This is a genomic window from Streptomyces sp. NPDC056987 (assembly GCF_042673865.1).
GTDB lineage: Bacteria > Actinomycetota > Actinomycetes > Streptomycetales > Streptomycetaceae > Streptomyces.
In genome coordinates, this window is sequence record NZ_JBHURV010000048.1 from 1 (window position 1) to 57,248 (window position 57,248).

Below are 57,248 nucleotides of genomic sequence, written 5' to 3' on the forward strand. Positions count from 1 at the left end.
TTACCCGCAGACCGCCCCCGCCCCCGCCCCCACCCGCCCCCCCGTCCGCCCCGTACGGGGGCGGACGGAGGGGCGCTTTCGTCATGCCCGGATGCGGCTACGCAGTCAGCTCGCCAGCAGCCGCAGCCCGCGCGGTGTGGAGAGCCTTCGCGTGTTCAGGACCGCTCGCAGTACCGTGGATCCACAAACCTTCTGGCGGGGGTCCGTATGAACAGCACTATTGGTGACCGTATTCGCAGCCTGCGCGAGTTCCGCGACCTCACTCAAGAGGAACTGGCAGAGCGCGCCGAAGTCCACGTCGACACGATCCGCAAGCTGGAACAGAACGTCAGGCAATCAGCGCGCATCAACACGCTTCGCGCGCTGGCCCGCGCGCTCGATGTCCAACTTGAGCGCCTAGTAGGACAGCCCACCGTGACCCAAGAACTCTCCGACGACGGCGGCCTCATCGCCCTGCGCGACGCCATCCAGGACATCACCGCCCTGCCCGGCGTCCTCGCCGAGGACAACCTCGAAGACCCGCCGGACGCCGACGAGTGGACTGCGGCTGTGAAGGCTGCCACCAACCACTACTGGGCAGGCGACTACTCGACGCTCGCCAGCACGCTGCCGATCCTCCTGCGCGACGGCCGCGCGGTGGCCCGGCAGACCGAAAGCGAGCGAGTGTGGCAGCAACTCGCGCTCGCCTACCAACTGGCCGCCTCCCTGGCCGCTCAGGCCGGCCACCCGGACTGGGCGTTCGCCGCGGTGGAGAAGCAGCTCGCCGCCGCGCAGCGCGCCTCCGACCCGCTCATGGAGGGCATGGGCATCTCCACTCTGTCCTGGGTCCTGCTGCGCCAGGGCCGCTGGGAGCAGGCCCAGGACGTCGCCGAGCGGAAGGCGGACGCCCTGGAGCCCAGCTTCCGCCGCGCGACACCCGCGCAGCTCGCGGTGTACGGGAACCTGCTGGTGGCCGCCGCGACCCCGGCAGCCCGCCGCGACCGCCGAGCTGACGCCCTCGCCCTGCTCAATCTCGCCGAATCCGCGGCCACCCGGTCCGGCCCGGTCCGCGCCTACGGCAGCGCGTTCTCCGTCGTCGACGTCCGTACTCAGCAGGTCAACGTCGCTTTGGCCGGGCGGGAGCCGGACCCGGCCGAGGCCCTGAACTTGTCGGGCGGGGTCACCGTCGACGACATCACTCGGCCCGTGCACTCGGCCGCCTACCGCGTCGACGTCGCCCAGGCGAAGTACCAGACGGGAGACTGCGAGGGCGCCTTGGAGACGCTCCTGGAGGTCGAGGAAGACCAGCCGGAGTGGATCAAGTTTCAGACGCTGGCCACCAGCACGGTGCGGGAGATGCTGGAATCGGAGCGCCGCCGCAACACCCCCCTGCGAAGTCTGGCGGCACGTCTCGGTGTCGACCCGGCTTTGTGAACGGGTAGGACAACGCGTCCTAGTCGGGCGATAATTGACTCTCCATCTGGTACATCCCGTCACTGGGATGTAACTGGGCAGCTCCATAGCGTGGCTGCATGAAGCGGCGTCGGCCAATCCCCGCCAGGCACGGCCGACGCCGCACTCCATGCACCCGATCTGGAGTCGGCCATGACGCAGTACACGCACCCGCCCGTCACCCCGGTCGAACGGTGGCTGGCGAAGACGATCCAAGATCCCGAGTCCGCGTTCCGGGACTGGGAAGACGGCCGCCCCGCGGTCCTCGCCCTGGGTGTCCAGTTCGACGCGGTGAAGCTCCCGCAGCGCCTGGTGCACGCGGCGGCCGGCGCCCCCGAGCGGTCTGCCGTAGCCACCGTTCTTGCCCAGCTGGGAGGCCCCGTCATTTGGTCGCCGCCCGGCTGGTACCTGGCACTCGTCCCCGCCGGCGCGGCGGAGACCTGGGACTCCCCGCACGCGGCCGCCCTCGGCCACGGCGCATACCTGCCCGTGCCCCGTCTGGACCGCACCGGCCCGGAGGGCATCCACTGGACCCTGCCGATCGACGGCGCCCGCACTCTGTGTTCCCCGGCCGCCGCCGCCGAGCTGCTCCACCTCGGCCGCGATCGCCAGGGCCTGCCCCGATGAGCGTCGCCGAGGCCACCCTCGCCACGTCAGTCGCACTCTCGGACACACGGGCCAGCTTCCCCGAGCTGATCGAGGCCGCTACGGCGCTGAAGGCCCACATCGCGGATCTGCTGCCCGCCGCCGAGACGCAGGTTGACGGGCTGTGGCGAGGCGGTCTGGAGTGGGGCAGCCGACGAGCCCGCCTGGACATAGTGCGGCGCCACGCCGCCGACGACGTGCCGAGCGCCCCCCTCTCCGCTCAGGTGCACGTGGCCCTTCTGCGCCGCGACTGCGTCTGGTTGCTGGAGCACTACGGCGCTGCACTGACAGGAGCCGCCTCATGAAGGACGGCAAGCCGTGGGTGGGCGATGAAGTCCATGACGCCGGCACCGGGCGGAACGGCGTCCTCACCGACGTCCGCAGCGGCATCTACGTGCTGCGTCCGCTGCACGGCGGGCCGGAGTGGACGTCGGAGACCGACGCCGAGCTGACGGTGGTGGTGCCGCTCGACGAAGCGCCGCCCAGACACAGCCCCAGGCGCGCGAGGCGTCGGGGAAATTGACTCCCGTGCGCCGCCGGGGTGCTCACCCTGGCGCACGGGCAGGCCCGGCTGCCGCCGCCCCGGCGGTCGGGCCACCTACCGCACCACCTGAGCCCCCGTCTCGGCCGACGACTCCAGGCCAGGAAATCCCGGCCGGGACGGGTTCCACCACCCACCCGAAAGAGGGAGGCACCTCTATGAGTACCACCACCGCGGCGACCCGTACCCGGGACGCCCGCTCGCTCTTGACCGCCGAGGAGTTCGCCGGCGTCGCCGCCACCGTGAAGCGCGCCAACCCCGGCATGGAGACGACGCTCGCCGAGCGCATCACCGTTGAGGCGCTGGCGTTCGTGGCGACCGCCGCCAACCGCTCCAGCGGACGCCTGGCGCCCTCCCCGGTGGTCGACGAGGGCTGGCACGCCCTGATCCTCCACACCCGCGTCTACGCCGACCTGTGCACCCGGCTCGGCGGCAGGTTCGTCCACCACATCCCCCAGCCCCCGAACCCGACGCACCCTCATGTCCCCGGCATCCTCGCGTTCACCCAGGCCGCCATCACCGGGGCCGGCTTCCAGGTCGACGAGGAACTGTGGCAGCCCGGCCCGAAGGCGTCGGCGGAATGCCAGCACGTCCCGAACTGCGGGGACACCGAATGCGAGGCCAACTGCGAATCCGGCCCGAACTGACCGACTGGCCCCCTATGGTGCCGGTATGAGTCCATCTGAAAGCCGCATGGCCGCAGTCCGCAAATGCCAGCTCGTGTGGCGCACGATCAGGAACCGGCGGGCGGGCCGACGTAAGTGCCCCGGCCCCGGCCCGACCGTGATGGCCACCAGCGCCGGACCCATCACCATCCCCTGCCTGCGCTGCGGTGCCGGTTCGTAGACCCACCGAACAGGTCGGCCGCCCTACGGCCGGACCCACCTACCGCCCCGGTCGGCCGCCGTCCCCCGTCGACGCCGGCCGGGGCTCCGGCCGCACGAGATCCTCGACCTGCACATCGAGGGCGTAGGCGATGAGCAGGAGGTCCGCGTACCGCGGGTCGCGGCGGCCGGACTCGTAGCGCTGGATCGACCGGCGCTCGACGCCTGCGCGCTCGGCCAGGTCGTCCTGGGACATCTGCGCAGCTACGCGGACTGATGCGATGCGGTGGCCGAGCGCCCGGCACTCGTCCACCACCCAGGCAGGACGAGGAGTACGACGGGTAGGCACTCGACACACGCTCTGCGGGTGTCGATCATGAGTCAGTGCCCAAACGGTCGCTTATTCATTTCAAGGTGATCTTGGTTGCGGAGGTGCGAAGCCGGTGGCCAACTGGCGCACGCGAACGAGCCAGCGCGTCATGGTCGACACGCGATGTGGGGCAGTTGGCTACCTCACGTCTTCGACGGAAGACCAGTGCACCCTGCGCTCCTTGAAGTGCGGCACGGAATGGACCGCGCCGAAGGCGGCCACCCGTTCAGCCACCATCGACGAGATCAGCTCCGCGCTCGCGGACTCCTCGGAGTGATCACGGATTGCGGCGCCCCCACCAGGCCATCACCTGGTACAGCGTTCGCGCGCCCACCTGCTTCCGGATATCGGCCAGCTCTTTGGAGACGGTCCGGCCGGCCAGGCCCAGGCGCTCGGCAACCTGATCCTGCGAGCACCCCGCAGCCAGCTCCTGGAGAATCGCGGACTGGCGTTCCGTCAGCACGCCTGCGGGCGTCCGCGCCAGGTCGTCCCACCGGATTGCCCGCTCCCACAGCATCAGGAAGATCGCATGGGCCCAGGCGACAGCACTGCGGTCCACCACGTGCCAGCCGCAATCGGCTTCCCCCTGCACTACGTAGTTGTCGATGAACGCGTGCCGCTGGTCGACGATCACCATTCGGGGGAAGGTGTTCCGGTAGGCACGGACCTCGGCTCCGGAGTCAACGATCTCTCGGACCATCGCATTCGTCTGCTCGTGCTCGTGGGTAAGCGTGCTGTAGATCGAGCGCACCGCCACGCCGCGCTTCACCGCCCCCACTGTTCGGTCGATGCCAAGGCGGCGGATCTCAGGGTCGCGGTCCTTGGGGCCGCCAGGCTGCGCCGTATAGATCTCCAGCGAGGCCTGGGCGGTGACCTCGCCGATCCGGGCATTCATCAGCTCCCGGGTCGCCAGGAACTCCGACCCCGGCCCGCCGTACAGCCGGTAGGGGTCGAAGTGCGTGGCGAGTTGCTCGATCTGAGGGATCTGCCCCATGCGCTCTACGAGCCTGGTGAGCTCGCGCTCGGTATCCGTTCGAAGCTGCTGCGCCGCCGTGCGCGGGTCGGCAGCGCTGAGCGCGTCGCCGTGATGGTCCGGTGTGAGCAGGCCCAGCGCGACGAGACGTTCCGTCGACCTGCCCCGGGGCGCGACACCGCCAGCGGCGATGGCTTGATACGTGTCCAGATCATCCGGCGTGAGCACGAAGCCGTCTACAGACTCACGCATGCGCATACCTATCCATCCTCTTCGTTATCCCTGGCGGGATGCGCATTCTCGCACGTGCGTCAACTCGCAGCCTCATCCCCCTTGGCCTCACACTGCGCGCATGTAAGTCTTCTTTCAGTCACATTCGTTGGTTCGGACCATGTGCACCGAGGAGTCCGTATGCGCATTTTCCAGAGGGCAATTGCCACGCTGCTGCTCGCAGTTGCCGCAGGCGTTGCCGCGGTTTCCGCAGCTGCGGCGGACGAGGTCGTACGGCCGGCACCGGCGGTCAGCACGCCCGAGGCGACCCCTCAGGGCGACGTCGGCTGGGGCTGAGGAAGACAGGCGTCAAACGGCCCGGCAGGCCCATACATGGCCTGCCGGGCCGGATCTACCAGATGGGGGAAGACAGATGTTCAGAGCCATGGCAGGGATCGCGACGGTGCTCGGCATGCTCCTGGTGCACCGCTCTCTGCGCCGTCAGATCGACGAGCTCCGCGCGGAGGTCGCCGTTGCCCGGTGCGAGGGCGTCCTGAAGCAGCCGCCGGCTAGCTGACGCTGCGCAGGCGCGGGCGCTGACCGGTGAGGCTCCGTTCGATCGTTTCCATGGCATCGTCGTCGGTCTCGGGGAGCAGGTGGCCGTACGTGTCCGACGTCGTCTTGATCGACTCATGGCCCAGACGGCGCTGAACGTAGGTGAGGCCGTGGCCGGCGCTGATGAGCGCGGCGGCGTGGCTGTGCCGGAGGTCGTGGGGGGTGGGGTTTTTCTCCTTCGGCAGGGTGCCGTCGGCCTTCGCCTTGGCGACGGCCCGGTGCCAGTGGTTGCCGAACGTGCTGTAGTGCAGCCGCTGGCCCTTGTCGCCGGTGAAGAACAGTTGGTCGCCGGGCAGCCGGTCGAGGCCGAGCTCGACCAGGGCGGCCTCCACCGTGCGGCTGATCCGCAGGGTGCGGCGGGAGCGCTTGGTCTTGGGCTTGCCGATGTAGTACCCGCCCTTGCCGTCCTTCTTCCACGCCCGCCGCACGCGGAGGCGCCTGTGGCCGCCGGACTCGATCACGCACATCGGCGCGAGGGCCGTCAGCTCGCCCCACCGCACGCCGGTCCCGTAGGCGATGGTGACCATCAGCTGGTCGGCGCGGGAGCGCAGGCACTTGATGATCCCCTCGACCTCCGCGGGCGTCAGGAACTCGATGTCCTCGTCGTCGTCCGCGCCGTCGTCGTCGACCCTGGGCAGCCGGGTGAGCTCGCACGGGTTCCGGTTGCGCAGCGGCGGCTCGGACTGGACGGCCTCTTTCAGGATGCCGGACAACAAACCGTGCAGGTTGCGGATGGTCTTGGGACTCATCGGCTTCATCTTGGGCGAGCCGTCGGGCATGCCGCCGCGGCGGACGAGCGTGGTCTCCAGCTTGCGGACCCACGGCCGGATCGTGTCCGACGAGAAGTGCTCGGTGCTGCGGACGTCGCACTCGCCGAAGGTCGGGAAGATCCACCGTTCCAGGTCTCCGAGGCACGCCTTGCGGTAGTGCTCCTCGATGCCGGTGCGGTCGTTGATGATCCGGGTCGCGTAGGTCCGGAAGCGGTAGCGGTCGTCACCGGACCCGATGTCGGCGGTGACGTAGCCGCGACCCTTGACCCAGCCCGCCGGCCACTGATGGCTGGCGGCCTCCACAGCATCCTTGAAGACCTGTGCGGACGGCTCGTCCTCGAAGGTCTCGCCCTGCCAGTCGCCACCCCGCGACCCGCCCAGACGCCACTTGACGCGGTAACTGGTGATCTCTCCTGCGCGGTTCTCCCGCGCCTGCACTGCAGCCATGGAGACGACATTAGGGCAGGGTGAGGCCATGGTGAGGCCACAGAGGAACATGATCTAGGCGAGTAACCGCCATATCCCCTGCTCAAGGCGCATGGCGCGAGATGTGCCCGGAGCCGGACTTGAACCGGCACGCCCCCGAGGGGCAGCGAGGTTTAAGCTCGCCGTGTCTGCATTCCACCATCCGGGCAAGGCGCGCAACGCCGCGTTGGCACAGGAGCCTATCGGGACACACCACTCGAACAGCCGAGCGCCTACCCGATGTTGTCTTATTTTATTGACGTCTGAGGGTGCGTCAGCACACGTAACGAGCCATAGGCACATGCCGGGCGCGGGTGGTCATCTGGTACCGAGGCACGCGAGAATGACGAAAAGTCGCCGCCCGGTCACGGATCCGGCACACGCGCGGCTCCGGACGTGCGCCGGCGCGCCTCCGGCGCGGGTGGGGGCGCGCGGCGGGCGGGGAGCCGACGGGGCGTCACATCGGGACCGTACGCGCACCTTCTCAGGGACGGTGTCATACCGGAGGAGGAGAGCGCGCGTCGGCGGTCAGACCCAAGGGGGCCACGGGAACGGGCATCGCGGCGGACGCCCCGGCGGCCGGGCGGGGACGACGATGGAGGGGTTCGCCGGTGGAGGGATTCCTCCACTCGTAACGTCCGCGCCACCGGATCAGTTCCGGTGCCGCGTAGCGTCCGCGCCGCCGGATCCGTTCCGGCGCCCGCGCCGGATCCGTCGTCCGGCCCCGTTCCGTCTCCGTCCCGACAGGAGTGCTCTTCCGTGACCATCACCCCGCTCGCCGACCGTGCCACCGCCGTGGCCGCCCGCGCCTCCGATCTCTCGAAGGTCTACGGAGTGGGCGAGACCCAAGTGGTCGCGCTCGACCATGTCTCCGTCGACTTCCGTCAGGGGGAGTTCACCGCGATCATGGGCCCCTCCGGCTCCGGCAAGTCGACCCTGATGCACTGTGTGGCCGGCCTCGACAGCTTCAGCAGCGGCTCCGTACGCATAGGCGAGACCGAGCTGTCCACCCTGAAGGACAAGCAGCTCACGCAGTTGCGCCGGGACAAGATCGGATTCATCTTCCAGGCCTTCAACCTGCTGCCGACCCTGACGGCCCTGGAGAACATCACGCTCCCCATGGACATCGCGGGCCGCAAGCCCGACAAGCAGTGGCTGGACCAGGTCATCACGATGATCGGCCTCGCCGACCGGCTGGGCCACCGGCCCACGCAGCTCTCCGGCGGCCAGCAGCAGCGCGTGGCGGTCGCCCGCGCCCTCGCCTCGCAGCCCGAGATCATCTTCGGTGACGAGCCGACCGGGAACCTGGACTCGCGCTCCGGCGCCGAGGTGCTGGGCTTCCTGCGCAACTCGGTGCGGGAGCTGGGCCAGACCGTGGTGATGGTGACGCACGACCCGGCGGCCGCGTCCTACGCGGACCGGGTGATCTTCCTCGCCGACGGGCGCATCGTCGACGAGATGTTCGCGCCCACCGCGGACGGCGTGCTGGACCGGATGAAGGCGTTCGACGCCAAGGGCCGCACCAGCTGAGCCGGCGCCCGCCTTCCTGACCGTACGTCCGTACGCCGTACGTCCGTGCGTCCCGCGCCGTAACCCGTCCCGTCCGTCCGGCCCACCTTCACCAGGACTTCCACCATGTTCCGTACCGCCCTGCGCACTGTGCTCGCGCACAAGGCCAGGCTGCTGATGACCGTGCTCGCCGTCATGCTCGGCGTCGCCTTCGTCTCCGGCACCCTGGTCTTCACCGACACCCTCGGCAACGCCTTCCGCAACCAGTCGGCGAAGAGCTACAAGGACGTCGCCGTCTCCGTCCACTCCTACGACGCCCGCGAGAGCGACGACCAGGAGGCCCGCAAGGACGGACCGGGCCTCAGCCAGGCCACCATGGACCGGATCGGAGCCCTCGACGGGGTCGCCACCGTCACCGGGCGCGCCGACGGCTTCGCCGGGGTCGCCGACCCCGACGGCAACCTGATCGGCAACGGCTGGACCAACACCGGCGCCAACTTCGCGCCCGGCGAGAACGGCCAGGACGCCGCGTACACCTTCACCGAGGGCTCGGGCCCTCGCGAGGACAACCAGATCGCGCTCGACCGGGAGACCGCGACCAAGGGTGAGTACAAGGTCGGCGACACCGTACGGGTCGCCACCAACGCGCCGGTGAAGGAGTACACCCTCTCCGGTGTCTTCACCACCGAGGACGGCGCGGTCAACGCGGGCGGCAGCCTCGTCCTCTTCACCACGGAGGCCGCCCAGAAGCTCTACGTGGAGCCCGGCTACTACCGGGACGCCACCGTCACCGCCGCGTCCGGCGCCTCCGACGCCGCGCTCCTCTCCGGGATCAAGAAGCTCCTCCCGGAGAACGCCGAGGCGCAGACCGGCCAGGCGCTGGCCGAGGAGCAGGCGGCGAGCATCGAGAGGGGTCTCTCCAGCCTCAACCAGCTGCTGCTGGCCTTCGCAGCCATCGCCCTGTTCGTCGGCGTCTTCCTGATCTCCAACACCTTCACCATGCTGGTCGCCCAGCGGACCAAGGAGCTGGCGCTGCTGCGCGCCGTCGGCGCCTCCCGCCGTCAGGTCAAGCGCTCCGTGCTGATCGAGGCGACGCTCGTCGGGATCATCGCCTCGGTGGTCGGCTTCGCCCTCGGGCTCGGTCTGGCCGTCGGACTGCGCGGCCTGATGGGCGCGTTCGGCGCGAAGATACCGGGTGGACCGCTCGTCGTCTCCCCGACCGCGATCGGGTCCGCGCTCGCCGTCGGCGTGCTGATCACCGTGATCGCCGCCTGGCTGCCCGCCCGCCGGGCCGCGAAGATCCCGCCGGTGGCGGCGATGAGCAGCGTGCACGCCGTGGCCACCACCAAGTCCCTCGTCATCCGCAACTCCATCGGCGGCTTCATCGCCCTGATCGGCACCGCGGGGATCCTGGCGGGCGCCTCACAGGGCTCCGACGGCCGGTTCCTCCTCGGCGGGGGCGCGTTCATCGCGATGATCGGCGTCATCGTGCTGATCCCGCTGCTGTCCCGGCCGGTCATCGCACTCGTACGGCCGCTGCTCATAGGCGCCTTCGGGGTGTCGGGCAAGCTGGCGAGCCAGAACGCCGTCCGTAACCCGCGGCGTACCGGAGCCACCGCCTCCGCGCTGGCCATCGGGCTCACCCTGGTCACCGGCCTCACCATCCTCGGTGTCACGCTCGGCCAGGCCATCGACAAGATGACCACGGACAACATCAAGGCCGACTACATGGTCTCGATGGCCAACGGCAGTCCGCTCGACCCGAGCGTGCCGGCCGCGCTGGAGAAGGCGTCCGGGGTCGCCGCGGCCTCCCCGCAGCAGGCGGTCGACCTGGAGATCAAGGGCGAGCCCTTCCCGGTCTCCGCGGTCACCGCCGGGGCCATCGAGAAGCTCATCAACCTCCCCACGGTCTCCGGCTCGCTGAACTCGCTCTCCGGCGACGCGATCGCGGTCGAGGAGGACACCGCGAAGTCGAAGGGCTGGAAGACCGGTGACACGGTCACGGTGAAGTACGTCGACGGGAAGTCGGCGGACCTCAAGGTCGGCGCGATCTACCGGAGCAACGAGTTCGTCTCCCCGCTGCTGATCTCGAAGGAGCTGGCCAACCCGCACGAGATCAACCCCTTCATCCGCGAGGTGTGGGTGAAGACCGACGGCGGCGCCGGCGCCGCCCGCGAGCAGGCCCTCGTGGACGCCCTGGGCAAGAACCCGGCGATCAAGGTGATGGACCAGCAGGACATCAGGAACGAGTACAGCGGCTTCATCAGCACCGCGCTGAACATCATGTACGGACTGCTGGCGATGGCGCTGATCATCGCGGTCCTCGGGGTCATCAACACCCTGGCGATGTCCGTGTTCGAGCGTCAGCAGGAGATCGGCATGCTGCGCGCGATCGGTCTGGACCGGCGCAGGGTGAAGCGGATGATCCGGCTGGAGGCCGTGGTGATCTCGCTCTTCGGCGCGCTGGTCGGCATCGGCCTCGGTACCTTCCTGGCCTGGGCGATCGGCCAGACGATCAAGGGCTCGCTGCCGGGGTACGAGCTGGTCCTGCCGTGGGACAGGATCGCGCTCTTCCTGGCGCTGGCCGGGCTGGTGGGTGTCCTGGCGTCGCTCTGGCCGGCCCGCAGCGCCGCGAAGCTCAACATGCTGACGGCGATCAAGACCGAGTAGCGGAGCGCCACGCGGACGGCGCACGGACCGCGTAACGGACGGCGTAACGGACGGCGTACGGACGGACAGGCCGGGCCCCTGGAACATCTCCAGGGGCCCGGCCCATGTCAACGCACGACGACCTACGGCGATGACAGACGTACGGTGGTGGCAGCGGTCGGCAGCAGTGCGGTGGTGCCAGTGCGGTGGTGCCAGTGCGGTGGTGCCGGTGCGGTGGTGGCTCAGGTGCCCCAGAGGCGGGCCCGCAGCGGCAGCCCGGACACGCCGCCGTCCGCGGGCCGGACGGCCAGGATCTGGTTGACGCCGATGCGGTTGCGCTCGAAGGAGAGCGCGGACGCGGCCATGTAGAGGCGCCAGACGCGCGCCCGGCCCGCGGAGGTCGCGCGCACCGCCTCCGCCCAGTGCTCCTCCAGATTGGCCACCCAGCGGCGCAGGGTGAGCGCGTAGTGCTCCCGGATCGACTCGACGTCGCGGGCCTCGAAGCCCGCTTCCTCCAGGGTGGACACGGTACGGCCGAGCGGCGCCAGTTCGCCGTCGGGGAAGACGTACGCGTCGATGAAGTCGTCGATCCGGTACTGCCCCTCGTCCGGCTCGGGCCGCCGGGCGATCTGGTGGTTCAGCAGCCGGCCGCCCGGCTTGAGCAGGCCGTAGAGGTCGTCGGCGTACTCCCGGTACCGGACCGAGCCCACGTGCTCGGCCATCCCGATGGAGGAGATCGCGTCGTACGGGCCGTCCCTGACGTCCCGGTAGTCCTGGACCCGGATCTCGATGCGGTCCGTCAGCCCCTCCTCCGCGATGCGCTTACGGGCGAACGCGGCCTGCTCCCGGGAGAGGGTGATCCCGGTGACCCGGGCACCGTACTCGCGGGCCGCGTGGATGGCCATGGAGCCCCAGCCGCAGCCGACGTCGAGGAGCCGGTCGTCCTCCTGGAGGCCGAGCTTGCGGCAGATCAGGTCGAGCTTGTCGCGCTGCGCGTCTTCGAGGGTGAAGCCGGGGCCCGCGTCCCAGTAGGCGCAGGAGTAGACCATGGACGGGCCGAGGACGAGTGCGTAGAAGTCGTTGCCCACGTCGTAGTGGTGGCTGATCGCCTCCTTGTCGCGGCGCTTGGTGTGCGCCCCGCCGCGGCGCCGCCGGATCTCCTCGCCGGGCGGTGCGGGCGGCGGCCAGGGACCCGCGATCTCCACGAGCCCGCGGGCCGCGGCGCGCATCCGGGGGTCGCGTACGGGATGGACCTTGGGTCCTTCGTCGCCGTCGTGCTCCCAGATGAGCCCGGCGAGACGTTCGAGCACCGCGTACAGATCGCCGTCGACATCGATCTCCCCGGCGACCCAGGCGCGCGCGAGGCCCAGTTCGCCGGGTTTCCAGAGGAGACGGCGCAGAGCACGGCGGTGACGGATGATCAGGGTGGGTGCGCCGGGAGGGCCCGATTCGCTGCCGTCCCAAGCCCGGATACGGACCGGGAGCGGAGCCCCCAGCAACTCTTCGGCAAGAGTGGTCAGCCGCAGCGCGGCGTCGGCCATGGCGTACACCTCCGTGGTGGTGGATACCGGACATGCTCAACACCACGTAAACACCGCTCGGGTACGGATGCAGTCCCGGTGGCGGGCAATGAGAGAGCAAAATACTTGCATCCACCACGCACTTTGCCCGGATACGGCCCGCACCCCCGCCCCGTACCCCCGCCCGGTACCCCTCTCCGGCCCGCCCGGGGCGCGAAGATCCAGAACGGGGCTGCTGGTCCGTCGGAGCGACCCGCGTACGGCGGACGCATGGCGCGGGCCTACCGCAGCCGGCGTGCCGCGAGTGCGCCGCACAGCCCCGCGGAAGGGGCCGCGGGCATGCGGAAGGGCCGTCCGCACCACGGATGGCGGACGGCCCTTTCCGTACGTTACGCCGTCAGGACGCCTTGGCCTTCTCGGCGGGCGCGGCCGACGCGGCGGCGGGCGCCGGGGTCGGCTTCGCGGCCTCGTAGAACTCCTCGCGCGGCGTCTCCATGGCGCCGAGCGAGACGACCTCGCGCTTGAGGAACATCGCGAGCGTCCAGTCGGCGAAGACCCGGATCTTGCGGTTCCAGGTCGGCATGGCCAGACCGTGGTAGCCACGGTGCGCGTACCAGGCCAGCCGGCCCTTGAACTTGATCTTCATCTTGCCGACGACGATCATCGCGACGCCCTTGTGGACCCCGAGACCGGCGACCGCGCCCTTGTTGGCGTGGCTGTAGTCGCCCTGCGGGAAGCCGCGCATGCCCGAGATGACGTTGTCGCCGAGGACCTTGGCCTGGCGCAGCGCGTGCTGGGCGTTGGGCGGGCACCAGGCGTTCGGGTTGCCGGCCTTGCGGCCGACGAGGTCCGGGACCTGGGCGTTGTCGCCCGCGGCCCAGATGTAGTCGGTGCCCTGGACCTGGAGCTTCTCGCTGGTGTCCACGTGGCCGCGGGGGCCGAGCGGCAGACCGAAGCGGGCGAGCGCCGGGTTCGGCTTGACGCCGGCGGTCCACACGATGGTGTTGGAGTCGACCTCAAGGCCGTTGTTGAGCACGACGTGACCGTCGACGCAGGAGTCCATGCCGGTCTTGAGGTAGACCTCGACGCCGCGGGCCTCCAGGTGCTCCTTGCCCCAGGCGCCCAGCTTCGGGCCGACCTCGGGGAGGATCTTGTCGGCGACGTCCACGAGCAGGAAGCGCATGTCCTCGCGCTTGACGTTCGTGTAGTACTTGGCCGCGTCGCGCGCCAGGTCCTCGACCTCACCGATGGTCTCCGCGCCGGCGAAGCCGCCGCCCACGAAGACGAAGGTCAGCGCCTTGCGGCGGACCTCCTCGTCCGTCGTCGAGTCAGCCTTGTCGAGTTGCTCCAGGACGTGGTTGCGCAGGCCGATGGCCTCCTCGATGCCCTTCATGCCGATGCCCTGCTCGGCGAGGCCGGGGATCGGGAAGGTACGGGAGACCGCGCCGAGCGCGATGACGAGGTAGTCGAAGGGCAGCTCGTAGGACTCGCCGACGAGCGGCGCGACCGTGGCGACCTTGCGGTCCTGGTCGATGGTGGTGACCCGGCCGGTGAGCACCTCAGCCTTGGGCAGCACGCGTCGCAGCGGGACGACGACATGCCGAGGCGAAATGCTGCCGGCGGCGGCTTCGGGGAGGAAGGGCTGGTACGTCATGTACGAGCGGGGGTCGACGACCGTGACGGTCGCCTCCCCGTAGCGCATCTTCTTCAGAATGCGACGAGCTGCGTACAGGCCTACGTACCCACCGCCTACAACGAGGATCCTGGGACGCTCCGTGGTGCTCATGCCATCGAGTATCCACCCCCCTCGGAGGGGGTGCTCGTGAGCCCCTTCACAAGGTCTGACCCCCCTTGTGCTACACTCCGCGGCCCACGTGATCGAGGTCATGGCGCCCGGGGGAACCAGGCGGTGGGTTTGGACGTTGCCCACCCCCTGTGAGCTGGCCCTCAGCACCTACCCCCGGACCGAACCGGCCACACGGTTCACGCCATCGCGACGCGTCCGGAACCACCCGGTATAAGGGTGCGTGCGGCGCGCACCCCTCACCGCGGGGCCTCCCGGCCGAGCACAGCCCCCGGGAGACGCGATTTCCTTGTGAAGAAGTTCACGAACTTTCTCGCCAAGGTGACCGAGGGGCGCCCCGACAGCGCGGAACACCCCCCGGCGCACGCCCGTTCAGGTCCACCTGATGCGGCTACGAGTCGGCACTTACCGGGTCGCCTACCGGATCGAGGACGACGCGCTCGTCATCCTGGTCGTCAAGGTCGGCGACCGGCGCGACGTCCACCGCGACATCTAGCGCGACATCTGAGGTGACTCGTCGTCGAGTGCGGCACTCCAGGCGATGCCGTCCAGAATGTCGTGCTCGCTGACGACGACCTCCTGGGCGCCGGTGCGCTCCATGATCGCGAGCAGGACGAGGGCGCCCGCGCCGATCACGTCGACCCGGCCCGGGTGCATCACGGGGATCGCGGCCCGTTCCGCGTGGGTGGCGACGAGGAGGTGGTCGGTGATCTCCTTGACGCGGCCGTAGGGGATGCGGGAGCGGTGGATCCGCTCGGAGTCGTACGTGTCCAGGCCCAGCGCGATCGCGGCCACCGTCGTCACCGAGCCGGCCAGGCCGACCAGCGTGCGGGGTTCGCGCAGCGGGACGGCTTCCTCGGCGAGGTCGAGGGCCGCCTCGATGTCGGCGCGGACCGCGGCGGTCGCGGCGGGCGTCGGCGGGTCGAGGACCTCTCCGTCCCGTACGAGATGGCGCTCCGTCAGCCGTACGCAGCCGATGTCCACCGACCGCGCCGCCCGCACCCGGTCGTCGCCGACGACGAACTCGGTGGAGCCGCCGCCGATGTCCACCACGAGGTAGCTGTCCCGCCCCGGCAGTTCCTTCGTGGCGCCGGTGAAGGAGAAGGCCGCCTCCTGGTCGCCGGTGATCACCTCGGGCTCCACGCCCAGGATGTCCACCACCCCGCGCACGAACTCGTCGCGGTTCTCGGCGTCACGCGACGCGGACGTGGCCACGAAGCGGATCCGCTCCGCGCCGTGCTCCGCGATGACCGCCGCGTACTCCCGGCAGGCGGCGAACGTACGTTCCAGCGCCTCCGGCGCGAGCCGGCCGGTCCGGTCGACGCCCTGGCCGAGCCGGACGATCGTCATCCGCCGGTCGAGATCGACCAGTTCGCCCGTTTCCGGGTGGATGTCCGCGACGAGCAGGCGGATCGAGTTCGTACCGCAGTCGATGGCCGCGACCCTGGTCATGACGCCGGGCCCCCTTCCGCCGCCGGCTCCGTCCCGGCGGCGCCGGCGCACGGCGTGACGCACGGGCCCTTCGCCCACCACTCCGGCAGCATCGCCAGCGCCTCGTCCCCCAGCGGGTTCACCCCCGGCCCCGCCGCCAGCGAGTGGCCGACCAGCACATGCAGGCACTTCACCCGGTCCGGCATGCCGCCCGCGCTGGGGAAGCCCTCCAGCACCTCGATGGCGTCGCGCCGCGCGAGATAGTCCTCGTGCGCCGCGCGGTACGCGGCGGCCAGCTCGGGGTCGGTCGCGAGGCGCTCGGTCATCTCCTTCATGACACCGTTCGCCTCCAGCGTGCCGATGGCCGAGGCCGCGCGCGGGCACGTCAGGTAGTACGTCGTCGGGAAGGGGGTGCCGTCGGGGAGCCGCGGGGCGGTCTCGACCACGTCCGGCTGCCCGCAGGGGCAGCGGTGCGCGATGGCGCGCAGCCCGCGCGGCGGGCGGCCGAGCTGCTCCTTGAAGGCGGCGACGTCCGCCTCGGTGGGCTCGGTGCGTGCGGTCTGCGGAGGGGGCGTCTTCATGCCTGCCTGGTTCTGCCGTTCCGGATTCATGTCGTGCGGGGGGTGGGGCGGGGGTGGGGGTGGGATGAGCCGGGCGGGTGCGTCCGTACACGTAATACGTATGTACGGGTGCGTCCGTGCACGTGCCTACGAACCTACGTGCCGGGGCGGTCCGCCTCGTCCACCCCGTCCAGGACGTTCGAGTACCAGGGGCGGTCCGCCGCCCCCTCGTCCTCGCGCCGTTCCCGCGCCGCCTCCGGGTCGATGACGGTGAAGCCCGTCTCCCCCGGCCGCAGGTAGTGCAGGTGCTCACGGGCCAGCCGCTCGACGTACGCGTCGTCCTGGAGCCGCGCCTTCTCGTCGCGCAGCTCCGCCACGCGCCGCTGCGCCTCCTGGCTCAGCCGCTCCTGCTCGGCGATCTCGTTTCGCTGCGACACGTACTCCCGCATCGGATACGCGAGCGCCACCACCAGGGTGCAGACGACCAGCGCGAGGAAGGCCGCGCGTCCCGTGAGCCGGGAGCGGCGGTCCTGCCTGCGGTTCTGCGAGCGGTAGACCCGCGCCGCGGTCTGCTCACCGAGCAGCCGCAGCCTGGTCGAGGTGGAGAACCGGTCCCGGTTCCCGGCCATGGCCCGCCTCCCCTGTCATGTACGGACGTCCCCGGACACGGTACGGGACCGCGGCCGGGGACGTCCGTACGACGGGCGGATGAGCGCCCGCGAGGGTACGGGTTACGCGCTGCGTGTTCTCTCAGCCGTTGGAGGAACGCATCCTCTTAATTGTTCGCGGAGCGAAAGCGCGGGAACGCGCTGCGGCCCGCGTACACCGCCGCGTCGTCGAGGATCTCCTCGATGCGCAGCAGCTGGTTGTACTTGGCGACGCGGTCCGAGCGGGCCGGGGCGCCGGTCTTGATCTGACCGCAGTTCACGGCCACCGCGAGGTCGGCGATCGTGACGTCCTCGGTCTCACCGGAGCGGTGGGACATCATGCACTTGAAGCCGTTGCGCTGGGCCAGCTCGACGGCGTCCAGCGTCTCGGTCAGCGAGCCGATCTGGTTGACCTTGACCAGCAGGGCGTTGGCCGAGCCCTCCTCGATGCCGCGGGCGAGGCGCTCCGGGTTGGTGACGAAGAGGTCGTCGCCGACGATCTGGACCTTGGAGCCCAGCTTGTCGGTGATGACCTTCCAGCCGGCCCAGTCGTCCTCGAAGAGCGGGTCCTCGATGGAGACGAGCGGGTAGGCGTCGACCAGCTCCTCGTAGTACTCGGTCATCTCGGCGGCCGAGCGCGACTTCCCCTCGAACTCGTAGCTGCCGTCCTTGTAGAACTCGGACGCGGCGACGTCGAGCGCGAGCGCGATGTCGCGGCCCGGGACGTAACCGGCCTCCTTGATCGCCTCAAGGATGAGGTCGAGCGCGGCGCGGTTGGACTCCAGGTTGGGCGCGAAGCCGCCCTCGTCGCCGAGACCGGTGGAGAGGCCCTTCTGCTTCAGGACCTTCTTGAGCGTGTGGTAGACCTCGGCGCCCCAGCGCAGCGCCTCGGAGAAGGACTCCGCGCCGATCGGGGCGATCATGAATTCCTGGATGTCGACATTCGAATCGGCGTGCGAGCCACCGTTCAGGATGTTCATCATCGGAACGGGCAGCAGGTGCGCGTTCGGGCCGCCCAGGTAGCGGAAGAGCGGGAGGTCGGACGCCTCGGAGGCGGCGTGCGCGACGGCGAGCGAGACACCGAGGATGGCGTTGGCGCCCAGCGAGCCCTTGTTCTCGGTGGCGTCCAGGTCGATCATCGCCTGGTCGATGAGGCGCTGCTCGGTGGCGTCGTACCCGACCAGCTCCGGGCCGAGCTGCTCGATGACGGCGAGGACGGCCTTCTCGACACCCTTGCCCAGGTAGCGGCTGGCGTCTCCGTCGCGGAGTTCGACGGCCTCGAACGCACCGGTGGAGGCACCGGAGGGGACGGCAGCACGACCGGTGCTGCCGTCGTCGAGGCCGACCTCGACCTCGACCGTGGGGTTGCCTCGGGAGTCGAGGATTTCCCGGGCTACGACGACGTCGATGGACGGCACGAGCATCTCCTTCTGGGATGTGACGCGTGGGTGCAGGGTCTCTTGGCCTTGCGACATGAGCCTAACCGGCTCCGGGTCATCGGCCAGCCGGTGCCCGCCCCCTAAGACACTCCCGCTCGCACGGACCGCCGCTACCCGCCGGTAGCGGGACCGGATGGCGGGCAGCGGCGGGAACGGGGCCCGGCCCGGCGCGTACGGGGGTGACGCGCCGGGCCGGGGAGAGGGGGTCAGCGCAGGTGGAGCTGCTGACCCGGGTAGATGACGTCCGCGTCACGGACGATGTCCTTGTTCAGGTCGAAGACCTTCTTCCAGCCGCCCTTGACCTTCTGGGCAGTGGCGATCTTGGAGAGGGTGTCGCCGGACTTGACCTTGTACTCGCCGTCCCCCTTCTTGATCGTGAACGGACGGCTCTGGCCGCGCGAGGCCGGCTGCGCCTCGTCACGGGTCGACTGCTGCGGCTGCGCCTGCCGGGTGGGGGCGGACTTCTGCGTACCGGAGTTGCTGGAACCGCTGTTGTCCGAGCTGGAGGAACCGGAGCTGGAGCTGCCGGAGCTGGAACCGGAGCCCGAGCCGCCGCTGTACGCGGCGCCCGAGAGGCCCACGCCACAGCTCGGCCAGGCGCCCTTGCCCTGGCCCGCGAGGACCTTCTCGGCGACGGCTATCTGCTGGGACTTGGAGGCCTGGTCGGCGCGGGGGGCGTAGGCGGTACCGCCGTACGCGGCCCAGGTGGAAGGGGTGAACTGCAGGCCGCCGTAGAAGCCGTTGCCCGTGTTGATCGACCAGTTGCCCCCGGACTCGCACTGGGCGACCCGGTCCCACTCGGAGGCGGTGGCGGCGGAGGCGGCGGTGGCACCGATCAGCGGAGCCGCGACGGCCGCGCCGGTGATCCCGGCGAGGGTGGCGTAGCGGACGGCCATGGACGGGCGGCGGTGCTTGGCCTTGCTGGAACGCAGCAGCATGAACACATCTCCTCACCGACGCCTACGAGGTGAGCTGTCGGGTTCGGGCCAATGAGTTGCCCGGCCGCGTGTTCGCACACGCGGCTTCACCCCTAGCCGGTCACCGCCCGTCTCTCGACGGCCGGGCCCGGCGCAAACCTATGGGTCCCCCGCTCCTGCCTTCGGCGCTCGAAGCGACGATTACTCCCCCCGACCGACGGCAGGATTCGGCGTGACGGTCGACGAGGCCCGCGGTGCGAGCGGTTCAGACCGTAATCACAGCCCTGCCGGTTGTTCAAAGGAGCACATCCAGGAAAAAACGCCCTTACCTCCTCCGAGGGACAATACGTTTCCGCAGGTGGGAACCGGATTCGATCAACGGGCGAGGCGAAGAGCCCGAGTTGCGGCAAAGAGACCCTTGTCTCACTTGCGCAGAAGTGGACATACGGTCGCTAACTGCCCGCGTTCCGGGCGGAGATCGGAGGCTCTGGCCAGTACGGACGCAGCCGAGGAGGCGTCAACGGGGCGCCGTTCAACGGCACTCGCCCGCACCGGTTCCGGACTCCCCCGCTCCGGCGGTGGAGCGGGGCGCTCCGATTCGGGGAACTTCTGGCTCCGGTCGCGGAGTCACCCCTTCCGGTCGCGGAGTCATCCGTTCCGGTCGCGGGCCCGGCGCCGGAGTCACCCGTTCCGCCATGGGCCCGGGGGCCGGGCTCGCTCACGCCGGTCGCCCACTCCGACCCAGGAGTCACTGACTACAGCCCTGGAGCCTCTCGCTCCGTTCGTCCCCTCCGGCTCTGGCGTCACTCGCCCCCGGCCCTACGGCGGGGCGCTGCAACGGGGCGCTACGGCCCGGCGCGGGTCACAGCGGGGCCAACGCCTCCGGGGCCGGGAGCCGTGCGTACGGCGGCCGGGAAGCCGCGCGTACGGGCCCGGTGGGCGGCGGCTCAGGGGCGGCTCGACGACGGCTCGGGGACGGCTTCGGGACGCTTCGGGACGGCTCCGGGAACGCGGAAGCCGCGCCCCCGTCGTGGAGGCGCGGCTTCCCAGGACTTGCTGCCGGGCTGCCGGCTGCTCAGACCCAGCCGCCGACGACCTTCTGCCCGCCGGTCGCCAGGGAGAGGTGGCCGCCGACCGTGGTGACGACCTTCTCGACCTCGCGCTCCACACCGTCCGTGAGCCCGGCCCCGTCACGGGCTCCGCCCGCCCCGCGGGAGGCGCGGCTGCCCGAGGCGCGCTCCTCGTCCGCGGTGCCCGGCGAGGCGCTCTCGTCGGCCGCCTGGCCGCGGTGCTTGCCCTTGGACGCCTCGTCCTTGCCCTCGGCGTCGTCCGTACCGGCCGCGGAGCCGGTGGCACCCGGGCTCGGGCTGGTGCTGGGTTCCGGGGAGGTCTTGCCGTCCGCGCCCGCCTCCGCGCCCGGGTCCGTCACGGCGTCACCGGACGGATAGGCGTCCCCGGAGGGGCTGCCCGACGGGGTACCGGACGGGTCGGTGCTGTTGCCGCCACCCGTCACCCCCTCCACGATGCCGCCGACCGCACCGCCGACCGCCTCCGTCAGCCCGGAGACGGCGGCGCAGCTGGACCACGCCTTCGCCCCCTGGGCCTCGAAGACCTTCTCGGCCACGGCTATCTGCTGCGAGCGGCTGGCCAGGTCGGGGCGCTCGGCGTAGTCGCCGCCCCCGAACTCGTCCCAGGTCTCCTGGGACATCTGGAGCCCGCCGTAGTACCCGTTACCGAGGTTCGCGCTCCACGTGCCGCCGCTCTCGCACCCCGCCACGCGGTCCCAGGTCGAGGAGTCCGCCGCGCTGGCGGCGCCGGCTCCGAGCAACGGGATCGCGATCGCGGATCCGGCCACCCCGGCGGCGACGAGAAGAGCTGGGGCCTGACGAGGTCGACGGTGTCGGCCGTTCCCGGACATGCGGTTGCCTTCCGTGTGACAGTCAATTCAACTCCGGCATGGTGTTACCGGGTCGACGTGAACGTAGCGGTACTCGAATGCTTGTCACAAGTCGATGCAGCAGAGATCACGTGAAAGTCACAGTATTGACGATGCGTCAGTAAAATTATCGGCCGGACAATGGCGTGAACTGCACCGGAAGCGTGCGCAATCCCCGCATGATGAGCCCGCCACGCCACCGCAAATCGGAAGGTTCTTCCGAAAGCCGCACATCCGGAAGCCGTTTCAGAAGCGTGGCGATCGCGGTCTGCCCTTCCACGCGGGCGAGCGGCGCGCCGAGGCAGTAGTGGATGCCGTGCCCGTACCCGAGGTGCTGATTGTCACGGCGCCCGAGGTCGAGCGCGTCGGGGTCGCGGAAGCGCTCGGGGTCGCGGTCGGCCGCGGCCAGCACGACGAGAACGGGGTCACCTGCCGCGATCCGCTGCCCACCCAGAGTCAGCGGCTCGGTGGCGTACCGCCAGGTCGCCATCTCCACCGGGCCGTCGTAGCGGAGCAGTTCCTCGACGCCGGTCGCCAGCAGACCCGTCTCACCGGCCGCCAGGGAACTCTGCAGGCGTTCCCGTTCGGCCGGATTTCGCATAAGCGTGTACATGCCATTGCCGATGAGATTCACCGTCGTCTCAAAACCGGCGAACAGAATGATAAAGGCCATCGCCGCGGCCTCGTTCTCGGTCAAATGCTCACCGTGGTCACTGGCCCGGATCAGACCGGAGATCAGGTCGTCGCCGGGATTCTCTCTTTTCCGGTGGATGAGTTCGGCCAGATAGCCGCGCATCTTCTTGACCGCCCGCGCGACCCCGCCGCGCGGCCCGCCCGCATGACGGATCATCATGCCCGCCCAGTCCCGGAAGTCGTCCTGGTCCTCGGGCGGCACCCCGAGCAGATCGCAGATCGCGTAGATCGGGAGCGGGAACGCGAACTCGTGGATGAGGTCCGCGCTGCCCCGCTCGGCGAAGCCGTCGATGAGACGGTCGGTCAGCTCCTGTACGCGCGGGGCGAACTCGGCGACGCGACGCGGCGTGAACGCCTTGGACACCAGCCGCCGCAGCCGGGTGTGGTCGGGCGGGTCGATGTTGAGCAGGTGCGTCATCAGCTCCGCCTTGCGCTCCCCAGGGATGCCCGTCTTCCCCCGGGCGTGCGCCGGCTCGGCGTGGTGCACCGGATTCTTGGAGAGCCGCGCGTCGGCGAGCGCCTGCCGGGCGTCCCCGTACCGGGTCACGAGCCATGCCTCGACCCCGCTGGGCAGCTCGGTGCGGTGCACGGGGGCGTGTTCCCGCAGCCAGGCGTACGCGGGGTAAGGGTCGGTGGCGAACTCCCAGGTGAAGAGGGTGGGAGCGGCGCTGTTCGCAAGTTTCTCGGACGCATCGGACACGCCCCGACCGTAACCGCCCCCGAACGGCCCCCACCGCCCGGCCCGCGTACGCCGTCCGGCGCCGGTACGCCCGGTGCGTTGCGGCGCCCGACGGCTACGCGCCCGGCGCGCGCTCGGCGGCCAGGATCCTGTCCCTATATACACGCGCCGCCGCGCGCAGCGCCGTCTCCGGGTCGACGCCCGCCGCGTCCGCCCGTACGGCCAGGGCCAGCAGCTCGTACCCGATGGACTCACCCTCCGGAAGCGCGACCTCAAGACCGGCGGTACGGGCGCGGCTCGCGAGCTTCGCGGTGAGGGCGAGCCCCGGCTGACCGAGCGGTACCCCGTCGGTGACCGACGTACGGCGCTTCTCGACCGCCTTCATCCGGATCCACTGCGCCTTGACCTCCTCCGGGGTGTCGACGCTCGCGTCGCCGAAGACATGAGGGTGGCGGTGGATCAGCTTCTCCACGATCGTGCCCGCGACGTCATCGATGGAGAACGCCCCGCTCTCCTCCTCGTCCTCCCCTGCGTCCCCTGCCGGGCCCACCGGGCCCTCCTCGGCGATCCGGGCATGGAAGACAACCTGGAGCAGGACATCCCCCAGCTCCTCGCGCAGCTCGTCCGCGTCGCCGTCCTCGATCGCCTCGACCAGTTCGTACGCCTCCTCGATGGCGTACTTGGCGAGTCCCTTGTGGGTCTGGCCCGAGGCCCACGGGCACTCTTTCCTGATCCGGTCCATGACCTGGACGAGATCGAGGAGCCGGGCGCCCGGCAGGTCGTACGAGCCGGGCAGCAGCTCCAGGTCCGGCATCCGGAACCGCCCCGAGCCGGCCAGCCGGGCGAGGCCGTCCGTCAGCTCGGCGTCGGTCCCGTCCCCCGCGCCGGAGGGGATCACCACGACGGTACGGCCGCCGGCGCACGCGTCGACCAGGTCCTGCGCGCCGGGCGCGGCATGCTCGACCGCGACGCCGGCCTCCCGCAGATACGGCAGCTGGGGATGGCCGGCGTCGGCGCACACCACACGGTCGGCGGCGTGCAGCGTCTGCCACGCGGGCCAGGAGAGCAGGCCGGGCGCGACCCGGTGGCTGGCGGTCAGCAGGACGATACGGCCGGGAGCTGCGGAAGCTTCGTCTGTCACCTCTCGAACCTACCTCCGGCCGCCCGCGGGGTGGCGCGAGGGCTGCTCGGTCAGGCGTCCGTGGGCTGCTGTTCCGGCGCCTGGCGGGTGACCTGGGTGATCCACGGCGACTTGGTCTCGCCGAGCCGCACCTGCTGGTAGTCCCAGCTCCCGTAGCGCGGATTGACGTCGATGCCCATCTCCTTCGACGTCTTCGTCAGCACGGCGAGGACCTTCTGCTGCCCCTCCGGGGTCGAGGTGTTCGCGCCGAGCGCCCCCGCGACCTTGTTCAGCAGCACCTCGCGGCTGATCGCCGCGTCGATCTGCCCGGAGGAGAGCGCGCCCTGCTGGAGCAGCATCGCGGCGAACTGCTGCTCCCCGCCGGACTGCGTGGCGGCCTGCGCGCGGGTCTCCTGGATCTCCTTGCGGCTGACGTCGACACCGGCGTCGTCGGCGGCGCGCTGGAGCACCCGGTCGAAGATCATGCTGTTCAGCTTGGCCTGGCTGAGCTGCGCGGTGTCCTTGATGAGCTGCGCGGACTCGGGCGTGGCCCGCTGAGCCTCCCGTACGTCCCGTACCGCGGACTGAAGCGTGGACACCTCGATCCGCTGCCCCCCGACGACCGCCGCCGCTCCGGGATGGGCCTCACCGCCGCAGGCGGTGAGCAGCGGGGCCGCGGCGAGCAGGGCTACGGACACGGAGAGCGCGGTGCGACGACGGCGGTGCAAAGGGGACCTCCCGGGGAGATTGTGCGGCGATGCACAAGACCTTGCAGTGATCGATGGTAGGCAGTGGACGTGGCGCAGGCCACTGCTTCGACCAACGATTCACGAGCGGATCGGGGCACGTACCGACGCGGGGCCGCCGGTTCCCGTTCTGTCTCGGCTTGTCCGGCCCGACCGTGCCTCAGGCCGCCGAATGTCGTCCGTCCGCCGGCGCTTCCTCCGATCGCGGGTGATCGTGCGGGGTGAAGACGAAAGCGGAGGCGTCCCCGTCAAGATCGATGGTCATCGACGCGTCCAGGGCCTTGGCGAGGCGAGTCAGCAGAGTCAGGGTCGGCACGGAGTCACCGCCCTCGATGTTGGAAATCTGCGGCTGGGTCATCTCGGCCCTCCGCGCCAGCTCGGCCTGCGAAAGCCCCAGTGCGGTGCGCCGGTCGTAAACAGCCTGGCCCAGCTCAAACGCGTACCCGGCTTCGACGTAGGCGCGCGACTCGTCGACCGATTCCCCCAGGAGCTTCCTGGTGCGGCGCGTCTTCCACTGGGAGTGGTTCACAGGTTCTCCTCCTTCGTCCGGTCATAGCTGTGGGTGGCAGGGCCGTGATCCGACTCGCACATCTTCTGCATCTGCTGGGCCCGCTCGACCTCGGCGGTCTCCCGCTGCCTGGTCTTGCGGAACACTGTCAACAGCACGATGCGCCGGTCAGGAGCGAGCCAGTACGTCATCCGGACAGCGTTGCCGTCCATGGTGAACCGCAGCTCCCGCACCTTGCCACCGAGGTGACGGGCATATGGCTCCGCCAAGGTGGTCGCCCTAAGCCGCCGCCCTGCTCACCGGGTCTGCCGCGAGGCAGCCGGGGCAGTCGCCCGGTTCGGGTGCGCGGTAGGGGCGGCCGCAGGTGTCGCAGCTCTGGAGGGGGTGCGGGCGTGGTACGGCGGCGGCCATGGGCGTGGCCGGGAGTGGCGGCGGCAGCAGTTCGGTGAGCCGGTACGCCAGCAGTCCGGCCGGGTGGCGCAGGTACGGGGGCAGCCGCAGCGCGCGAGCGACAACGACCGGTGCTGGGCGGAGTGGTTGCCCACAACCGCGAAGCGGGCGCTATGGGATTCGTGCACCTTCATCACTCCGGATGACGATCCACGAGCCGCGCAACGGGAGCGCGCGGGCGCACTAAACTTCTCTTCAACCATGGGGAAGCGGTTACTTCCTTGTTGGTCAGGCCCTCGGCCGGGGATGCCAGTCCCGACCGGGGGCCGTCGCATGTCTGACGGGGTGTCAGGGCCGAGCCTGCCTCCCCGTACCCGCCAAAGCCAGCCACGCAGGGCGAGATCACCCTTGTGGGTGACCTGAGCCGGGCGGGGTGGGGTTTGGTTGGTTATTTCCCTGGGTTCTTTGGTCCTTTACCTCCCGCACCCCCGTCGCACGGACCACCGGAGCCAGGGTTTCCGGCCTCCGGTCACCCGGGCCACGCCGGCGCGGGATCTCGGCGTACAGCACCCCCCACCGCCAGGCCGACCAGGCTCAGCGGGACCCCCACCGCACCCCACAGGGCGCGAAAGCTCACCGCTTCCATCACCCGGCTTCCCCGGAGCCGTCGACCAGGGCGAGTTCGGCCCACACCGTCTTGCAGGGCGGCGGCCCCTGCACCACGCCCCACGCATCGGCGAGCGAGTCCACCAGAATGAGGCCACGCCCCGACTCGTCCTCGGCGTCCGCGCCCCGCACGGCGGCGGGTAACTCCTCGCCCCGCGCATCGGTCACCTCGATACGGAGCGTGCCGGCCGCCCGCAGGATCAGCGCGACCCGGAAGTCCCGCCCGGCGACCCGCCCGTGCAACGCGGCGTTCGAAGCCAGCTCGGCGACGATCTGCGCCGCGCGCTCGAAGGGCACGTCCCACATGCGGAGCTGCTCGACGGCGAGCAACCGAGCGAGCCGCGCGCCCCTACGGGTGGAGGAGAACAGGACCCGGAACTCACGAGCGGGGAGGTCGGGTTGCGGCGCGGGTGGCGACGTGGCGTTTTTGAGGTTCACGTCACACAGCGTGGCCGGATGCGCTTACGCTGACCAGTGACAGCGTACTTACGGACGGTGACTGTCCCTTGTGTGGTCCGGCCCTGTCCGGGCCTGTCCCTGGTGTCCTTCAGTGCGCTGACGCCGATGTTGTGGCCGACAGACAATCTCGGAGGTGCGCGGTGAGCGTGGACATGGGCGGTACGGACCCTGCGGCGGACGGAGCGGACGAGCCCGACTGGGAGCCCGGACTTGAGGACGACGACTCGGGGTCGGTGATCGCGGCCGTGGGCCGGCAGATCAAGCTCTGGCGGACGGGCGCGGGGCTGAGCCAGGCCGAGTTCGGCGAAGCGATCGGCTATGGCGAGAACCAGGTGTACAAGGTGGAGGCCGGAAAACGCATCCCCAGGCCGGAGTTCCTGGACCGGGCGGACGAGGTCCTGGGAGCCGGGGGCAAGATCGCCGCGATGAAAGAGGACGTGAAAGAGGCTCGATCCCCGAAGAAGATCCGGGACTTGGCCAACTTGGAAAGGCGGTCCGTCGAACTGGGGGCCTACGGCAACCACAACCTGCACGGCCTGTTGCAGACGAAGGAGTACGCACGGGCGCTGTACGACGTCCGGCGACCTACCCTCTCTCCCCGCGACCTCGAACGGTACGTGGCGGCCCGCATCGCCCGACAGGAGATCTTCGCCCGCGAACCGATCACGGCACTCTCCTTCGTCCAGGAAGAGGTGACGCTGACGCGCCCGATCGGGGGCAAAATGGTGTTGCGGCGTCAGCTCGAACATCTGCTGGAGATCGCCAGGTTGCGCCATGTCGAGATCCAGGTGATGCCGACGGACCGCGAGGACCACGCCGGTATGGGTGGCGAGCTCCAAGTGCTGAAGCTCAGGGACGGCGCGACAGTCGGATACATGTCAGGGCAGCTGACAACCCGTCTGTTCTCCGCCCCGAAAGAGGTCCAGACCCTGGAGCTGCGATATGGGATCATCCGATCTCAGGCTCTCAGCCCACGGGAGTCACTGGCCTTCATCGAGAAAGTGCTGGGGGAGACATGACCCGCGAGCCGTCGACCGGGAACGCGTCCGAGCCGCAGTGGTTCAAGAGCAGCTACAGCGGCAGCAACGACAACGACTGCGTCGAGGTCGCCTCAATGCCCGCCGCCGTCCTCGTCCGGGACTCCAAGGACACCGACCGCGCCCACCTCGGCTTCACCCCCGAGGCGTGGGCCGCCTTCGTGACAGTGCAAGTCAGTACCAAGGGGTAACAGGGGCGGGCCGGTGGCGTGTTGTTCACCGTGGCCCGCCCGGCCCGAAACCCGCGCTCCGCCAATCCGCCCTGTGCGCAGTGAGCACTCCTACGGCGCCGCTTGGTCGAATTCCTCCTGGCTGAGGGCGCGGTGCGGTAGCGGGGTGGGGGCCTCCCGGCTGGTGCGGAGGCTGTCGAGGATCAGGGTGAGGTAGCGCTGCCAGAGGTCGGGCGAGACGGCTTGGGTGAGCTGTGTCGCGGCTCCGAGCATGATCTGGATGAGCGGGAAGTCGGTCACCTCGATGTCGTCCCGCAGTGAGCCGTCCCGCTGGGCGCGCTCCATGACGGCGCTGATCGCGGGAGAGAGCCGTTCGCGGGCCGCGGCGACCCGGTCCTTGCCGTGCGTGCCGACCATGAGGACTTCCCTCAGCCCACGGTCGTCGGCGAAGTCCTGGCTGGACAGGGTGAAGAAGTGGACGAGCCCGTCCCAGGGGTCCTCGTGGGTGAGGGCCTCTTCGGCGATGCCGATGATGCGCTGGATCTCCGTGTCGAAGATCGCCTCGATCAGCTCCTCGCGGTTGGCGAAGCGCCGGTAGATCGTGCCGACGCCGACGCCCGCGTGGTGGGCGATGTCGTCGAGGGTGACGTCGAGTCCTCGCCGCGCGAACACCTGCTGAGCGGCGGCGATGATGCGCCGGCGGTTGCGCTCGGCATCGGCGCGGAGGGGGCGGGGCGGGGTGTCGCCGGGGGACGGGACGGGGACGGTTCTGCGACTCATGGGACTCCACTATAAGCAGCCATCCGGAGATATCATCTCCACTTACATGTTACGGTGGACGGAGTAAATGGAGATACGTTCTCCGCTTCCCCCTCGCCGTGCGTGGAGATCGCTGTGACTGCCGTCATGAACGAAGCCGACCCACCGCAGACCGTGCAGGCCGACCAGGCACCGGGCCGGCGGCACGGCCGGCGCTGGCTGATCCTCGCGGTCATCGCGACAGCCCAGCTGATGGTGGTCGTCGTCGGCCTCGCCGGATTCGCCGCGGCCTCCGCCCTGGCCGACAGCCCACCCCCCACCTGATCGCCCGGTCCGCGCTGGAGAGCTGCTCCACCGCCTACTGGTGGTCCGCCGGCTTCTTCGCCGCCGGAATGGTCCTCTGCGGAGTGCTCTTCCGCCGTGGAGCCCCCGTCGACAATTCCGACGCCGCCCCCGTCGTCCACATGTGACCGGCCACCGCCCACTCAGAGAACCGCTACCCCCCCCACGAGGAGTGATCGTCATGACCAAGCCCCGCGCCCTGATCGTCGGCATGGGCATCGGTGGACTGGCCACCGCCATGCGCCTGCACGAGGTCGGCTGGGAGCCTGTGCTGGTCGAACGTGCCGCCGGCCGCCGTGCCGCCGGCTACTTCATCGGCCTGTTCGAGACCGGCCGGGCCACCGCGCAGCGCATGGGCGTGCTGGACGCCATCGGCGACCGGAGCGACCTCACCAGCGTGACCTACGACATCGACCGCACCGGCCGCCGCCGGCCCGGCATGGGGTACGGCGATCTGCCCGGAGGCCCGCGCCTCATGCTCCGCGGGGACATCGAGGCCGCCCTGTACGACGAGGTCTCACCCCGGACCGAGATCCGCTACGGCACCACTCCCGTCGCCGTCGACGAGCACCCCGACGGCGTGGACGTCGCCCTGCGTACCACCACCGGCGCGGACACGGCCGAGAGCACGGAACGCTTCGACCTCGTGGTCGGGGCCGACGGCCTGCGCTCCACCGTGCGCCGCCTGGTCTTCGGCCCGGACGCGCGGTACCTGCGGCCCTTCCACCACATCATCGGCGCCGCGATCCTCAAGGAGGCCGTACCCGGATTCCGGCCCAACGACGGCGTGATCCTGGCGGAGCCGGGCCGCTCCGTGTGGGTCTTCCCCTTCGCCGACCACCAGCCCGGGGTGCTCTTCAGCTACCGCACCGACGACGAGGACGCCCAGTTCCGCCGCCCGCCGGTCGATTCCCTGCGCCGTGCCTTCGGCCCCGAACCCACCGGCGCCGTACTGGAGAACCTCCTGACGCAGTTCGAGCAGGCCGACGACTCCCTCTTCGACTCCACCCACCAGGTGGTGATGCCCACCTGGCACACCGACCGCGTCGTCCTCCTCGGCGACGCCGCCTGGTGCCTCACCCTGTACTCGGGCATGGGCGCCTCCACCGGCATGGCCGGCGCCGACCTGCTCGGCACCAGCCTGCGGCGCAACCCCGGCAACCCGGGCCGGGCCCTGCGCGAATGGGAGCAGCGGCTGCGGCCCTTCATCACCACCCAGCAGGAACTCGGCCGCACCGAGGGCCTGCCGATGTTCGTCCCGCAGTCCCGCCGGGACGTGCTCGCGCGCGGCCTCATCCAGAAACTGACCAGCAACGCGGTCGGCAAGCGGGTCATGCTCTCGCTGGTCGCCGGCAAGTTCGCGAGCAAGTCCCAGGACATCGCCGCACCCTGAGCAACCCTCACATTGCTGCCCAGAACCTCACATGAAACACATCTCCACATTTTTTTGTACGCAGACGCGGAGCACGACTACGAGATCGCGCAGCTCTCTGATCTGGTTCTGGTTCTGGTTCTGGTTCTCACCGATCTCGCGGGGCTCGGAGTTCGAATCCGCAGCCCGCACCCAGTCCGACAGCACGTCTTCGAGGCGCGGCAGGATGAGCCTGCACTCCTGGGACGAAAAATTCCTCCCGTGATCGTCCGGGTGGTTGAGGAGCGGTTCAAGAACCGTAGTGACCTCACTCCACGACGCGTCGCCACCAAACCCCTGCATGCCGTCCAGGGAAAACCCTTCCCCCGAAGCAAGCCGTCTGCGGAACGAGGCGAACTCCCGGTACGAAAAGCATGCGTCCGGCCCATCGGTTTCCCCATCGCCGGGAAACAGGCACAAGCCCATCGGGATCCCTTCCAGTAACATCTTCCGGCGAGCGAGGCGGTCCGAGGCGGTCTCACGTGAGCATCATGATCGTGGGACCACCTCCCACGGAATTCCCTTCTTGGTGAACCAGGACGTAAATTCCGCCGGGATCGGATTCTCGGAAATTATCTGGTAGTCAATCCCCTTGGCCTGCGCTATCGCAAGCTTCTCCCCCTCCACGCCCTTGAACTTCGCCAGGCGCTTGGGGTCGGCCAGCGTGTCTTCCCAGAACCTTCCGGACTTCGCCTCGTACCACGTTCCACGCCCTGTGGCACCGTGAATGAACGCGCCGTCATACTGGCGGGTGTTTCCGCCGGAGGCCTTTCTCTCGAAGAACCCGCCTCCCCCACCGAGGCGGTCCACGAGGAAGTCCTCGTAGGAGTCACCGGATTGCTGAGCCAGCCGGCCTCCGCTGGGGCGGCCGCCCGCGGCACAGTTGTGGACGAGGACCGGCGTGGCCCCGGCCGCCACATAGTACGTATGCGCCGAGTCGACCGTCAGGTTGTAGACCCCGGCCTGCTGCGTCCATCCCTGGACCGCGTCGACCTGGACCCAGCTGCCGGCGCCGGTGCTGAGCCACTGGCCCGGTTTCAGTTCGCCGGCCTTCTGCCACTTCTTCAGGTCGGGCACCCAGAAGGAGTGGCCCTCCGTGGCCGTGATCGTGTCGGTGGCGTCGCCCTGGGCGCCGTCCGTGTCGACCGTGATCTCGACCAGCTTCTTCAGGCCCTTGCCCTCGATCGTCGCGGTGACCTTCTGCGGAGACGTCCGGCCCGTCGTCGGGTCGGTGGCTCTGACCTCGTCGCCGACGTCGACCTGCTCGATCGGTTTCCTGGTCCCGTCGGCCATCACCACGTCCGTGCCCGGCAGGAAGCTGTTGCCGGCCAGGGCCGCTGCCGTCGTCGCGCAGGAGACGGCCGTCTCGGCCTTGTCGAGGGTGTCCGAGGCCTTGTCGAGTTTCTGGCCGACCTTGGCGATGTCGTCCGCGTACTTCATCGCCTTCATGCCCATCCGGCCGGCCTTCGCCGCCCGGACGGCGCCCGCGCCCACGCCGCCCAGGGCCAGGCCGCCCACCGTGGCGACGGCCCAGGCGCAGGCCTCCATGTCGCCCTTGGTGACGCAGTTCTTGATGTCGTTGAAGCCGGTGACCTCGCCGACGACATTGCCGACCGTCTTCACGCCGTCCCAGACCGCGGGGGCGATGTCGATCGCGTAGTCGACGGCCGCCGAGACGGACTCGACGACGTTGCCGATCTGCTCGACCGCCGCGTCCCGGATCGCGTTCGTCACCTTGGCGACGTCCGCGATGACGTCACGGGTCGCCGAGACGATGATCGCCGGGAGGTTGGGATTGGCCGTGACGATCGCCGCGGCCACCGCCATCAGGGGTTTCGCCGCCGCGACGATGTCCGGGATCGGGTTGTGCCGGGCCACGTACGCCGCCGCCGACTTGGCCTTGCGGGTGATCGCCGCGCGGGCCGCGCGATACTGGCGCTGGGCCTCGGCGGCTTTCTCCCTGAGCCATTCGCCGCTGCTCTTCGCCGCCGCGCTGATCTTGTTGCCGACCCATCGGGTCGCGCTCGCCACCGCGTTGACGACCGTCTTGAGCCCGGACTTCTGGTAGACCCAGCTCGCGGCGCGGCCCAGCGCCTTCGTGGCGATCTTCAGCGCGGAGAGCGGATGGCGCACGGTGTACACCGCAGCCTTCCACACCGTCTTGGCCGCCTTGGTCACCGTACGGACGACCTTGCTGTTCTTGACCTTGTTGTAGGCCTTCTTGCACCAGCCGCAGCTCGGCCAGTTGCCGTCCGGGTCCGTGAAGTCCAGCGGCGCGCCCGCCCCGTACCCGTACCGGTTGGCGAGGATCGACGCGCCCGCCGCGTACGTGTAGGCGTCCCGCGAGTCGAAGGTGCCCGTACCCGGGTCGTACCAGCGCGCGCCCATGTTGACCTGGTCGGTCTCCGGGTCGGTCCAGTCGCCCTGGAAGCCCGCGCTGCCCGGCGGTTCCGCCGCCGAGGTGGCGAGGGTCCGCCCGAACGGGTCGTACGCCGTCGAGGAGGCCAGGGAGCCCGACGCGCCGTTCGTCGGGGACATGCCGCCGACCACGTCGCCGTGCTGGTCGGTGACGGAGAGCTGCGCCGGGCCGCCCTCGGCGACCGAGAGCAGTTCGTCCGCCGCGCCCCGGCCGTAGGTCGCCGAGTTGTCCTTCACCGGGTCGGGGGCGAAGCCCGCGTAGGTGAAGTCGGTGCCGTCGCGGGCGGACACCCGGTCGAGCGCGTCGTAGGTGTACGCCGTCCCGGACTCGCCGCCCTTGGTCATGCGGTCGAAGGCGTCGAAGGTGAATTCTTCCGTCAGGCCGGAGCTGGTGCGGGAGGCGAGAGTGCCGCGCGCCGTGTAGTCGTAGGTGTAGTCGCCGTCGGTCTGGAGGCGGTTGCGTTCGTCGAACGTGGCGCTCTTGGTGCCGTTCTTGACTCGGTTGCCGCTGTCGTCCCAGCCGTACTCGGTCGTCGTGCCGTCCGCCGTCCAGGATGTGAGGCGGCCCGCCTGGTCGTAGCCGTAGGTGTTCTTTCCCGCGTCGGCCGTGCCGGTGGTGGTCTTGCCGGTGAGGCGGTCGTCGTTGTCGTAGTCGTAGTCGGCGGACGCGACGGTCGCGCCGCCGCTGCTCTTCACCGTGTCGGTGTCGAGCCGGCCCAGATCGTCGTAGGTGTACGCGCGTGACTGGCCCGCGCCGTAGTCGACGCGGTCCACCGCGCCCGAGCCGTCGTAGCCGTAGCTCTGCTCCACCCCGGTCAGCGGGTCCTTGGCCGAGGCCAGTTGCTGGCGCGCGTAGGTGAAGGACGCGGTTCCCGCCGCGTCGGTGCGGGCGGTCAGCAGGCCGTCGCTGTTGTACGTGTACGAGGCGTCGCCCGAGGGGCCCTCAGCCTTCAGCAGGAGGCCCCGGTCGTTGTACGCGTACGTGTTGTCGCCCTTCGGGGACGACGCCGTGGTGAGCCGGCCCGCCGGGTCGTAGCCGTAGCGCTTCTCCGCCGTGGCCGCCTCCGCGCCCGCGCCGCTCTCGCGGAGCAGGTTCCCCGCCTTGTCGTACTCCCGCTCGCGGGTGACGCCGCCGGGCGCGGTGACCCGTACGGCCTGGCCGGTCGCGTCGTACGCCGTCGTCCAGGTGCGGTCGGCGGGCGACGGGTCGCGGGCGGTCGACGGCTCGACGACGGATTCGGGCAGCCCGAGCGTGTTCACCGTGTACACGGTGCTGTTGCCGCGCCCGTCGGTGTAGCGGGTGCGGTTGCCCAGCGCGTCGTAGCCGAAGGACGTGGTGATCGATTTGGTGTCCGAGACCGGCTCGGTCTGGCTGGTCAGCCGGTCCAGCGCGTCATAGGCGTACGTCGTGCTCCGGCCCTGCGCGTCGGTCGCGCTGATCAGGTTGCCCGCCTGGTCGTAGCCGTAACCGACCTTGCGCAGCTCGCTGTGGGACGCGTTCAGGTCGGCGTCCCTGACCAGTTGGCCGAGCCCGTCGTACAGCTTCGAGGAGGTCCGGCCCTCGCCGTCGCTGCGGCGCACCTCGCGCCCGGCGATGTCGTACCCGAACTGGGTGACCACCCCCGCCGGGTCCGTGATCCGGGTGAGCTGGCCGATCCCGTCGTAGCCGAACTGGCTGACGCCGCCGCCCGGCGCGGTCTGCCGCACCACGTTGCCCGCGTCGTCGTACTCGTTGCGGGTGGTGAAGGAGCCGGGCTCCGGGGCGCGTTCGAGCTGGGTCGTGGTGACCGGCCGGTCCATGTCGTCGTACGTCGTCTCGGCGCGCGCCCCGTTCGGGTCGGTGACCGAGAGGACCTCGCCGGTGCGGGTGTACGTGTACGACCAGCGGGCCCGGTCGTCGCCTGGGCCGGAGCCGGTCGGCTCGTCCCTGGTCATGAGCCGGTTCTGCCGGTCGTAGGTGTAGCGGGTGATCCGGCCGAGCGGGTCGGTCGACTCGGTCACATTGCCGAGCGCGTCATAGGTGTTGGTGACGGTCGGGGTGACCGGCGTGCTGCTGCCCGGCGCCGTGTAGGCGGGCGCGGTGGTGGTGAGCAGCCGGCCGAGCCGGTCGTACGTGGAGCGGTTGGTGTTGCCGAGCGCGTCCACGGACTCGGTCGCCGCGCCGAAGGTGTCGTACCCGGTCCAGCTCGTGGGCCGGGTCTTGGCCGGGGCCGAGCCGTTGGACTCCGTGGTGACCTCGGGCGCCTTGGTGGCGAGCGGACGGCCCAGCTCGTCGTAGAGGAACTCCGTCGTGCGGCCGCCCGGGTCGGTCTGTGAGGTGGTCAGCCCGCGCTGGTCGTAGCTGTACTTCGTGGTGCGCGAGGCGGCGCCGTTCTCGACGGTCTCCTGGACGGCGTTGCCCGCGTCGTCGTACAGATAGCTGACGGTCTCCGGGTTGACGCTCACCGGCCACGGCACGTTGGACCCGAGCCCCGAGGAGGCGGAGGTCTTCACGTTGCCCGCGAGGTCGTAGGTGAGGGTGGTGCGGCGGCCCACCCCGCTCGGGTCGGTGACCGTGGACTTCGTCCGGCCGACCGCGTCGTAGGTGTACTGCGTGACGAGCTTGCCGTTGCCCGCCGTCTCGGTGAGGACGTTGCCCGCGCCGTCGTAGGTGTTGGCCTCGACGACGACATCGCGCTTGGTGCCGTCGGGGTTGTGGAAGTCCTTGAGGGTGACGGACTTGATCAGGTCGTCGCCGTAGTAGTCGTAGGCGACGGTGCGGCCCATCGAGTCGGTGTTCCTGGCGACGCGTCCGGCCATGTCGTACGCGAACGACTCCAGGACGGTGGCGTCGTCGTCCCCGCCGTCGTCCTCCCAGTCGCGCAGCCGGGTCTCCGCCGCCATGTTGCGCGCGGTGAACAGGTAGTCGAAGTGGTTGCCGTTGGCGTCGACCATGGAGGTCCGGTTGCCGAGGACGTCGTAGGTGTACGAGGTCTCGCTGCCCTCGGCGTCGGTGACCGTCTCGGGCCTGCCCCGGTCGTCGAGGGCGAAGGTCATCACGCGGGTGGTGTCGCCGCCGAGCAGGTCGCCGACCTCGGTGCGCACCACGTTGCCGTCGGCGTCGTAGGCGGAGGTGGTCCGCTGCTGGTGCCTCCCGAGGGTGACGGCGTTGGTCGCGGCGGGGTCGGTGACGGTGGTGACCCGGGAGAGCTTGTCGTAGGTGAAGACCGTGGTGACCCCGGCCGGCTGGGCGTCCGAGACGGTCGTCTCGGTGAGCTTGCGGCCCAGCGTGTCGTACGTGTACTTGGTGATCTGGCCGGAGGGCTCGGTCAGTTGGGCCAGGTCGCCGCTCTTGAAGTAGCGGTAGCGGGTGATCTTGCCGAGCGGGTCGGTGGTGGTCAGCGGCAGCCCGGTCGCCGTGTTGCCGCCGTCGACGGCCGGTTCGGCGCCGGTGGTGTACGTGTGGCGGACGGAGCCGCCGTCGGGCGCGGTCTGGCTGAGCAGCGCGCCCTTGTCGTTGTACTGGTACTGGGTGCGGTACGTGTTGTCCGTCGGGCCGCTGGAGCGGCCGTCGCGGGTCTCGGACGGCTGGTCGGCCCGCAGGTCGAAGTCGCCGGACGCCACCGGGTAGGTGGTGTAGGACGTCTGGCAGTCGTCCTTGGCCCGGCAGGTCTTACGGCTGACCACGTTGCCGCGGTCGTCGTAGCCCAGGGCGACGCTGTCACCGTTCTCGTTGGTGATCCGGGTCTGGAAGCCCTTGTCGTCGTAGCCGAAGGTCCGGATGGCCACACCGTCGGCGGGGTGCCGGATGAAGTCGGGTTCGCTGCCGCCGTCACCGGGCGGGTTGGTGCAGAACGCCGGGTCGCCCGGGTCGGGCTCGGTGCAGATCTGCCCCGGCGGCTCCGGCGGATCGGACCCGGACGGTGTGCCGGACTCGCGGACGCCGAGGGCCATCGGCTCGCCGTAGCGCAGCATCCGCGAGGTCAGGCCGTCGTACTCGTAGAAGTACGGGGCGTCCAGCGGGTCGTGGACCTCGACGGTGCGCCGCAGCTCCCGGTCGTTGCCGAAGACGGCGGGGGTGCCGATCTTCCAGGTGCCGCCGTTGCGGTCGGTGTACTCCTCGACCCGGTCGCGGGAGGCGTCGTACTGGATCTCGGCGGCGGTCCGGCCGGACGGCAGGGTCGTCGAGGTCAGCGGTTCCGCCGCCCGTCCGCCCTCGCGGTAGTGGCCGGAGACGGCCGCCGCGCCCAGCGGGTGGTGGTAGACGGCGACCTCGTCGATGCTCCCGGCGAAGGACTTGGCGGCGGTGGCGCCCCAGCCCGGCCAGGAGGCCGGGGAGGCGGGGCGGGCCGCGCCGATCTGGTTGTACGTCAGGTCGTTCTGGCTCAGCTGTCCGGTGAGGGTGCCGGAGAGCTTGCCGTCCAGGTAGAGGCTCTGGGTGGAGCCGGAGACGGAGAGCACCGCGTGGTGCCAGTTCCCGTCGTTGACGTTCTTGGTGATGTCGGTGATGGGCGCGGCGGTGCCGGTCCAGAACTGGCCGCGCAGCTTGCCGTCCGTACCGACGTAGAGCAGGGGCGCGCCGCTGGTCGGCGCGGTGCCCCACGCCTTGTTCTGGTAGCCGACGAGGGGCCCGCCGACACCCGACGCGATGGTCTTGAACCAGACCTCGACCGCCGCGTCCCGGCTCTTCTTGAGGGTGCCCGAGGGCAGGTCGACGCGGGAGGTGGTGCCGTTGAAGCCCGCGGCCGTGCCCGGGTCGCCGGCGATGCCGCCCGCCGCGCCGGGCGTGACATCGGTGTAGGTGCCGCGGTCCTTGCCGAGGTTGACCTCGACGGCGCTGTTCGCGGCGGTGCCCTCCGCCTCGCCGAGCCGCCAGTACGACTCGGGGCGGGCGTCGAGGACGGTGGTGCGGTAGTGGCTGCCGGTGCCGTAGCCGTACCGGGTGCAGCCGCCCGCCGGGTCGCAGGCGGTGTCCAGCCGGTCCCCGGTGTAGGTGTACGTCCAACTCAGGGCCGCTCCGTCGACGGCGTTGGTGGCGACCTTGGTGACGTGGGCGCCGGTCCAGGTGAAGGTGAGGGAGCGGCCGGTGCGGGCGTTGACGGCCGTCGACAGCTTCCCGCCCGAGTAGGTGTAGGTGACGGCGGTGGAGAACGGGTCGGTGATCTTGACCAGGAGCCCGGCGGAGCTGAAGTCGTACACCGTGCCGGACTTGTCCTGGAGCCGGAACGTTCCGGCGGTGGCGTCCGTGGTCAGCTTGGCGAACCGGCCGGGCGGCGGCGCGAACGTACCGTCGGCGTTCCTGCCGAAGCGGACGTCCTGGCCGTCCGGGTAGCGGATGACGACGTTGCCCGTGCCGTCGCCGTCGGGGGTGAGCCGCATGTCGTACCGCGTCGACCAGCCCGCGCCGAAGGCGGCGTCGCGCCGCGGGTCCAGGCTGTTGTACGTCCGTACGAGCGTCAGGTCCGGGCCCGTCCCGGCGACGGAGGCGTCGACGGCGGCGGTGGTGAAGTTGCCCGCGTTCGGGTCGAACTCCTTGCCCTGCGCCTCGGCGAGCCGCGAGGTGATCTCGGGCTGCGGCACGGCGGCGACCAGCGCGACCTGCGCGGTGGGCACCTCGTTCGACGCGTCCTTGACGAAGCCGCGCCACAGGTAGGTGGTGCCCCAGGTCAGCCGCCCGGCGGGCACGGTGTAGGCGGAGCCCGTCTGGTACGCGGAGGTGGTGCAGGCGGTCGGCTTGCCGTCCTTGTCGGCGGTGCAGATCTCGAACTTGTACTGGAGCGAGGAGCCGGGCGGCGCGTCCACGTCGACCCCGCTCGCCCAGAGCTGCGGGGTGAGGGTCTGTGCCTGGTAGCCGTTGGGCGGGAACTGCTCCTTCACCACGGGCGCGATGTCGAAGACCTGGAGGACGAGACGGCCGGGCGCCACCTGCTCGTCGGTGAAGACCTTGCCGCCGGTGCGGACCATCGTGAAGTCGAGCATGTAGGTGCCGGGCGGCAGCGCCTTGATCGTCGCGTCGAAGGTGATCCGGCCGCCGTTGGCGACCTGGCCGGTGACGTTGGCGGCGCGCTGCTGGGTGACGAGCTTGCCCTTGGAGTCGAAGGCCCGGTAGGCGAGGTAGTAGCCGCTCGCGGTCCAGGTCTCGGCGCCCTTGTTGGTGACGGTGACCTTGACCTTGCCCGCCTGGTTCTGGAGCACCGGCGGGTCGGGCACCGGCTTGGGGAAGGTGTAGGTCGCGTTGTACGGGGAGTGCGTGACGAACAGCTTCGGCGGGTTGGCGGTGGCGTGCCCGGTGAACTTCTTGAAGCCGAGCTCGTCGGTGGCCGAGGCGCGCAGGGAAAGACCGTGGTTGGGCCGGCTGCCGTCCGCCCACCCCTGCACCAGGTCCCGGCCGCCCTTGCCGAGGTCGAACAGCTCACCGGCGGCGGGGCAGGCCGAGGACGACGAGCCGACCGGGATGTACCCGTACGCGAAGGACTTCGACGCCAGGGAGGCGCCCACCGAGGGGCCGGGGTAGGCGGTGCCGGTGCCGGTGCTCGCCGTCCACGCCTGGGTGACGGGGTGGACGGTGACGGGGCGCGCCTTGCAGGAGGCCGCGTCGTAGTTCACGACCTGGAGCTGGGCGCCGAAGATCTTGTGGTTCTTCAGGCCGGTGGTGATTCCGGGGAAGCCGAGGTAGGAGGCGGTGGCGCCATCCCGGCCCTTGCCGACGCGCAGTTCGTTCGAGCCGACGACGGAGCCGCCGGGCGTGACGTACATGGAGGTGGTGGCGGTGTTCGTCTCGACGGACGGGTCGACCAGGACGGGGAAGACGCGCGCCGGGTCGGCCAGCCACGCCCGGTCGACGGAGACGCGCAGCGCGGTGGCGCCGCCGGCCCGCTCGACGAGTTCGTAGCGGACGGCGTGCGAGACGACCCCGGCTCCGTCCTCCATGTATCCGGCGGGGATGACCGCCTTCGTACGTCCGTGCGGGTCGGCGAGGACGACGGAGCCGTCGTCGCCGGTGCGCGCGGTGAGGCCGGTCAGCTCCAGGGGGAAGACGAAGTCGGCGGGCGCGTCCGGGGAGCGCAGGACGAGGGTCTCCTTGACGCCGCCCGCCTGGGAGTCCAGCCAGAGGTCGGTGTCCGGGAGGACGTCGTCGTAGCCGACGCGGCCGTCGGCGGTACCGGAGGCGGCGGGGCGGGCGCTGCCCTCGGCCGGGGCCGCGCCCTCCAGGCCGTACGCGAAGGACTCGCCGGAGGGGAGGGTGAGGGCCGCGAGGCGCCGGGCGTCGGCCCGGTCGGCGAGGCCTACCCGTACGGAGTCCGCGGTGTTGGTCCAGCCGCCGGCCGCCTCGGTCAGCGTCGCGTCGATGGGCCGCCAGTCACCGCGGGTGTCCTGGTAGTTGACGGGGCTCGTGGAGAGTTCGGTGGTCTCGGTGCCGTCCGCGTTGGCGTACGTACGGGTGCGGGCGTCGCGCCCGGAGACGATCTCCTCGCTGGTCCGCCGGTCGAACCCGGTGACCTCGGGCGCGGGCGCCTTCGCGACGGAGGCGGTGTTGCGCCCCGGGGCGGGCCGGCTCATGGGCCGGGAGTCCAGGGGGTACTTGGCGCGCAGCGACTGCCCGGTGGTGCGGTTGGCGCCGTCCACGACGAGGTGGTCCCGGCCCTCGGCGCTGCCCCAGCGCTGCCCCGGCCCCTTCGCGGCGGGCAGCGGCTCGGGGAGGAGCGGAAAGCCCACGCCGGCCACGGTCAGCGTACCGACGGCGACGAAGCAGATCGCGGACAGCGCGATCAGCTTGGCCCAGCCGCCGCGGAGCAGCCTGGCCATCAAGAATTTCCGCACGTGTCTTCGGTACGCCGGCACGGGCCCCCCACTGAGCCGAGACGAAAAGAGCAACCTGAGCAACCAGAGCAACCTGAGCAAAAGATCAACCAGAGCATGAGGAACCTGTGATGGACATGTCGAGAGCGGCACGAAGGGTTCATCAACTGGCCTTTTACGAGGGGCTGTTGTTCACGTGGGCGCTACCGCACCGTTCACCCGGTGACGCTTAGCGTCCAGCACATGACTCTCAATTCGCCCCGAAGATCCGGGCGTTGGACGACCCTCGCCCTGGCCGCCGTCACCGCGTTCCCCCTGCTGGGGGCCTTTCCCGGCACCGCTCAAGCGGCCGTGGCGTTCAGCTGCAACACCAGCGGACCGACCTACGCGGTCGACACGGCCGGCAAACTGCTCCGCCAGGACATGCCGTCACCGGGCGTCGGCAACGCCCTGCCGACGGCCACCACCATCGACACCGGATGGTCCGGCTACGGCAGGATGCTGGCCGGTCCCGCGGGCGCGTTCTACGGGATCAAGGCGGACGGCATCTACTACAGCCACCGCATCAGCGCGACGGCCACCTGGGACGTGCACCACAAGAAGATCAGCACCGGTTTCAGCGAGTTCCGTTCCGGGACCAGGACCGACGACATCACCATGGACCGCGGCGGGAACCTCTGGACGTTCTCCCCCGACAGCGGCGGGCTGCGCTGGTGGCGCTACGACGCCGCCGCCGACGACTTCGTGGCCGAGGGCGGCAAGATCGTCGACATGGGCTGGGACCGTTACGACGCGATCTACGCCGGTGACCGGGGTGTGGTGTTCGGCCGCGCCGCCGCCGACGGCAAGCTCTACCGGTCCCGCTACGACTACACCAGCCAGCGCTGGCTGGAGCGCCATGTCCTGGTGTCCGCCGCCAACTGGAGCGACACCAAGTTCATGAGCTCGTACGGCGGGGACACGCTGTTCCGGGTCAAGGGCAACGGCGAGGTCCGCTACTACCGCTACGACGAGACGACGAAGGACTTCCCCGTCTACAACAAGCTGGTGGAGAGCAGCGGCTGGGCGGCGTACACCTCGGTGTCCACGACCCCCGACTCCTGCCGGCTCGACTCCAACCACACGCCGCCGTCGCCGGCCCAGGCTCTGGAGCCCTACAGCCGCGGCTCCGCGATGCGCTCCTCCTCGGGCGCGCTGGAGTACGCGTACACCGACAACATCGGCCGGCTGGTGCACGGCAGGCAGTCCGACCCGTCCGACTTCAACAGCGTCAAGTGGTCGACGGTCTCCGGCAACGAGGCCTTCACCGGGCAGCCGTCCCTCGCCTCGCACGCCGACGGGCGCGTCGTGCTGAGCGCGCACAACACCTCGGGCAGCGTCTGGCAGCTCAACCAGACGTCCGCGTCGTCCGCGGACTGGGGCAACTGGATCAACCTCGGCGGGGCGATGGCCCAGCACGCCGTCACCGGGACGACCCCGTCCGGGCTGCTCGTCCAGTTCGCTGCGGACGCGGACGGCAAGCCCTGGTACCGGATCCAGCAGCGCGCCAATGTCGACTTCATGGGGTGGATGCCGCTGGCCGGCTCGGACTTCACCGGCCCGTTCACGGCGGTCACCGTACGGGACGGGATCCAGCTCTTCGGACGGAACGCGTCCGGCGTGCTGAGCACCGCGCTGTTCAAGGAGGCGGGCACGCTCTCCGCGTGGAGCGCGCTCGGCGCGCAGGGCGTCACCGGCACCCCGGCGGTCGTCGTCTACCCCGGCTACCGGCTGCGGGTCTTCGCCACCGACGGCAACGGTACGGTCGTCACGGCCGAGCAGTCCGCCGAGGGCGGCGCGTACGGGGCGTGGTCCCCGATCGACGGGGTCACCGCGCAGGGCTCGCCCACCGCGGTGATCAGCCCGACCAGCGGGGTGACCGAGGTCCTGGTGCTCGGTACGGACGGCACCATCCACGAGACCGGCGAGACCACGCAGGGCACGGGCGTCTGGCGGCCCTGGCAGCAGCCGAGCACCGAACAGGCGGCCACCGAACCGACCGCGTTCGCGTACACCGACGCGTCGGGGCCGACCTGGGCCTACCTGTTCCGTAACGCGGACAACCAGACCCGGGTCTACTCCCTGGACCTGCGCTTCTCGCGCGGCGCGAAGGCCGCGCCGGGCGGCGCTTCGGGCGCGTCGGGCGCCGGGGCGGCGGACGGCGCTTCGGGCGCGCCCGCCTTCACCGCCCGTTCCCTGCCGGCTCCGCCGGCGCCGTAGCGGCCGCGGACCCGTGACCCGGTGACCCGGCGGGCGCCGGGTCGCGGGCCGGGTCGCGGGCCGGGTCGCGGGGAAGCATGATCGCCCGCGAGACCAGGAAGGTGATCGGGACCGCCCCGCCCGCCGCGATCAGCGGGGCGTACCGGCTGCCCAGGTGCAGTACGTCGACGAGGAGATAGACACCGGCCGTCGTGATGACGAGGTTCGCCGCGTTGGTGAGCGGGAAGAGCAGGAACTTCCGCCAGGTGGGGCGGGTCCGGTAGGTGAACCAGCTGTTGAGGAAGAACGAGCCGATCATGCTCAGCCCGGACGCGGCGAGATGCGCGGCGACATACGGCAGCCGGGTCAGCAGGAGCAGGTAGAAGGCGTAGTACGTGCCCGTGTTCGCCGCCCCCACGAGCGCGAACCGCACCAGTTGGATCCGGACCGTCATCCGCGTACGCACTCCTCACGACCGCTCGGGGCGTCACCCTCCGTACCCCCGGACAGCGCGGTGACCACCCTCAGGAGTGTGTCACAGCGGGGGTCCCCGCCCCGTGACGAACGCATCACCGACGATCCACCATGTCCGCGTTGCCTCCCCGACATCAACCCTTCACCCAGTGAGCACCGAAGTGTGGTCCGCCACATGCTGACGAGGCGTAGTTTCCGGCGCATGTCTTCTCTCCTCAGCAACCGGCTGGCGAAGCGGATCCTCCGTCCGGCCGCCACCCTCATCGACCAGCGCAACCGGCGGTCCCAGGGGCCGCTGCGTTCCGATATCGACACGCTCAAGCGTCAGATCGCGGAACTGCGCGGAGAGCAGTACGCGATCAGCCTGCTGTTCGACAAGACGGGACGCAGCGGACCCCGGTTGCCCACCCGCGGCCAGATCGACGGCCTCGTACGCCAGATCGCGCAGGTGACCGGGGAAGACGCCGGGAGCGCGCGCCGCAACGTCACGGTCGCCTTCCGTCAGCTGATCGCCCTGGAGTCGCTGGCCCTGGGCCGGCTCGCCGGATCCACGTCGAACGTGTGCGGCAAGCTCGCCACGGTGCCGCTGCTCGACCCGCCGAACGAGGACGTCCTGGAGATCGGCACGCTGTACGGCCTGTTCTCGGCCTCGCTGGTCCGGATGCTGCACCGCGCCGGCACCGAGGCCCGGCTGACCATCGTGGACCCGCTCGTGGGCAGCCAGCTCCAGCCGGGCACGAAGGAGGGCGCCGACCCGACGGGCACGCCGGTGCGGATGGACGTCGTACGCGCCAACCTCGCGCTGGGCGGCAAGCCGGGCGCCGAGGCCCGGGTGCACCAGGGCTTCTCGGGCGACCCGGAGGTCCGGGAGGCGGTCTCCGACCGCAAGTACGGCGTGATCATCGTGGACGGCGACCACTCCGCGGAGGGCGTCCTCGCCGACCTGGAGTGGGTCGAGGACATCGTGGCGCCGGGCGGGATCGTCGTCCTGGACGACTTCGGCGACGCTCGCTGGCAGGGCGTCCAGGAGGCCACGGAGAAGCACCTGGCGGGCGGCGACTCGCGGCTGGAGATGCTGGGACAGGTCTCCACGTCGGCCTTCCTGCGGGCCCGCGCCTGACCGCGGTCCCGCACCTCCGGCACCCGTCGGTCTCGGCCCATCCCCTCTCGGAGCCGGCCGCCGCGCGCGGACATCAGGCCTCGCACTGCTCCCGCATGGTGGTCTTGTCCGCCGTGGTCACCGGCAGCTCGTACTTGAGCGCGACCTGGGCGAACCGTACGGCGTAGGAGCAGCGGATCTCCTCGCTCGGCGGGAGCCAGGACTCCGGCCCCGAGTCACTCTTGGAGCCGTTGGTGGGGCCGTCCACCGGGACGAGGTTGAGCGGATCGTTGGCGAGCTGCTTCCGCTTGGCCTCGTCCCACGTGGACGCGCCCATCTGCCAGCCGTACGAGAGCGGTATCACATGGTCTATCTGGACCTTGGCCGCCGCCTCCTTGCGCCACTCGATCTCCTTGCCCGTGTACGGGTCGTTCAGGTTCATCGAGATGACGATGCAGTCGGACCCCGAGCGGTACTTGAGGTCCTTCCCGTCCCTGGCCAGCAGGTCGTTCCGGGTGTCGCAGCCGTTGCCGGCCAGCGGCACGCCGTCCGCCGTGTCCATCCAGGCGTAGCCGAACTTCTTCCGGTCGTAGCCGGAGCTGGAGCCGCGGCTCTTCGTGGTCACCTCCTCGATGACCTTCAGGCCGGCCTCCTTGTCGGCGCCGGAGGTGAGCGGTGCCAGCCCCGGCTTCGTACCGTCGTCGTTGCCCAGCGGGCTGACCCCGAACTCCCCGGCGTCGGCGCTGCCGCCGCCGCTGCCGGCCGTACCGCCCGTGCCCGATGTCGCCGACGCGGACGCGGACGCCGACGGCTTGGCGCCGGACTCGGGCTCCTCGGCGCAGCCCGCCAGTGCCAGGACGGAGAGGGCGAGGGCGCCGCCGCGGAGAACGGTTTTCGCTATGTGTTCGTCAACTCTGCTCACCCGGGAACCTTAACGTCTCCGCGCCGCCAGAACCGCTCCCCACGTGCGCATATGACGGAGCGTCAGGATATCCGGAGGGCTCCCGGGGGCTCCCCGGGGGCTACTGCGGGAGGCGCGCGGATCCGGGCACGGACCCGTAGTCGGGCAGGACCAGCGCGCTGTGGGCCGCGCGGCCCTGGCTGTCCGACGGGAGGGTGGTGCGAGTGCGCAGCGCCTCGTCGCGCGCGTCGAGGCCGGCTGGTCGAGCACGCGATCGAGACCGCCGGGATCACCCTGGACCGGCCCGCCTTCTCCGTCCTCATGTCCCTGCACCTCGCGGGCGAGCCGCTGCGGATCAGCCGGATCGCCGAGACGATGCAGATCGTCCAGCCCCATGTGACGCGGCAGGTACAGCAGTTGGAGCGCCGGGGACTGGTGCGCCGGATCGGCGACCCGAACGACCGGCGCGTCAGCCTGATCGAACCGACGGCCAAGGGCGCGGCGGCCGCGGAGGGTTACGCGCGCACCCTCCTCGGCTGGTTCACCGGAGCCGTCGCCCACTGGCCCGACCAGGACCGCAAGGACCTGGGCCGGCTGCTGTCACGCCTCGCCGACGATGTGACGGCCCATCTCTCGACCCTCGACGACGCGGCGCCGCCCGCCTGACCCGGTGTCGTCAGTCGCCCTCCTTGCCCAGGTGAAACCCCTCCAGCAGCGTCAGCTCCTCGTCCGTGAGGCGCAGCGCGCCCGCCGCCACGTTCGCCGTCAGATGGTCCGGGTTGCCGGTGCCCGGAATGGCCAGGACGTGGGAGCCGCGGGTCAGCGTCCACGCGAGGCGGATCTGCTCGATCGAGGCGTTGTGCGCCCGTGCGACGGCGAGGAGTTCGGCGCTCTCCGCCGCGCCCGTGCCCGCCTCGCGCCCCTGGCCCGCGATCGCGAAGAACGGCACGAACGCGATGCCCTGCTCACCGCAGAGGCGCAGGAGGGCGTCGCCGTCCGCCGCGCCGATGCCGTACGCGTTCTGCACGCAGACCACCGGCGCGATCGCCCGCGCCTCGGCGAGCTGCTCCGGTGTCACGTTGGAGACCCCGAGGTGGCGGATGAGCCCGGCGTCCCGCAACTCGGCCAGCGCGCCGAAGAGTTCCGCGATCGAGTGGTTGCCCCGGGTGCGCAGATTCACCACGTCGAGGTGGTCCCGGCCGAGCTGCCGTATGTTCTCCTCGACCTGGCCGCGCAGCTCTCTCGGTGTGTCGGCCCACGCCCACTCCCCCGTGTGGTCCCGGCCGGGCCCCACCTTGGTGGTGATGACCAGATCCTCCGGGTACGGCGCGAGCGCCCGGTTGATCAGCTCATTGGCCGAGCGCAGCGGCGAGAAGTAGAACGCCGCCGTGTCGATGTGGTTCACCCCCAGCTCCACCGCGCGGCGCAGCACCCCGATCGCCCGGCCGCGGTCGCTCGGGGTGGTGTCCGCCCCGAACGCCGCTCCGTGCTGCGTCAGGCGCATCGCGCCGAACCCCATCCGGTTGACGGTCAGGTCGCCGAGCTGCCAGGTGCCCGCGTCGGACGCGGTGATGTTCTCCGAAGTCGTCATGGACGGAGTCTGTCACCGGTTGCGGACGGGCCGCCGGGCCTGTGGACAAGTCCGGGACAGGCCCCCGGCAGCCTGTGGACAAGTCCCGGCGACCGGTGGCCCGGCGCAGGTGAGGGACCACGTGACGACGCAGCACAGTTGGCAAATCAGCACGCTTGTCGGCAAACGATGCCGAAGTTGCTCCGCGGGTCGTTGATGAAAGCCCTTGAAGCGCGGAATGACCGCGGCCCGGACAGAGGTCGGGGGACGCCGCCCACCCGGCCGCCCCATGCCGGGTTCTCCGGGGCGGCCGAGTGGGCATGCGGTGGGCACGCGGTGGACGGCTGGACGTCAGGACCTCACGTCCACCAGGACTTTGCCGACCGCGCGGCTCTCGACCGCTCGGTGCGCGTCGGCGGTTCGGTCGAGGGGAAAGCGGATCAGCGGCAGGCCGTGCTCCTCGCCGACCGGCAGCGCGCCGTCGCGCACCGCGGCGGCGACGTCTTGGGCGGCCGCGGCGCGTGCCTGAGGACCGGCCGTGTAGAGCACCAGGAACTGGAGGCGTGTGTTCAGCACCATGTTCTGCGGCACGTTCAGTTCGACCGGCTTACCCCCGTCGTTGGCGTAGGTCGAGATCGTGCCACGGGTTCGCAGCACGGCCAGGTCCAGTGCGAGGTTCGTGCCCAGCGCCACCTCTGTGACGATGTCGACGCCGTCGGGGGCGACATTGCGGATCTCGGAGACCGGGTCGCCCTCGCGGTAGTTGATCACGTGGTGGGCTCCAGCGGCGGTGGCCAGTTTGGCTTTCTCCGGGCCGCTGATCGTGCTGATTACGGTAGCGCCGGCCCACCGGGCGAGCTGGATCACCGCGTGCCCGACCGCTCCGGCCCCGCCCGCGGCGAGCACCACCTTCCCGTCAAGTGCCCCGGCCCGCAGCCGACTCGGCCCGTCCTCGGCGACGGTGAGCGCACGGTGCGCGGTCAATGCGGGGACTCCGAGTGCGGCGCCGACGTCAAAGCCGGCCTCGTCGGGCAGCGGCACGGCCTGGCCGGCGGGCACGACGGTGAACTCGGCGGCGGTGCCGGTGGGCCGTCCGGCGGCCGCCATGAACAGCCAGACCCGCTGACCGACCCGGCTCTGATCGACGCCCTCACCGACAGCGTCGATCGTGCCGGCGCCGTCGAGGTGCGGGGTGATCTCGGAGAAGTGTTTGGGATGGCCGACGCCGGAGCGCGCCTGCCAGTCGGTCGGGTTGACCCCGGACACGGCGACCCGGACGCGAACCTCGCCGGCGCCGGGCGCCGGCAGGTCACGGTCGACGAGCTGGAGAACGTCGGGGGCACCGTTGTCGCGGTAGATGATGGCCTTCATGATCCGTCCTTGGAGCCTGGTAGAGCGGGGTTCACCGGCGTGGCCTGGCGGTTCGTCAGGGTGTCCGGCTCGGGGTGTGGTGACGGCCCGGACCACGTTGGTTCCGATATCGGGCCAATGGGGACTTCGTGGCAGCGGGACTCGCTCGATCGCGCGACGCAGCAACGCGACGGCCTCGCCGCGGTGGTCAGGCAGACGCTTGAGCTGCGACGCGCCGTGGCCGACCCTGAGAACGGTGCGGGCGGCGAACGGGCGGTCGCGGTGGCCATGACGCTTTCTCCTCGGTCGGTGTCGGTGTTCGCAAGGCGGCGTACAGCAGTTCGGCCTGGTCGAGCGCGTGGGCCGGCGGGCAGTCGGGACAGCGCGCTCCCGGGTCTCGGCATGGTTGATGACGTCCTCGGGGTGGATCGCGGCCGTATCCGGCCCGCCGTGGACACCCGGCACGACATTCCGCTGCCCCCGCGCGAACTTGAGGTCCTTCGCCTCATCGCGGACAGCCTCTCCCCCAGCGAGATCACCGTGGCGCTCCTGATCAGCCAGGAGCCCGTCAGGACCTTTGTGTCAGTCACGCGTCCTCGCCGAACTCGCGCTCCGCGCTCGCGTCCAGGCGGTCGTCCACGCTTGCCGTCGAGGGCTGGTGACCTGAGGCGCCGCTGGTGGCAGCGTCCGTACAGTGTCACTCCGTCCGGGGCGGTGGTGGGTTCCCTGCGCGACGGGCCAGTACGGCCGCCTGTGCGCGGCTCTGGCATCCGGTTTTCGCCAGTACGCGGCTGACGTGCGTCTTCACCGTGTGCAAGCTGACCACGAGCCGGACGGCGATCTCCGCGTTGCTCAGCCCGTCGCCCACCAGGCGCAGCACATCGCGCTCCCGTGGGGTCAGGTCGGCCAACCGGGTCAGGTCGCCGTTGTCCGGCCGCTGCCGGGTGGCGAGGTGGCTCGCGATGATCCGCTGGGTGACCGCGGGACTGAGCGCGCTGTGCCCGGCGGCCGTGGCGCGCACCGCGGCGGCGAGTTCTTCGTAGGAACTGTTCTTCAGCAGGAATCCCACGGCGCCCGCGGCGAGCGCCTGGTCGACGTACTCGTCGAGGTCGAACGTGGTCAGTATGAGCGCCTGGGTGCGGCAGGGCCCCAGCATGCCGCGCCGGGCCAGTTCGGCCAGCGTCCACAGCCCGTCCCCGCGCGGCATGCGGATGTCCAGCATCAGCACGTCGGGTTTCAGCCGGACGCACACCTCGACGGCTTCCTCGCCGTCCCCGGCTGTGCCGACCACGGTGATGTTCTCCTGGCTGTCCAGTATCACGGCCAGGCCGTCGCGGATGATCCGCTCGTCGTCCACGACGAGCACGGTGATCAGCTCAGACACCGGCGGCGTCCCGTGTCATGGGGCTCAGTGGCAGCGTGGCCACCACCTGGAAGCCGCCCTCGCCGGTCGGTCCGGCGCGCAGCTCGCCGCCCAACGTGTCGACCCGCTCACGCATGCTGACCAGTCCCAGACCGGTGCCCCAGCCGGCCGGGGCGGGCTCCGCCGGCCGGGGGTTGACCACCTCGCAGCGCAACCGCCCAGCCTCCTCGGCGACGGTGACTCGGACCGGCGCGCCCGGTGCGTGGCGGCGCGCGTTGGTGAGCGACTCCTGCACGATGCGGTAGACGGTGAGCTGTACCGGGCGCGGCAGTGCGTCCGCCTCCGCCTCGATCCGCGCGTCCACGCGCGCGCCCGCGGCCCGGCTGCGGTCCAGCAGGTCGGGCAGATCGCCGAGACCGGGCATCGGTTGCAGCGGCGCCGCGTCGTCGGGACCGCGCAGCACCCGCAGCAGGTCCCGTAGTTCGCCGCCGGCCTGACGGCCCGCGAGGGCGAGCCCGTCGGTCTCGGTGCGCGCCCACTCCGGCAGCTCGCCGCCGCGAGCGCGCAGGGTTTCCGCGCGCACCACGAGCAGGGTGAGCGAGTGCGCGACCACATCGTGCATCTCGCGGGCGATCCGCACCCGTTCCTGCTGCGCGGCCTGCTGTTCACGCAACCGCTGTTCGCCCAGTACGTCCTCGACGCGCCGCTCGGTCGCCGCGAGGTTCGCGCGGTGGATGCGGGCGGCGAACCCGGTGGCCCAGGCCAACGGCATCGGGGCGAGGACGGCGAACACATCCGAAGAGCCCTGGTACTCCGCCGAGAAGGCGGTCATGTGGTTGATCCAACTCCCGACGGCGACCACCGCGCCACCGCCGAGCACTGCCAGCCAGGTGCGCGGCCGGCTCGTGCAGTAGCTGCCCACGCTGTGGAGGGCGACGGCGAGCGACAGGTAGACCAGCAGGGACAGCCGCACACCCACGGCAGCGCCCCAGACGACCCCGGTCACCAGGGCGCTGGTGATCACCAGGAACACGGCCACCGGCAGCCTGCGCCGCAGCGGCAGGACGACCGCGACCACCACCTCGCAGCCGGCCAGCAACCACCAGGCCCGCGCCGACACATCCGCGCTGGACTGCATCAGCAACGGCGCGCACAGCGTCAGTACGACAAGCCCGGCGTCGACACCCCGGGGGCGCCAGCCGGAACGCCACCAGCTGGAGTACTCCCTCACCCGTCCGACCCTAGCGGCGATCTCTCGCGGCATGGTCAATTCCCGTAATCGGAGCCGACGTTCGCGGTGGCGGCAGGGAGCCGTTCCGGCACCGCGTGCTGTTCGCGGCGCAGGCGTCGTGGCGTCCACCAGTTCCACTCGCCGAGCATGACCATCGCGGCGGGCAGGACCACGGCCCGGATGATCGTGGCGTCCAGCAGGATCGCCACGGCGAGTCCGACTCCGAGCTGCTTCATGTCCAGGGTGGTCAGGGTGCCGAAGATGGAGAAGACGGCGACCATGACCACGGCCGCGCTGGTCACGGTGGAGGCCGAGGTGGTGATACCGCGCGCGACCGCCTGCCGGTTCGGCATTCCGTCGCGGACCGCCTCCTCGATCCGGCTCACCACGAAGACGTGGTAGTCCATCGACAGCCCGAAGAGCACCACGAACAGGAACAGCGGCAGCCAGGTCACGATCCCGCCGTTGGACCGGAAGCCCAACAGGCCTTCCGCCCAGTGGTGTTGGAAGACCAGCGTCAGCAGCCCGTACGAGGCCGCCGCGGACAGCGAGTTCAGCGCGATCGCGGTGAGGGCGATGACCGGTGCCCGGAAGGTGGCCAGCAGCACGGCGAGGGTGAGCACGAGCACGAATGCGATCGCCCAGGGCATGGCGTCGGCCACGTCGGAGCTGAAGTCGGCGTTCATCGCGATCCAGCCGCCGACCGCGTACTGCGCGCCCGGCAGCCCGGACAGCGCCTCCGGGACAAGTCGCTGCCGTATGTCCTCCAGTACCCGTGTCGCCTTGTCGCTGCCCGCCGTGTACGGCACGCCCACGTCGAGCACGGACACCGTACGGTCCGCCGAGGTCCGTAAGTGCGGCTGCCGGTCGTGCGCGAACAGCGGGTCCCGCTGTGTGCGTTCGCCCAGTGCGGTGAGCGCCTGTCGCACCCGGACCGCCTCCCCGGCCGGGGCGCGGACCGCGATCCGGAAGGAGGAGCCGGTGCTCGGGAAGGCGTCGGCGAGCCGGTCGTAGCTCCGCATGATGGGGATGGAGCGGGGCAGGTCCGCGTCGTCGGTCAACTTGAGGTTCATGCCCAGCGCCGGGGCGGCGAGCGCCAGCAGTCCGGTGACGGCGACCGCGAGGGTAGCCTTCGGGCGCCGCACAGCGGGCCGCAGCACCGCCGGCCAGAAGCGGCCTTCGCCCTCCTGCCGGGCGGCCAGCCGCCACACCAGCGGGACGCGCGGCCGGTCGAGCCGGCGTCCGAGCTTGGACAGCAGCGCGGGCAGCACCGTGACCGAGCCGAGCACCGCCACGGCCACCACCAGGATCGCGCCGGTCGCCAGCGAGTGGAACGTCGAGCCGTTCACGATGAACAGGCCGCACATGGAGACCGTGACCGCCAGGCCGGAGACGACGATCGCGTGCCCGGAGGTGGCCGCCGCGATCTCGACCGCGTCCACGCCGCTGTGGCCCTTGGCCCGCTCTTCGCGTTCCCGCCGCAGGTAGAACAAGGAGTAGTCGACCCCGACCGCCATCCCGATCAGCAGGATGACGCTGTCCAGCACGTCGGTGGCCGGCACGAGGAGAGAGGCCAGCGCGGACAGCCCGATCGCCGCCCCGACCGACGACAGCGCCAGCAGCACCGGGACACCGGCGGCGGCCAGCGCGCCGAAGGCCACCAGCAGGATCACCAACGTGACCGGAAGACTGATGAGTTCCGCCTTGTGGAAGTCGCCCTGGATACGGCTGTTCAGCGCCTTGTCCATCGAGGCGTCGCCGGCCTCCTCCACCCGCAGCGCCGGGTAGCTCTTCGCGACGGTCGCCGTCGCGTCCAGCAGCGGTTGGACGCGGTCTCCGTCGTCGTCGACCGGCCCCGCGATCTCCGCCTGGACGAGCAGCACCGACCCGTTCGGCGCGAGGACGGCCGACTGGACCTCCGCCACCGCGGGCAGCGCCTTGAGGCGTGCGGTGATGTCGGCGGCGGCACGCCGGGCGACCGTCTCGTCCAGGGCGCCGGAACGGGCACTGATCAGGATGTTCTCCACCGCCGGGTCGGAGAACCGGCCGCTGTCCACGATCTCCGCCGCGCGGCCCGACTCCCCCGACGAGAAGTCCGCGTCGGCCGTCCTCGTGCCGACCGCACCGCCCACCGCGACACAGACCGCGACGAACAGCACCCAGCCGACGATCGCCCGCCACGGGTGTGTCGCGCTCCACCGCGCGATCCGCACGGTCACCATCGGGCGTTGCGCCCTGGGCATCGGGGGTTCCATTGTGGCCGTCCGGCGCTCCATGATCGCCTCCTCTTCCGGTTGGCGTCAGTTGGCGTCTGCCGGAAGGGACTTGCCGAGCATGGTGCAGACCGCGGCGTCGACCACCTTCCGGTCCGCGGCGCCCACACCCTCGGCGCGCATCCCGAACAGCGTCGTGGCCACCACGGTGACCGAGCGCTTCCCGGTCTCGTCCGTGTAGTTCTGGCTGGAGTAGCCGGGAACCGCGCCGGTGTGCCCCCACACCGGTCCACACGGGCTGAGGTACCTCTCGATACCGAGCCCGTACCGCGCGCTGTCCGGGTCACCGGGCGTCTCCACCACGGTCGTCTTCATCTCGGCGAGCTGCGCGGGCGGCAGCAGCCTGCCGAACGCCAGCGCCCGCAGGAACCGCTGCTCGTCGGCCGGCGTGGACACGATGGCGCCGGCGGCCCACGCCCATTCGGGGTTGAGCGAGGTCACCAGCACATGGTCGCCCCGGGCGGGGCCGGCGAACGCGGTGCCCTTGGGCGCCTCCGGTGGCAGCAGCGGCGCCAGGTGCTCGGCATCCGGCTCGTAGCCATCGGCCAGCTTGTCGCCGTCCCGGGACGCCCCGCTGGTGGCCAGGTAGGTGTCGTGCAGGCCGAGCGGCCGGATGATCCGACGCTGCAGCAGCGTTGCCAGGTCCTGGCCGGTCGCCTTCTCCAACACCAGGCCCAGTGCCGCATAGTTGGTGTTGCTGTAGGCGTACTCGGCGCCCGGTGTGAACAGCGGCGGGTACTGCGCCGAGACCGCCAGCAACTCCTCCGGCGTCACCGAGGACGTGTCCGCACCGGTCACCCGGGCGAGGATGCCGGGATCGTTGATGTAGTCGAACAGGCCGCTGGTGTGGTTCAACAGCATCTTCAGCGTGATGTTCCCGCCGCCGGGCACCAGGCCCGGCAGCCACTTCTCCACCCGGTCCTGCAGCGACACCTTGTGCTCGGCGACCAGTTGCAGCACCAGCACACCGATCATGGTCTTGGTGTTCGACCCCATCCGGAACTGGTCATGGGCGGACAGCTTGTGGTCCCGCCTGGTCCACGCGGCCTGCCGCGCGAGCGAGATCGTCCTCCCGTTGCCGAGTTCCACCCGCACCGCCACTCCTGGCACGCCCGCGTCGACTTCCTTCTGCATCAGCCCGGCCAACTGCCGCGCGGCGGCGTCCTCTCCGGCCGGTCGGCCGGCCGGTCGGCTGCTGTCGACGCCCCGCGGCGCGGAGTCAGTCAGCGCGACCGCGTCCGGCGTGACGCAGGCGAGGGCCGCCAGCGCGGTCAGAGCGGCGCACACGGCCGAGCAGGCACGTCGGGAGGGCATGCGCTCTCCGGCGAATCGGCGACCCATCGTTTCCTCCTGGGGTTGATTTCCCTTGCGGCGCAACGGCCGCGCGGAAACCATTCAGCCAGGACGGCAGCACAAGATCGTCACTCGTTGGCGGGCGATTTCCGCACCGCCGTCACTCCCCCGGACGACAGCATCCGGCGCCGGTGTCACTCCAAGGAATGACCTCTTTCGGCGAGGCGCTGGTCGGACCGCCGATCCACCAGGCGTAGAAGGCGGCCAGGGCCACAACGAGGCCGGGTACAGGGGCATGGCGATCCGGAGTGCGGCGAAGGCCGCGAGGATGATGGCCATGGCGGTGACAGTGCGGCGGATGAGGATCCCGGGGGTGACGCCAAGGAGGAAGGCGAAGGCGGCGTAGTGGAAGCGGCCGGCAAGCCCAAGCCCCTACGCCTCCGGACGCGACAGCCACAGCTCGCACGACCGGAGCACCCCTTCTACACGCACCCGAAAGACCTCCTGCCGGTCCACGTCAGCAAGGTCATCGAGCAGCCGGATCACAGCCCGTGATGACGGCTTGCCAACCAACCTGCCGCAACCCTGCCGACTACGCAACGACACAACCTTTGGACCAGCGAAAACCCCCGCCCCTATGTGCCAACAAGGCTGCGTCGTCACAGCGGGGCCGGGCAGCGGGCACCGGCACCGGGCACCCGCACCCGGGACCCGGCGCCCGGTCCCGGCGCCCGGTCCCGGCGCCCGGTCCGCGCTCCCCGTCTCAGCCCAGGATCGTCGTCAGGAACTCGCCCGTCCACGCCAGCAGTTCCCGCCCCACCGTCGGCTTCCCGCCGATCTTGCCCGTCGTCGGGCGCGGGACCAGGATCTGGTGGACGGCCGGCTTGATGACCGTCCGGGGGTGCAGCCGCTTCAGGCGCAGCTCCTGCGACTCCCGCAACTCCACCGGGGCGAACCGGATGTTGGAGCCCTGGAGCACGATCTCGCCCACCCCGCACGCCCGCGCCAGCATCCGCAGCCCCGCCACCAGCAGCAGGTTCTCCACCGGCTCCGGCAGCTTGCCGTAACGGTCGGTGAGCTCCTCCCGTACGGCGGTGATGTCGGCCTCCGTGTTCGCGGAGGCGATCGCGCGGTACGCCTGGAGGCGCAGCCGCTCGCCCGGGGCGTAGTCGTGCGGGACGTGCGCGTCCACCGGGAGTTCGATCTTGACCTCCAGCGGGGGCTCCTCCTGCTCCCCGCCGTCCAGCGCCGCCCGGTAGTCCGCGACCGCCTCGCCCACCATCCGTACGTACAGGTCGAAGCCGACGCCCGCGATATGGCCGGACTGCTCGCCGCCCAGCAGATTGCCCGCGCCGCGGATCTCCAGGTCCTTCATCGCCACGTACATGCCCGCGCCCATCTCCGTGTGCTGGGCGATGGTCGCCAGGCGCTCGTGCGCGGTCTCCGTGAGCGGCTTCTCCGGCGGGTAGAGGAAGTACGAGTAACCGCGCTCGCGCCCACGCCCGACCCGGCCGCGGAGCTGGTGGAGCTGCGAGAGGCCGAAGTTGTCGCCGCGCTCCACGATCAGGGTGTTGGCGTTCGAGATGTCGATGCCGGACTCGACGATGGTCGTGGAGACCAGCACGTCGAACTTCTTCTCCCAGAAGTCCACCACGACCTGCTCCAGCGCCGCCTCGCCCATCTGCCCGTGCGCCGTCGCGATCCGCGCCTCGGGGACGATCTCGCGCAGCTTCGCCGCCGCGCGGTCGATCGACTCGACCCGGTTGTGGATGTAGAAGACCTGGCCCTCGCGGAGCAGCTCGCGCCGTACGGCCGCGCCGATCTGCTTCTGTTCGTACGGTCCGACGAACGTGAGCACCGGATGCCGCTCCTCCGGCGGTGTGGTGATCGTCGACATCTCCCGGATGCCGGTAACCGCCATCTCCAGCGTGCGGGGAATGGGGGTCGCGGACATGGTGAGCACGTCGACATTGGCACGGAGCTTCTTGAGCTGCTCCTTGTGCTCCACGCCGAAGCGCTGCTCCTCGTCCACGATGACCAGGCCGAGGTCCTTGAATTTGGTCTCGGAGGAGAAGAGCCGGTGCGTGCCGATGACGATGTCGACCGCACCCTCCCGCAGCCCCTGGAGCGTGGCCTTCGCCTCCGTGTCCGACTGGAAACGGGAGAGCGCCTTCACGGAGACGGGGAACTGCGCGTACCGCTCGGAGAACGTCCCGAAGTGCTGCTGCACCAGCAGGGTCGTGGGGACGAGGACCGCGACCTGCTTGCCGTCCTGGACCGCCTTGAAGGCCGCCCGTACGGCGATCTCGGTCTTGCCGTAGCCGACGTCGCCGCAGATCAGCCGGTCCATCGGGACCGTCTTCTCCATGTCCTCCTTGACCTCGGCGATGGTGGAGAGCTGGTCGGGCGTCTCCACGTACGGGAAGGCGTCCTCCAGCTCGCGCTGCCAGGGGGTGTCCGGGCCGAAGGCGTGCCCGGGGGCGGCCATCCGCGCCGAGTAGAGCTTGATCAGGTCGGCGGCGATCTCCTTGACGGCCTTCTTGGCGCGCGCCTTGGTCTTCGTCCAGTCCGCGCCGCCGAGGCGGTGCAGGGTCGGGGCCTCGCCGCCGACGTACTTGGTGACCTGCTCCAGCTGGTCGGTCGGGATGTAGAGCCGGTCGCCGGGCTGGCCGCGCTTGGCCGGCGCGTACTCCACCAGCAGATACTCGCGGGTGGCGCCCTGCACCGTACGCTGCACCATCTCCACGTACCGGCCCACGCCGTGCTGCTCGTGGACGATGTAGTCGCCCGGCTCCAGGGTCAGCGGGTCGATGGTCTTGCGGCGCTTGGCGGGCATGCGGGCGCCGTCCTTGCCCGCCGCCTTCTGGCCGGAGAGGTCGGTCTCGGTGAGGACGGCGAGCTTGAGCGCCGGGTCGACGAAGCCGTGGTCCATCGAGCCGCACGCCACGTGGACGACGGACGGCGCGATCTCGGCGAGCCCGCCCGCCGAGCGCGCGCCCGGGGTGTCGAGCCGCGCGGCGATC

At 70.6% G+C, this 57,248-nt stretch carries 44 protein-coding genes, 1 tRNA gene, 3 pseudogenes and 1 riboswitch (1 of these 49 running past the window's edge); of the genes and pseudogenes, 18 read left to right on the forward strand and 30 right to left on the reverse strand.

What is annotated here, in order from left to right:
- The first annotated feature begins 207 nt into the window (after positions 1-207).
- The 5 genes from ACFTZC_RS36330 to ACFTZC_RS36350 all read left to right on the forward strand — a co-directional run bounded on the left by ACFTZC_RS36330 (position 208) and on the right by ACFTZC_RS36350 (position 3,264).
- Complete coding sequence (locus tag ACFTZC_RS36330; protein WP_382897453.1) at positions 208-1,413, forward strand: helix-turn-helix domain-containing protein; 1,206 nt, start codon at positions 208-210, stop codon at positions 1,411-1,413.
- A 171-nt stretch (positions 1,414-1,584) separates the two neighbouring features.
- On the forward strand, positions 1,585-2,058 hold the full coding sequence (locus tag ACFTZC_RS36335; RefSeq protein WP_382897455.1) for a hypothetical protein: 474 nt from the start codon (positions 1,585-1,587) through the stop codon (positions 2,056-2,058).
- A complete protein-coding gene (locus tag ACFTZC_RS36340; RefSeq protein WP_382897457.1) occupies positions 2,055-2,381 on the forward strand; it encodes a DUF6415 family natural product biosynthesis protein in 327 nt (108 codons plus the stop codon). The genes ACFTZC_RS36335 and ACFTZC_RS36340 overlap by 4 nt, the downstream gene beginning before the upstream one ends.
- Positions 2,378-2,599: a hypothetical protein gene (locus tag ACFTZC_RS36345; RefSeq protein WP_382897460.1), complete on the forward strand. Its 222-nt coding sequence runs from the start codon at positions 2,378-2,380 to the stop codon at positions 2,597-2,599. Before ACFTZC_RS36340 ends, ACFTZC_RS36345 begins: the two co-directional genes overlap by 4 nt.
- 176 nt (positions 2,600-2,775) lie before the next feature.
- Positions 2,776-3,264, forward strand: coding sequence for a glycine-rich domain-containing protein (locus ACFTZC_RS36350; RefSeq protein WP_382897463.1), 489 nt, complete (start codon positions 2,776-2,778; stop codon positions 3,262-3,264).
- 238 nt (positions 3,265-3,502) lie between these two features.
- Here the strand turns inward: ACFTZC_RS36350 and ACFTZC_RS36355 are convergent, their stop codons facing one another.
- Together ACFTZC_RS36355 and ACFTZC_RS36360 are read right to left on the reverse strand one after the other, a co-directional pair.
- A complete protein-coding gene (locus ACFTZC_RS36355) occupies positions 3,503-3,799 on the reverse strand; it encodes a helix-turn-helix transcriptional regulator (RefSeq protein WP_382897466.1) in 297 nt (98 codons plus the stop codon).
- 289 nt (positions 3,800-4,088) lie between these two features.
- A complete protein-coding gene (locus ACFTZC_RS36360; RefSeq protein WP_382897469.1) occupies positions 4,089-5,042 on the reverse strand; it encodes a LuxR C-terminal-related transcriptional regulator in 954 nt (317 codons plus the stop codon).
- A gap of 153 nt (positions 5,043-5,195) precedes the next feature.
- On the opposite strand from ACFTZC_RS36360, the gene ACFTZC_RS36365 reads away from it, so the two are divergent.
- Positions 5,196-5,351 (forward strand): hypothetical protein, encoded by a 156-nt coding sequence (locus ACFTZC_RS36365; RefSeq protein ID WP_382897472.1) that lies wholly within the window; start codon positions 5,196-5,198, stop codon positions 5,349-5,351.
- An 88-nt stretch (positions 5,352-5,439) separates the two neighbouring features.
- Positions 5,440-5,571: a hypothetical protein gene (locus tag ACFTZC_RS36370; RefSeq protein WP_382897475.1), complete on the forward strand. Its 132-nt coding sequence runs from the start codon at positions 5,440-5,442 to the stop codon at positions 5,569-5,571.
- On the opposite strand, the gene ACFTZC_RS36375 is transcribed toward ACFTZC_RS36370, so the two are convergent.
- Both ACFTZC_RS36375 and ACFTZC_RS36380 read right to left on the reverse strand, forming a co-directional pair.
- Positions 5,564-6,826 carry a tyrosine-type recombinase/integrase gene (locus ACFTZC_RS36375; protein ID WP_382897477.1) on the reverse strand — a complete coding sequence of 421 codons (1,263 nt, stop codon included), beginning with the start codon at positions 6,824-6,826 and terminating at the stop codon, positions 5,564-5,566. The genes ACFTZC_RS36370 and ACFTZC_RS36375 overlap by 8 nt on opposite strands.
- Before the next feature lie 104 nt (positions 6,827-6,930).
- A tRNA-Leu gene (locus ACFTZC_RS36380) sits at positions 6,931-7,013 on the reverse strand.
- A gap of 590 nt (positions 7,014-7,603) precedes the next feature.
- On the opposite strand from ACFTZC_RS36380, the gene ACFTZC_RS36385 reads away from it, so the two are divergent.
- Both ACFTZC_RS36385 and ACFTZC_RS36390 read left to right on the forward strand, forming a co-directional pair.
- Positions 7,604-8,374, forward strand: coding sequence for an ABC transporter ATP-binding protein (locus tag ACFTZC_RS36385; RefSeq protein ID WP_382897480.1), 771 nt, complete (start codon positions 7,604-7,606; stop codon positions 8,372-8,374).
- A gap of 105 nt (positions 8,375-8,479) precedes the next feature.
- Complete coding sequence (locus ACFTZC_RS36390; RefSeq protein ID WP_382897483.1) at positions 8,480-11,023, forward strand: ABC transporter permease; 2,544 nt, start codon at positions 8,480-8,482, stop codon at positions 11,021-11,023.
- A gap of 221 nt (positions 11,024-11,244) precedes the next feature.
- Here the strand turns inward: ACFTZC_RS36390 and ACFTZC_RS36395 are convergent, their stop codons facing one another.
- Positions 11,245-12,543 carry a class I SAM-dependent methyltransferase gene (locus tag ACFTZC_RS36395; RefSeq protein ID WP_382897486.1) on the reverse strand — a complete coding sequence of 433 codons (1,299 nt, stop codon included), beginning with the start codon at positions 12,541-12,543 and terminating at the stop codon, positions 11,245-11,247.
- A gap of 376 nt (positions 12,544-12,919) precedes the next feature.
- On the reverse strand, positions 12,920-14,308 hold the full coding sequence (locus ACFTZC_RS36400; RefSeq protein WP_382897489.1) for an NAD(P)/FAD-dependent oxidoreductase: 1,389 nt from the start codon (positions 14,306-14,308) through the stop codon (positions 12,920-12,922).
- Between the two features lie 391 nt (positions 14,309-14,699).
- On the opposite strand from ACFTZC_RS36400, the pseudogene ACFTZC_RS36405 reads away from it, so the two are divergent.
- Positions 14,700-14,822: pseudogene (locus ACFTZC_RS36405) on the forward strand (type II toxin-antitoxin system RelE/ParE family toxin); the annotation flags it as partial.
- Here ACFTZC_RS36405 and ACFTZC_RS36410 read toward each other — a convergent pair.
- The 12 genes and pseudogenes from ACFTZC_RS36410 to ACFTZC_RS36465 form a co-directional block, all read right to left on the reverse strand.
- Positions 14,819-15,778, reverse strand: a complete 960-nt coding sequence (locus ACFTZC_RS36410; protein ID WP_382897491.1) for an exopolyphosphatase — start codon at positions 15,776-15,778, stop codon at positions 14,819-14,821. The pseudogene ACFTZC_RS36405 and the gene ACFTZC_RS36410 overlap by 4 nt on opposite strands.
- Positions 15,775-16,338 carry a DUF501 domain-containing protein gene (locus tag ACFTZC_RS36415; RefSeq protein ID WP_382897494.1) on the reverse strand — a complete coding sequence of 188 codons (564 nt, stop codon included), beginning with the start codon at positions 16,336-16,338 and terminating at the stop codon, positions 15,775-15,777. Before ACFTZC_RS36415 ends, ACFTZC_RS36410 begins: the two co-directional genes overlap by 4 nt.
- Before the next feature lie 134 nt (positions 16,339-16,472).
- Positions 16,473-16,946, reverse strand: coding sequence for a septum formation initiator family protein (locus ACFTZC_RS36420; RefSeq protein ID WP_365808303.1), 474 nt, complete (start codon positions 16,944-16,946; stop codon positions 16,473-16,475).
- Between the two features lie 146 nt (positions 16,947-17,092).
- Positions 17,093-18,388: a phosphopyruvate hydratase gene (eno, locus tag ACFTZC_RS36425; RefSeq protein ID WP_382897497.1), complete on the reverse strand. Its 1,296-nt coding sequence runs from the start codon at positions 18,386-18,388 to the stop codon at positions 17,093-17,095.
- A 221-nt stretch (positions 18,389-18,609) separates the two neighbouring features.
- Entirely contained in the window at positions 18,610-19,338 is a 729-nt protein-coding gene (locus ACFTZC_RS36430; protein WP_382897588.1) for a transglycosylase family protein, read from the reverse strand.
- 7 nt (positions 19,339-19,345) lie between these two features.
- Positions 19,346-19,518, reverse strand: a riboswitch (cyclic di-AMP (ydaO/yuaA leader).
- A gap of 877 nt (positions 19,519-20,395) precedes the next feature.
- Complete coding sequence (locus ACFTZC_RS36435; RefSeq protein WP_382897500.1) at positions 20,396-21,238, reverse strand: transglycosylase family protein; 843 nt, start codon at positions 21,236-21,238, stop codon at positions 20,396-20,398.
- Between the two features lie 145 nt (positions 21,239-21,383).
- Positions 21,384-22,649, reverse strand: a complete 1,266-nt coding sequence (locus ACFTZC_RS36440) for a cytochrome P450 (protein WP_382897503.1) — start codon at positions 22,647-22,649, stop codon at positions 21,384-21,386.
- A gap of 94 nt (positions 22,650-22,743) precedes the next feature.
- On the reverse strand, positions 22,744-23,769 hold the full coding sequence (locus ACFTZC_RS36445; RefSeq protein WP_382897506.1) for a nucleoside triphosphate pyrophosphohydrolase: 1,026 nt from the start codon (positions 23,767-23,769) through the stop codon (positions 22,744-22,746).
- A gap of 50 nt (positions 23,770-23,819) precedes the next feature.
- Positions 23,820-24,476 carry a SurA N-terminal domain-containing protein gene (locus tag ACFTZC_RS36450; protein WP_382897509.1) on the reverse strand — a complete coding sequence of 219 codons (657 nt, stop codon included), beginning with the start codon at positions 24,474-24,476 and terminating at the stop codon, positions 23,820-23,822.
- Positions 24,477-24,654: 178 nt separating this feature from the next.
- Positions 24,655-25,023, reverse strand: coding sequence for a helix-turn-helix domain-containing protein (locus tag ACFTZC_RS36455; RefSeq protein ID WP_382897512.1), 369 nt, complete (start codon positions 25,021-25,023; stop codon positions 24,655-24,657).
- Positions 25,020-25,277: pseudogene (locus ACFTZC_RS36460) on the reverse strand (type II toxin-antitoxin system RelE/ParE family toxin); the annotation flags it as partial. The gene ACFTZC_RS36455 and the pseudogene ACFTZC_RS36460, both read right to left, overlap by 4 nt.
- Before the next feature lie 760 nt (positions 25,278-26,037).
- Positions 26,038-26,496: an ATP-binding protein gene (locus ACFTZC_RS36465; protein WP_382897513.1), complete on the reverse strand. Its 459-nt coding sequence runs from the start codon at positions 26,494-26,496 to the stop codon at positions 26,038-26,040.
- 173 nt (positions 26,497-26,669) lie between these two features.
- On the opposite strand from ACFTZC_RS36465, the gene ACFTZC_RS36470 reads away from it, so the two are divergent.
- A complete protein-coding gene (locus tag ACFTZC_RS36470) occupies positions 26,670-27,536 on the forward strand; it encodes a helix-turn-helix domain-containing protein (protein ID WP_382897591.1) in 867 nt (288 codons plus the stop codon).
- Positions 27,533-27,745, forward strand: a complete 213-nt coding sequence (locus ACFTZC_RS36475; protein ID WP_382897516.1) for a DUF397 domain-containing protein — start codon at positions 27,533-27,535, stop codon at positions 27,743-27,745. The genes ACFTZC_RS36470 and ACFTZC_RS36475 overlap by 4 nt, the downstream gene beginning before the upstream one ends.
- A gap of 90 nt (positions 27,746-27,835) precedes the next feature.
- On the opposite strand, the gene ACFTZC_RS36480 is transcribed toward ACFTZC_RS36475, so the two are convergent.
- Positions 27,836-28,504: a TetR/AcrR family transcriptional regulator gene (locus ACFTZC_RS36480; RefSeq protein WP_382897519.1), complete on the reverse strand. Its 669-nt coding sequence runs from the start codon at positions 28,502-28,504 to the stop codon at positions 27,836-27,838.
- A gap of 126 nt (positions 28,505-28,630) precedes the next feature.
- Between ACFTZC_RS36480 and ACFTZC_RS36485 the strand changes: the two genes are divergently transcribed.
- Together ACFTZC_RS36485 and ACFTZC_RS36490 are read left to right on the forward strand one after the other, a co-directional pair.
- On the forward strand, positions 28,631-28,807 hold the full coding sequence (locus ACFTZC_RS36485; protein WP_382897521.1) for a hypothetical protein: 177 nt from the start codon (positions 28,631-28,633) through the stop codon (positions 28,805-28,807).
- 199 nt (positions 28,808-29,006) lie between these two features.
- Positions 29,007-30,218 (forward strand): FAD-dependent monooxygenase, encoded by a 1,212-nt coding sequence (locus tag ACFTZC_RS36490; protein WP_382897524.1) that lies wholly within the window; start codon positions 29,007-29,009, stop codon positions 30,216-30,218.
- A 27-nt stretch (positions 30,219-30,245) separates the two neighbouring features.
- Here the strand turns inward: ACFTZC_RS36490 and ACFTZC_RS36495 are convergent, their stop codons facing one another.
- Together ACFTZC_RS36495 and ACFTZC_RS36500 are read right to left on the reverse strand one after the other, a co-directional pair.
- Positions 30,246-30,662 (reverse strand): hypothetical protein, encoded by a 417-nt coding sequence (locus tag ACFTZC_RS36495; protein WP_382897527.1) that lies wholly within the window; start codon positions 30,660-30,662, stop codon positions 30,246-30,248.
- 63 nt (positions 30,663-30,725) lie between these two features.
- A complete protein-coding gene (locus ACFTZC_RS36500) occupies positions 30,726-40,439 on the reverse strand; it encodes a LamG-like jellyroll fold domain-containing protein (RefSeq protein ID WP_382897530.1) in 9,714 nt (3,237 codons plus the stop codon).
- A gap of 237 nt (positions 40,440-40,676) precedes the next feature.
- On the opposite strand from ACFTZC_RS36500, the gene ACFTZC_RS36505 reads away from it, so the two are divergent.
- On the forward strand, positions 40,677-42,692 hold the full coding sequence (locus ACFTZC_RS36505) for a tachylectin-related carbohydrate-binding protein (RefSeq protein ID WP_382897533.1): 2,016 nt from the start codon (positions 40,677-40,679) through the stop codon (positions 42,690-42,692).
- Here the strand turns inward: ACFTZC_RS36505 and ACFTZC_RS36510 are convergent.
- Positions 42,655-43,125, reverse strand: a complete 471-nt coding sequence (locus tag ACFTZC_RS36510) for a GtrA family protein (protein ID WP_382897536.1) — start codon at positions 43,123-43,125, stop codon at positions 42,655-42,657. The genes ACFTZC_RS36505 and ACFTZC_RS36510 overlap by 38 nt on opposite strands.
- Before the next feature lie 222 nt (positions 43,126-43,347).
- On the opposite strand from ACFTZC_RS36510, the gene ACFTZC_RS36515 reads away from it, so the two are divergent.
- Entirely contained in the window at positions 43,348-44,265 is a 918-nt protein-coding gene (locus tag ACFTZC_RS36515) for a class I SAM-dependent methyltransferase (RefSeq protein ID WP_382897538.1), read from the forward strand.
- Positions 44,266-44,338: 73 nt separating this feature from the next.
- On the opposite strand, the gene ACFTZC_RS36520 is transcribed toward ACFTZC_RS36515, so the two are convergent.
- Positions 44,339-45,166 carry an HNH endonuclease family protein gene (locus tag ACFTZC_RS36520; protein ID WP_382897540.1) on the reverse strand — a complete coding sequence of 276 codons (828 nt, stop codon included), beginning with the start codon at positions 45,164-45,166 and terminating at the stop codon, positions 44,339-44,341.
- 51 nt (positions 45,167-45,217) lie between these two features.
- On the opposite strand from ACFTZC_RS36520, the gene ACFTZC_RS36525 reads away from it, so the two are divergent.
- Positions 45,218-45,811: a MarR family winged helix-turn-helix transcriptional regulator gene (locus tag ACFTZC_RS36525; RefSeq protein WP_382897543.1), complete on the forward strand. Its 594-nt coding sequence runs from the start codon at positions 45,218-45,220 to the stop codon at positions 45,809-45,811.
- 10 nt (positions 45,812-45,821) lie between these two features.
- Here ACFTZC_RS36525 and ACFTZC_RS36530 read toward each other — a convergent pair whose 3' ends face one another.
- Together ACFTZC_RS36530 and ACFTZC_RS36535 are read right to left on the reverse strand one after the other, a co-directional pair.
- Positions 45,822-46,736 (reverse strand): oxidoreductase, encoded by a 915-nt coding sequence (locus ACFTZC_RS36530; RefSeq protein WP_382897545.1) that lies wholly within the window; start codon positions 46,734-46,736, stop codon positions 45,822-45,824.
- A 330-nt stretch (positions 46,737-47,066) separates the two neighbouring features.
- On the reverse strand, positions 47,067-48,086 hold the full coding sequence (locus ACFTZC_RS36535; RefSeq protein ID WP_382897548.1) for an NADPH:quinone reductase: 1,020 nt from the start codon (positions 48,084-48,086) through the stop codon (positions 47,067-47,069).
- 408 nt (positions 48,087-48,494) lie between these two features.
- Here ACFTZC_RS36535 and ACFTZC_RS36540 point away from each other — a divergent pair.
- A pseudogene (locus tag ACFTZC_RS36540) lies at positions 48,495-48,732 on the forward strand (LuxR C-terminal-related transcriptional regulator); the annotation flags it as partial.
- Between the two features lie 30 nt (positions 48,733-48,762).
- Here ACFTZC_RS36540 and ACFTZC_RS36545 read toward each other — a convergent pair.
- The 5 genes from ACFTZC_RS36545 to mfd form a co-directional block, all read right to left on the reverse strand.
- Complete coding sequence (locus ACFTZC_RS36545; RefSeq protein WP_382897549.1) at positions 48,763-49,449, reverse strand: response regulator; 687 nt, start codon at positions 49,447-49,449, stop codon at positions 48,763-48,765.
- Positions 49,442-50,659 (reverse strand): sensor histidine kinase, encoded by a 1,218-nt coding sequence (locus tag ACFTZC_RS36550; RefSeq protein ID WP_382897551.1) that lies wholly within the window; start codon positions 50,657-50,659, stop codon positions 49,442-49,444. Before ACFTZC_RS36550 ends, ACFTZC_RS36545 begins: the two co-directional genes overlap by 8 nt.
- Before the next feature lie 35 nt (positions 50,660-50,694).
- Positions 50,695-52,902, reverse strand: a complete 2,208-nt coding sequence (locus ACFTZC_RS36555; RefSeq protein WP_382897553.1) for an MMPL family transporter — start codon at positions 52,900-52,902, stop codon at positions 50,695-50,697.
- Between the two features lie 57 nt (positions 52,903-52,959).
- Entirely contained in the window at positions 52,960-54,246 is a 1,287-nt protein-coding gene (locus tag ACFTZC_RS36560) for a serine hydrolase domain-containing protein (RefSeq protein WP_382897556.1), read from the reverse strand.
- Positions 54,247-54,988: 742 nt separating this feature from the next.
- Positions 54,989-57,248 carry the 3' portion of a transcription-repair coupling factor gene (mfd, locus tag ACFTZC_RS36565; protein ID WP_382897559.1) on the reverse strand. Its footprint extends 1,289 nt past the window's final position, so the window shows 2,260 of its 3,549 coding nt (coding positions 1,290-3,549); its start codon lies off the right edge, out of view; its stop codon occupies positions 54,989-54,991.

What these genes read in the sequence shown, in the direction of transcription:
- ACFTZC_RS36330 (WP_382897453.1), top strand. Translation starts at nt 208, where the DNA reads ATGAACAGCACTATTGGTGACCGTATTCGCAGCCTGCGCGAGTTCCGC.
- ACFTZC_RS36335 (WP_382897455.1), top strand. Translation starts at nt 1,585, where the DNA reads ATGACGCAGTACACGCACCCGCCCGTCACCCCGGTCGAACGGTGGCTG.
- ACFTZC_RS36340 (WP_382897457.1), top strand. Translation starts at nt 2,055, where the DNA reads ATGAGCGTCGCCGAGGCCACCCTCGCCACGTCAGTCGCACTCTCGGAC.
- ACFTZC_RS36345 (WP_382897460.1), top strand. Translation starts at nt 2,378, where the DNA reads ATGAAGGACGGCAAGCCGTGGGTGGGCGATGAAGTCCATGACGCCGGC.
- ACFTZC_RS36350 (WP_382897463.1), top strand. Translation starts at nt 2,776, where the DNA reads ATGAGTACCACCACCGCGGCGACCCGTACCCGGGACGCCCGCTCGCTC.
- ACFTZC_RS36360 (WP_382897469.1), bottom strand. Translation starts at nt 5,042, where the DNA reads ATGCGCATGCGTGAGTCTGTAGACGGCTTCGTGCTCACGCCGGATGAT.
- ACFTZC_RS36365 (WP_382897472.1), top strand. Translation starts at nt 5,196, where the DNA reads ATGCGCATTTTCCAGAGGGCAATTGCCACGCTGCTGCTCGCAGTTGCC.
- ACFTZC_RS36370 (WP_382897475.1), top strand. Translation starts at nt 5,440, where the DNA reads ATGGCAGGGATCGCGACGGTGCTCGGCATGCTCCTGGTGCACCGCTCT.
- ACFTZC_RS36375 (WP_382897477.1), bottom strand. Translation starts at nt 6,826, where the DNA reads ATGGCTGCAGTGCAGGCGCGGGAGAACCGCGCAGGAGAGATCACCAGT.
- ACFTZC_RS36390 (WP_382897483.1), top strand. Translation starts at nt 8,480, where the DNA reads ATGTTCCGTACCGCCCTGCGCACTGTGCTCGCGCACAAGGCCAGGCTG.
- ACFTZC_RS36395 (WP_382897486.1), bottom strand. Translation starts at nt 12,543, where the DNA reads ATGGCCGACGCCGCGCTGCGGCTGACCACTCTTGCCGAAGAGTTGCTG.
- ACFTZC_RS36400 (WP_382897489.1), bottom strand. Translation starts at nt 14,308, where the DNA reads ATGAGCACCACGGAGCGTCCCAGGATCCTCGTTGTAGGCGGTGGGTAC.
- ACFTZC_RS36410 (WP_382897491.1), bottom strand. Translation starts at nt 15,778, where the DNA reads ATGACCAGGGTCGCGGCCATCGACTGCGGTACGAACTCGATCCGCCTG.
- ACFTZC_RS36415 (WP_382897494.1), bottom strand. Translation starts at nt 16,338, where the DNA reads ATGAAGACGCCCCCTCCGCAGACCGCACGCACCGAGCCCACCGAGGCG.
- ACFTZC_RS36420 (WP_365808303.1), bottom strand. Translation starts at nt 16,946, where the DNA reads ATGGCCGGGAACCGGGACCGGTTCTCCACCTCGACCAGGCTGCGGCTG.
- eno (WP_382897497.1), bottom strand. Translation starts at nt 18,388, where the DNA reads ATGCTCGTGCCGTCCATCGACGTCGTCGTAGCCCGGGAAATCCTCGAC.
- ACFTZC_RS36435 (WP_382897500.1), bottom strand. Translation starts at nt 21,238, where the DNA reads ATGTCCGGGAACGGCCGACACCGTCGACCTCGTCAGGCCCCAGCTCTT.
- ACFTZC_RS36470 (WP_382897591.1), top strand. Translation starts at nt 26,670, where the DNA reads ATGGGCGGTACGGACCCTGCGGCGGACGGAGCGGACGAGCCCGACTGG.
- ACFTZC_RS36475 (WP_382897516.1), top strand. Translation starts at nt 27,533, where the DNA reads ATGACCCGCGAGCCGTCGACCGGGAACGCGTCCGAGCCGCAGTGGTTC.
- ACFTZC_RS36480 (WP_382897519.1), bottom strand. Translation starts at nt 28,504, where the DNA reads ATGAGTCGCAGAACCGTCCCCGTCCCGTCCCCCGGCGACACCCCGCCC.
- ACFTZC_RS36485 (WP_382897521.1), top strand. Translation starts at nt 28,631, where the DNA reads ATGAACGAAGCCGACCCACCGCAGACCGTGCAGGCCGACCAGGCACCG.
- ACFTZC_RS36490 (WP_382897524.1), top strand. Translation starts at nt 29,007, where the DNA reads ATGACCAAGCCCCGCGCCCTGATCGTCGGCATGGGCATCGGTGGACTG.
- ACFTZC_RS36495 (WP_382897527.1), bottom strand. Translation starts at nt 30,662, where the DNA reads ATGGGCTTGTGCCTGTTTCCCGGCGATGGGGAAACCGATGGGCCGGAC.
- ACFTZC_RS36500 (WP_382897530.1), bottom strand. Translation starts at nt 40,439, where the DNA reads ATGGCCAGGCTGCTCCGCGGCGGCTGGGCCAAGCTGATCGCGCTGTCC.
- ACFTZC_RS36505 (WP_382897533.1), top strand. Translation starts at nt 40,677, where the DNA reads ATGACTCTCAATTCGCCCCGAAGATCCGGGCGTTGGACGACCCTCGCC.
- ACFTZC_RS36510 (WP_382897536.1), bottom strand. Translation starts at nt 43,125, where the DNA reads ATGACGGTCCGGATCCAACTGGTGCGGTTCGCGCTCGTGGGGGCGGCG.
- ACFTZC_RS36515 (WP_382897538.1), top strand. Translation starts at nt 43,348, where the DNA reads ATGTCTTCTCTCCTCAGCAACCGGCTGGCGAAGCGGATCCTCCGTCCG.
- ACFTZC_RS36525 (WP_382897543.1), top strand. Translation starts at nt 45,218, where the DNA reads ATGACGGAGCGTCAGGATATCCGGAGGGCTCCCGGGGGCTCCCCGGGG.
- ACFTZC_RS36530 (WP_382897545.1), bottom strand. Translation starts at nt 46,736, where the DNA reads ATGACGACTTCGGAGAACATCACCGCGTCCGACGCGGGCACCTGGCAG.
- ACFTZC_RS36535 (WP_382897548.1), bottom strand. Translation starts at nt 48,086, where the DNA reads ATGAAGGCCATCATCTACCGCGACAACGGTGCCCCCGACGTTCTCCAG.
- ACFTZC_RS36555 (WP_382897553.1), bottom strand. Translation starts at nt 52,902, where the DNA reads ATGCCCAGGGCGCAACGCCCGATGGTGACCGTGCGGATCGCGCGGTGG.
- ACFTZC_RS36560 (WP_382897556.1), bottom strand. Translation starts at nt 54,246, where the DNA reads ATGCCCTCCCGACGTGCCTGCTCGGCCGTGTGCGCCGCTCTGACCGCG.